Annotated in this window: 57 protein-coding genes, 1 tRNA gene and 2 pseudogenes; 30 read left to right on the top strand and 30 right to left on the bottom strand. The window is 42.6% G+C overall.

Annotated elements, in window-relative coordinates:
• The 16 genes and pseudogenes from K1J09_RS03575 to K1J09_RS03650 form a co-directional block, all read right to left on the bottom strand.
• A pseudogene (locus K1J09_RS03575) lies at window positions 1-277 on the bottom strand (LPXTG cell wall anchor domain-containing protein); the annotation flags it as partial.
• A gap of 27 nt (window positions 278-304) precedes the next feature.
• Window positions 305-1,126, bottom strand: coding sequence for a hypothetical protein (locus K1J09_RS03580; RefSeq protein ID WP_125348543.1), 822 nt, complete (start codon window positions 1,124-1,126; stop codon window positions 305-307).
• Window positions 1,098-1,358, bottom strand: coding sequence for a hypothetical protein (locus tag K1J09_RS03585; protein WP_125348542.1), 261 nt, complete (start codon window positions 1,356-1,358; stop codon window positions 1,098-1,100). The genes K1J09_RS03580 and K1J09_RS03585 overlap by 29 nt, the downstream gene beginning before the upstream one ends.
• 4 nt (window positions 1,359-1,362) lie before the next feature.
• Window positions 1,363-2,028 carry a hypothetical protein gene (locus K1J09_RS03590; protein ID WP_125348541.1) on the bottom strand — a complete coding sequence of 222 codons (666 nt, stop codon included), beginning with the start codon at window positions 2,026-2,028 and terminating at the stop codon, window positions 1,363-1,365.
• Window positions 2,025-2,630, bottom strand: a complete 606-nt coding sequence (locus K1J09_RS03595; protein ID WP_125348540.1) for a hypothetical protein — start codon at window positions 2,628-2,630, stop codon at window positions 2,025-2,027. Before K1J09_RS03595 ends, K1J09_RS03590 begins: the two co-directional genes overlap by 4 nt.
• An 11-nt stretch (window positions 2,631-2,641) precedes the next feature.
• Window positions 2,642-5,350 carry a phage tail tip lysozyme gene (locus K1J09_RS03600; RefSeq protein WP_125348539.1) on the bottom strand — a complete coding sequence of 903 codons (2,709 nt, stop codon included), beginning with the start codon at window positions 5,348-5,350 and terminating at the stop codon, window positions 2,642-2,644.
• 17 nt (window positions 5,351-5,367) lie between these two features.
• Window positions 5,368-7,740: a VirB4-like conjugal transfer ATPase, CD1110 family gene (locus tag K1J09_RS03605; RefSeq protein ID WP_002926328.1), complete on the bottom strand. Its 2,373-nt coding sequence runs from the start codon at window positions 7,738-7,740 to the stop codon at window positions 5,368-5,370.
• The gene (locus K1J09_RS03610) at window positions 7,658-8,053 is read right to left on the bottom strand and encodes a hypothetical protein (protein ID WP_002926329.1); all 396 of its coding nucleotides are present in this window, start codon (window positions 8,051-8,053) and stop codon (window positions 7,658-7,660) included. Before K1J09_RS03610 ends, K1J09_RS03605 begins: the two co-directional genes overlap by 83 nt.
• A gap of 68 nt (window positions 8,054-8,121) precedes the next feature.
• Window positions 8,122-8,577 (bottom strand): hypothetical protein, encoded by a 456-nt coding sequence (locus tag K1J09_RS03615; RefSeq protein WP_002926330.1) that lies wholly within the window; start codon window positions 8,575-8,577, stop codon window positions 8,122-8,124.
• A 36-nt stretch (window positions 8,578-8,613) separates the two neighbouring features.
• On the bottom strand, window positions 8,614-9,357 hold the full coding sequence (locus K1J09_RS03620; RefSeq protein WP_002926331.1) for a type IV secretion system protein: 744 nt from the start codon (window positions 9,355-9,357) through the stop codon (window positions 8,614-8,616).
• Window positions 9,358-9,373: 16 nt separating this feature from the next.
• The gene (locus tag K1J09_RS03625; RefSeq protein ID WP_002926332.1) at window positions 9,374-9,601 is read right to left on the bottom strand and encodes a hypothetical protein; all 228 of its coding nucleotides are present in this window, start codon (window positions 9,599-9,601) and stop codon (window positions 9,374-9,376) included.
• A gap of 19 nt (window positions 9,602-9,620) precedes the next feature.
• Window positions 9,621-9,923, bottom strand: coding sequence for a hypothetical protein (locus K1J09_RS03630; RefSeq protein WP_002926333.1), 303 nt, complete (start codon window positions 9,921-9,923; stop codon window positions 9,621-9,623).
• A gap of 317 nt (window positions 9,924-10,240) precedes the next feature.
• A complete protein-coding gene (locus tag K1J09_RS03635) occupies window positions 10,241-10,552 on the bottom strand; it encodes a hypothetical protein (RefSeq protein ID WP_223322887.1) in 312 nt (103 codons plus the stop codon).
• A 371-nt stretch (window positions 10,553-10,923) separates the two neighbouring features.
• The gene (locus tag K1J09_RS03640; protein WP_223322889.1) at window positions 10,924-11,868 is read right to left on the bottom strand and encodes a replication initiator protein A; all 945 of its coding nucleotides are present in this window, start codon (window positions 11,866-11,868) and stop codon (window positions 10,924-10,926) included.
• Window positions 11,869-11,870: 2 nt separating this feature from the next.
• Window positions 11,871-12,050 (bottom strand): hypothetical protein, encoded by a 180-nt coding sequence (locus K1J09_RS03645; RefSeq protein ID WP_125348535.1) that lies wholly within the window; start codon window positions 12,048-12,050, stop codon window positions 11,871-11,873.
• Between the two features lie 251 nt (window positions 12,051-12,301).
• Window positions 12,302-12,814, bottom strand: a complete 513-nt coding sequence (locus tag K1J09_RS03650; protein ID WP_003013606.1) for a helix-turn-helix domain-containing protein — start codon at window positions 12,812-12,814, stop codon at window positions 12,302-12,304.
• A gap of 263 nt (window positions 12,815-13,077) precedes the next feature.
• Here K1J09_RS03650 and K1J09_RS03655 point away from each other — a divergent pair, with 263 nt between their 5' ends.
• From K1J09_RS03655 to K1J09_RS03665, 3 genes are read left to right on the top strand one after another with little or no spacing between them, the layout of a single operon-like run.
• Complete coding sequence (locus K1J09_RS03655; protein ID WP_002896713.1) at window positions 13,078-14,055, top strand: hypothetical protein; 978 nt, start codon at window positions 13,078-13,080, stop codon at window positions 14,053-14,055.
• Window positions 14,056-14,066: 11 nt separating this feature from the next.
• Entirely contained in the window at window positions 14,067-14,255 is a 189-nt protein-coding gene (locus K1J09_RS03660) for a DUF3173 domain-containing protein (protein ID WP_000369785.1), read from the top strand.
• Between the two features lies 1 nt (window position 14,256).
• Entirely contained in the window at window positions 14,257-15,396 is a 1,140-nt protein-coding gene (locus K1J09_RS03665) for a site-specific integrase (protein ID WP_002911106.1), read from the top strand.
• 86 nt (window positions 15,397-15,482) lie between these two features.
• Here the strand turns inward: K1J09_RS03665 and K1J09_RS03670 are convergent.
• Window positions 15,483-15,555: transfer RNA gene (locus tag K1J09_RS03670), tRNA-Lys, on the bottom strand.
• 265 nt (window positions 15,556-15,820) lie between these two features.
• The gene (locus K1J09_RS03675; protein ID WP_223322891.1) at window positions 15,821-17,089 is read right to left on the bottom strand and encodes a replication-associated recombination protein A; all 1,269 of its coding nucleotides are present in this window, start codon (window positions 17,087-17,089) and stop codon (window positions 15,821-15,823) included.
• Window positions 17,090-17,176: 87 nt separating this feature from the next.
• On the opposite strand from K1J09_RS03675, the gene K1J09_RS03680 reads away from it, so the two are divergent.
• From K1J09_RS03680 to K1J09_RS03700, 5 genes are all read left to right on the top strand, one after another.
• Window positions 17,177-17,647, top strand: coding sequence for a DUF3013 family protein (locus K1J09_RS03680; protein ID WP_009659789.1), 471 nt, complete (start codon window positions 17,177-17,179; stop codon window positions 17,645-17,647).
• Between the two features lie 9 nt (window positions 17,648-17,656).
• Window positions 17,657-18,109, top strand: coding sequence for an NUDIX hydrolase (locus K1J09_RS03685; protein ID WP_002916181.1), 453 nt, complete (start codon window positions 17,657-17,659; stop codon window positions 18,107-18,109).
• Complete coding sequence (locus K1J09_RS03690; protein ID WP_002916180.1) at window positions 18,106-18,576, top strand: GNAT family N-acetyltransferase; 471 nt, start codon at window positions 18,106-18,108, stop codon at window positions 18,574-18,576. The genes K1J09_RS03685 and K1J09_RS03690 overlap by 4 nt, the downstream gene beginning before the upstream one ends.
• 142 nt (window positions 18,577-18,718) lie before the next feature.
• Window positions 18,719-19,672: a 50S ribosomal protein L11 methyltransferase gene (gene prmA, locus K1J09_RS03695; RefSeq protein WP_223322893.1), complete on the top strand. Its 954-nt coding sequence runs from the start codon at window positions 18,719-18,721 to the stop codon at window positions 19,670-19,672.
• Entirely contained in the window at window positions 19,673-20,425 is a 753-nt protein-coding gene (locus K1J09_RS03700; protein WP_223322895.1) for a 16S rRNA (uracil(1498)-N(3))-methyltransferase, read from the top strand.
• A 43-nt stretch (window positions 20,426-20,468) separates the two neighbouring features.
• Here the strand turns inward: K1J09_RS03700 and K1J09_RS03705 are convergent, their stop codons facing one another.
• A complete protein-coding gene (locus K1J09_RS03705) occupies window positions 20,469-22,880 on the bottom strand; it encodes a bifunctional 2',3'-cyclic-nucleotide 2'-phosphodiesterase/3'-nucleotidase (protein ID WP_223322897.1) in 2,412 nt (803 codons plus the stop codon).
• A 250-nt stretch (window positions 22,881-23,130) separates the two neighbouring features.
• Between K1J09_RS03705 and K1J09_RS03710 the strand changes: the two genes are divergently transcribed.
• The 8 genes from K1J09_RS03710 to dtd all read left to right on the top strand — a co-directional run bounded on the left by K1J09_RS03710 (window position 23,131) and on the right by dtd (window position 29,429).
• The gene (locus K1J09_RS03710) at window positions 23,131-23,790 is read left to right on the top strand and encodes a hypothetical protein (protein ID WP_061602633.1); all 660 of its coding nucleotides are present in this window, start codon (window positions 23,131-23,133) and stop codon (window positions 23,788-23,790) included.
• Window positions 23,791-24,039: 249 nt separating this feature from the next.
• The gene (locus K1J09_RS11830; RefSeq protein ID WP_009659608.1) at window positions 24,040-24,174 is read left to right on the top strand and encodes a hypothetical protein; all 135 of its coding nucleotides are present in this window, start codon (window positions 24,040-24,042) and stop codon (window positions 24,172-24,174) included.
• 66 nt (window positions 24,175-24,240) lie between these two features.
• Window positions 24,241-24,633, top strand: a complete 393-nt coding sequence (locus K1J09_RS03715; RefSeq protein ID WP_032905427.1) for a DUF1310 family protein — start codon at window positions 24,241-24,243, stop codon at window positions 24,631-24,633.
• A gap of 45 nt (window positions 24,634-24,678) precedes the next feature.
• Window positions 24,679-25,080 carry a DUF1310 family protein gene (locus K1J09_RS03720; protein ID WP_002898547.1) on the top strand — a complete coding sequence of 134 codons (402 nt, stop codon included), beginning with the start codon at window positions 24,679-24,681 and terminating at the stop codon, window positions 25,078-25,080.
• 94 nt (window positions 25,081-25,174) lie between these two features.
• Window positions 25,175-25,567, top strand: a complete 393-nt coding sequence (locus K1J09_RS03725) for a DUF1310 family protein (protein ID WP_009659628.1) — start codon at window positions 25,175-25,177, stop codon at window positions 25,565-25,567.
• A gap of 129 nt (window positions 25,568-25,696) precedes the next feature.
• A complete protein-coding gene (locus tag K1J09_RS03730; protein WP_009659618.1) occupies window positions 25,697-26,545 on the top strand; it encodes a hypothetical protein in 849 nt (282 codons plus the stop codon).
• A 152-nt stretch (window positions 26,546-26,697) separates the two neighbouring features.
• On the top strand, window positions 26,698-28,917 hold the full coding sequence (locus K1J09_RS03735; protein ID WP_009659685.1) for a RelA/SpoT family protein: 2,220 nt from the start codon (window positions 26,698-26,700) through the stop codon (window positions 28,915-28,917).
• A gap of 68 nt (window positions 28,918-28,985) precedes the next feature.
• Window positions 28,986-29,429, top strand: coding sequence for a D-aminoacyl-tRNA deacylase (gene dtd / locus K1J09_RS03740; RefSeq protein ID WP_009659757.1), 444 nt, complete (start codon window positions 28,986-28,988; stop codon window positions 29,427-29,429).
• Window positions 29,430-29,521: 92 nt separating this feature from the next.
• Here dtd and K1J09_RS03745 read toward each other — a convergent pair whose 3' ends face one another.
• Window positions 29,522-30,319 (bottom strand): DUF4037 domain-containing protein, encoded by a 798-nt coding sequence (locus tag K1J09_RS03745; RefSeq protein WP_223322899.1) that lies wholly within the window; start codon window positions 30,317-30,319, stop codon window positions 29,522-29,524.
• A gap of 502 nt (window positions 30,320-30,821) precedes the next feature.
• On the opposite strand from K1J09_RS03745, the gene K1J09_RS03750 reads away from it, so the two are divergent.
• Entirely contained in the window at window positions 30,822-31,436 is a 615-nt protein-coding gene (locus K1J09_RS03750) for a CPBP family intramembrane glutamic endopeptidase (protein WP_223322900.1), read from the top strand.
• A gap of 112 nt (window positions 31,437-31,548) precedes the next feature.
• Here K1J09_RS03750 and K1J09_RS03755 read toward each other — a convergent pair whose 3' ends face one another.
• From K1J09_RS03755 to K1J09_RS03765, 3 genes are all read right to left on the bottom strand, one after another.
• Window positions 31,549-31,974: an EVE domain-containing protein gene (locus tag K1J09_RS03755; RefSeq protein ID WP_125382133.1), complete on the bottom strand. Its 426-nt coding sequence runs from the start codon at window positions 31,972-31,974 to the stop codon at window positions 31,549-31,551.
• Window positions 31,967-32,428 carry a MarR family winged helix-turn-helix transcriptional regulator gene (locus K1J09_RS03760; RefSeq protein WP_125382131.1) on the bottom strand — a complete coding sequence of 154 codons (462 nt, stop codon included), beginning with the start codon at window positions 32,426-32,428 and terminating at the stop codon, window positions 31,967-31,969. Before K1J09_RS03760 ends, K1J09_RS03755 begins: the two co-directional genes overlap by 8 nt.
• Before the next feature lie 104 nt (window positions 32,429-32,532).
• Window positions 32,533-33,180 carry a metal-dependent transcriptional regulator gene (locus K1J09_RS03765; protein WP_002896686.1) on the bottom strand — a complete coding sequence of 216 codons (648 nt, stop codon included), beginning with the start codon at window positions 33,178-33,180 and terminating at the stop codon, window positions 32,533-32,535.
• 226 nt (window positions 33,181-33,406) lie between these two features.
• On the opposite strand from K1J09_RS03765, the pseudogene K1J09_RS11870 reads away from it, so the two are divergent.
• The 4 genes and pseudogenes from K1J09_RS11870 (at window position 33,407) to K1J09_RS03790 (ending at window position 40,187) form a co-directional block, all read left to right on the top strand.
• Window positions 33,407-36,289: pseudogene (locus K1J09_RS11870) on the top strand (GBS Bsp-like repeat-containing protein).
• A gap of 7 nt (window positions 36,290-36,296) precedes the next feature.
• Window positions 36,297-36,485, top strand: coding sequence for a hypothetical protein (locus K1J09_RS03780; RefSeq protein ID WP_164549526.1), 189 nt, complete (start codon window positions 36,297-36,299; stop codon window positions 36,483-36,485).
• A gap of 82 nt (window positions 36,486-36,567) precedes the next feature.
• On the top strand, window positions 36,568-38,799 hold the full coding sequence (locus tag K1J09_RS03785) for an SEC10/PgrA surface exclusion domain-containing protein (protein WP_223322906.1): 2,232 nt from the start codon (window positions 36,568-36,570) through the stop codon (window positions 38,797-38,799).
• A 287-nt stretch (window positions 38,800-39,086) separates the two neighbouring features.
• The gene (locus K1J09_RS03790; protein ID WP_223322908.1) at window positions 39,087-40,187 is read left to right on the top strand and encodes a DUF3114 domain-containing protein; all 1,101 of its coding nucleotides are present in this window, start codon (window positions 39,087-39,089) and stop codon (window positions 40,185-40,187) included.
• A gap of 20 nt (window positions 40,188-40,207) precedes the next feature.
• Here the strand turns inward: K1J09_RS03790 and tpx are convergent, their stop codons facing one another.
• The 4 genes from tpx to K1J09_RS03810 form a co-directional block, all read right to left on the bottom strand.
• Window positions 40,208-40,699 carry a thiol peroxidase gene (gene tpx / locus K1J09_RS03795; RefSeq protein WP_049547838.1) on the bottom strand — a complete coding sequence of 164 codons (492 nt, stop codon included), beginning with the start codon at window positions 40,697-40,699 and terminating at the stop codon, window positions 40,208-40,210.
• A gap of 151 nt (window positions 40,700-40,850) precedes the next feature.
• Window positions 40,851-41,780 carry a metal ABC transporter substrate-binding lipoprotein/adhesin SsaB gene (gene ssaB / locus K1J09_RS03800; protein WP_125357003.1) on the bottom strand — a complete coding sequence of 310 codons (930 nt, stop codon included), beginning with the start codon at window positions 41,778-41,780 and terminating at the stop codon, window positions 40,851-40,853.
• A gap of 19 nt (window positions 41,781-41,799) precedes the next feature.
• Window positions 41,800-42,648: a metal ABC transporter permease gene (locus K1J09_RS03805; RefSeq protein WP_304362486.1), complete on the bottom strand. Its 849-nt coding sequence runs from the start codon at window positions 42,646-42,648 to the stop codon at window positions 41,800-41,802.
• A 1-nt stretch (window position 42,649) separates the two neighbouring features.
• On the bottom strand, window positions 42,650-43,369 hold the full coding sequence (locus K1J09_RS03810; RefSeq protein WP_317627831.1) for a metal ABC transporter ATP-binding protein: 720 nt from the start codon (window positions 43,367-43,369) through the stop codon (window positions 42,650-42,652).
• A 149-nt stretch (window positions 43,370-43,518) separates the two neighbouring features.
• On the opposite strand from K1J09_RS03810, the gene K1J09_RS03815 reads away from it, so the two are divergent.
• Complete coding sequence (locus tag K1J09_RS03815; protein ID WP_223322912.1) at window positions 43,519-45,411, top strand: M13 family metallopeptidase; 1,893 nt, start codon at window positions 43,519-43,521, stop codon at window positions 45,409-45,411.
• Between the two features lie 232 nt (window positions 45,412-45,643).
• Window positions 45,644-46,540: a DUF7916 family protein gene (locus K1J09_RS03820; RefSeq protein WP_002903651.1), complete on the top strand. Its 897-nt coding sequence runs from the start codon at window positions 45,644-45,646 to the stop codon at window positions 46,538-46,540.
• Window positions 46,541-46,626: 86 nt separating this feature from the next.
• Here K1J09_RS03820 and K1J09_RS03825 read toward each other — a convergent pair whose 3' ends face one another.
• Window positions 46,627-47,823, bottom strand: coding sequence for an ROK family protein (locus K1J09_RS03825; RefSeq protein ID WP_223322913.1), 1,197 nt, complete (start codon window positions 47,821-47,823; stop codon window positions 46,627-46,629).
• A 204-nt stretch (window positions 47,824-48,027) separates the two neighbouring features.
• Between K1J09_RS03825 and K1J09_RS03830 the strand changes: the two genes are divergently transcribed.
• From K1J09_RS03830 to K1J09_RS03855, 6 genes are all read left to right on the top strand, one after another.
• The gene (locus K1J09_RS03830; RefSeq protein ID WP_080557065.1) at window positions 48,028-48,345 is read left to right on the top strand and encodes a PTS sugar transporter subunit IIB; all 318 of its coding nucleotides are present in this window, start codon (window positions 48,028-48,030) and stop codon (window positions 48,343-48,345) included.
• Between the two features lie 8 nt (window positions 48,346-48,353).
• Complete coding sequence (locus K1J09_RS03835; RefSeq protein WP_149565968.1) at window positions 48,354-48,671, top strand: PTS lactose/cellobiose transporter subunit IIA; 318 nt, start codon at window positions 48,354-48,356, stop codon at window positions 48,669-48,671.
• Between the two features lie 5 nt (window positions 48,672-48,676).
• The gene (locus K1J09_RS03840; protein WP_002896670.1) at window positions 48,677-50,038 is read left to right on the top strand and encodes a PTS sugar transporter subunit IIC; all 1,362 of its coding nucleotides are present in this window, start codon (window positions 48,677-48,679) and stop codon (window positions 50,036-50,038) included.
• Window positions 50,039-51,817 (top strand): glycoside hydrolase family 35 protein, encoded by a 1,779-nt coding sequence (locus K1J09_RS03845; protein WP_009659580.1) that lies wholly within the window; start codon window positions 50,039-50,041, stop codon window positions 51,815-51,817. It abuts the gene before it with no gap.
• Window positions 51,818-51,826: 9 nt separating this feature from the next.
• Window positions 51,827-52,756 (top strand): aldo/keto reductase, encoded by a 930-nt coding sequence (locus tag K1J09_RS03850; RefSeq protein WP_223322915.1) that lies wholly within the window; start codon window positions 51,827-51,829, stop codon window positions 52,754-52,756.
• A 118-nt stretch (window positions 52,757-52,874) separates the two neighbouring features.
• Window positions 52,875-54,290, top strand: coding sequence for an LPXTG cell wall anchor domain-containing protein (locus K1J09_RS03855; protein WP_223322917.1), 1,416 nt, complete (start codon window positions 52,875-52,877; stop codon window positions 54,288-54,290).
• A gap of 48 nt (window positions 54,291-54,338) precedes the next feature.
• On the opposite strand, the gene K1J09_RS03860 is transcribed toward K1J09_RS03855, so the two are convergent.
• Window positions 54,339-55,319, bottom strand: a complete 981-nt coding sequence (locus tag K1J09_RS03860; RefSeq protein WP_223322919.1) for a nuclease-related domain-containing protein — start codon at window positions 55,317-55,319, stop codon at window positions 54,339-54,341.
• A gap of 210 nt (window positions 55,320-55,529) precedes the next feature.
• Between K1J09_RS03860 and K1J09_RS03865 the strand changes: the two genes are divergently transcribed.
• A complete protein-coding gene (locus tag K1J09_RS03865) occupies window positions 55,530-56,399 on the top strand; it encodes a glycosyltransferase family 2 protein (RefSeq protein ID WP_223322921.1) in 870 nt (289 codons plus the stop codon).
• Between the two features lie 70 nt (window positions 56,400-56,469).
• On the opposite strand, the gene K1J09_RS03870 is transcribed toward K1J09_RS03865, so the two are convergent.
• On the bottom strand, window positions 56,470-57,246 hold the full coding sequence (locus K1J09_RS03870; protein ID WP_185755048.1) for a glycyl-radical enzyme activating protein: 777 nt from the start codon (window positions 57,244-57,246) through the stop codon (window positions 56,470-56,472).
• Between the last annotated feature and the right edge of the window lie 21 nt (window positions 57,247-57,267).

Consider the following 57,267-nt stretch of genomic DNA (forward strand, 5'->3'; position numbering starts at 1 on the left):
GAGCTACAGGATCTGTTGGCTGCGCTGGAGTGATAGGCTGCGTCGGAGCTACAGGATCTGTTGGCTGCGCTGGAGTGGTTGGCTGCGTCGGAGCTACAGGATCTGTTGGCTGCGCTGGAGTGGTTGGCTGTGTCGGAGCTACAGGATCTGTTGGCTGCGCTGGAGTGGTTGGTTGTGTAATAACCGGAATATTATTAGCCAATTCATCAGCATAAGCTACACTATTAAGTATCAAAGTAGAAAGTAAAATAGTAGTTGTAATAGTTGTTTTTTTCATGTTTTTTCCTTTTCTAATTTTTTAGTATTATCCAGGGTATAGTCCCTCTTTAGGTTGACTTGTGACAAGCCAGCCATAACGGCCACTCTTATCACTTTGAACATCAAAAGTTAAACGTACAGTACGTTTACTTTCTTCTTGATTAATCTGTAACACATAAGATACCTGATAATTCTTCCCATTCTTTTTCACTCCTTCAAAGACAACAGATTGCAACTGTCCATCTTTAACTTCTATCTCTTTTTTTAGAGAATCTGTTAAATATTGATCCAAAATATCCCTATCATTGGCATAGAATGAAGAAATAAAATAGCGACTAAAAACATCCACTTGTGGGGCAACTACCTGTAAGTTAGAAAGATTATTGACTTTGTTTTCCAAAGACGCTACTTCTGTTTTTAGTCGTTTATTTTGACCTGCTAAAATGACTGAATAGCCTCCAAATAAACCAATCAATAAAATAACTAACATCATTATTTTTAATCCACTGAAAGCTTTCAGTGGATTACTTGAGGAACTTCCCTGAACGGTTTGGACTGTTTGTGCGTTTGGAATAGTTGTATCAGTTGCTCCTTTTTCTTTCTTAAAAGGAAATACCAACTTACTTTTTTTGCCTGTATCAACAAAACCAAAATCTTGCAGCAATTCTTCAACTGTCCCCTGAAATGGCAGTTGAATTCTCTTCTTTTGTAAGATTTCCCCATTTTCATTACTCTGAATCAGTGTCATCTCAGCTACTTGATTAACCGCCTTGAGACGTGCATTTTCTTTTTCGACATACGAGAGTAAATCATTACGATTGACATAATCATTTTGCTGATTATTCGTTAAATGTTGAGCTAGAAACATCTGGCACCTCCTTATTTGTATCATCCAGTAATAAACCTTTCAAATCGTCCATAGAATAATCAGACTGGCTAAGCAAAGCTGTCACATACTCTGCCTTAGCGTGTGTGATAGCTTGCTCAATATCTTTTTCTTTTTGTTTAAGCTCTACTTGCTGATCCTGAACTTTGATTTTTTCTTGCTCTAATCGACTAATTTTTTTCTCTAAATTCTGAATACTATTTTTCTTTGCCATTGTTTTAATTTCCTTTCTCTACTTCGCTGCTACTAGACTGGTTTGTCTCTTCTGAGGAACTTTTTGCTTCTTCCTTTAAAGTTCCATAATCTGGATAACTACTGCTTGCTGTACTATTGCTAATCAACTGCAATTGCTCCTTACTGTTTAAAAGAAGTTTCCCATTTTGATTTTGATACGTTAGTTTCAGTGTTACTTCATTTGAAACATTAGTCTGTGCCTTCTCATAATTATTTTTCTTTGCCAGCAAGGTGTTTGTGTATCTCACATGCACAATCGCTGTAAGATTTTCGTTATCAACATAAATTTCAGCTCGTTGGAAAACATAGTCAACCACGTATCCCTTGTATGTCTGATTAATAGCACTTTCTTCTTGCTTTACTTCCGCAGTGTAAAGAGCCTTAGTCATAAATGGGCGATATCGTTCCTGGTTTTCTTCCAAATCCTTTTTGGTATAATAGGCCACTAGAAAATCTTTTACTTCCTTTTGAGTCAGTTCTTTTTTATTATCTGACTTACTAGCAATCTGCTGAGTAGTCTTTTCTTTGGTTTTAACATTCCCGTTTATTTTTCCTCTACCACCAAAACCATAACCAGCCAGAAAAGCAATAACTACAACAGCAACTAAAATAAGTCGTTGCATCCGTTTTGATTGGTTTTCATCCCTCATTCGTTATTCTCCTCTCCATTCATCTTGTTTAAATCAATTACTCCTGGCGCATATTCATCCTGCTTTTGGCCACTTTCCGATATGGGATTAAGATTGACAATCTCAATTTTATCAACCAACCACTTGCCCTCAGTTTGTTTGTAGGTCAGTTTGAGACTATAATTAGCCGTTGAGGTAATCTTCTTTTGCTTTTCATTCTCTTTCAACTGGTTCACACTATCAAATTGATAGCTTACCGTTGCAAATACGACCGGTTCCTCAGAACCAAAATAGAGTTTAGCTGACTTATACTGATAGTTCTGCATATAAGACGTATAGGCTTGGAAAGCAGGGCTTTCTTCCTTCCCTATTTCTTCCTGATAAGCTCCATCAGTTAAATAAGGCTGATAGTCCTTTCGATTTGTACCAACCTTATCCTTGTTAAAATAAGCTTTCAAGAATGCCGTAACTTTTTCTTTTCGCAGACCGTTATCTAAATCATTGCTTGTTCTTTTAGACGTAGACGATCCTTTCAGAAAAAATCCTAGAATAAGCAAGAAAAATAGAACTATTCCAGCCAGGGCGGCCCAAACTAAAATCTTAACTTTCTTTTCATCAATCATATTTTACCTTTCTATTGATTTACTTTTATCTGCTGACTTTGAGCTAAGGTACCACTGTCAATAACTAAAAATGACGGATCTGGACTAGCCGCTGTACCAATCGCTGGGGTGGGGCTTATCTCCAAGTGAACATGGAAAATTGAGGTCATACCTGAGTTACCTAACCAGGCAATTTGTTGCCCAGCTTTAACCTCTGTCCCAGGAGCAAGATTTGGCTGTTCCTTCAAATGGCCGTAATATAAATACATATTCGTACCTTCGGGTATAATCGTAATTTGGTAGCCTCCAACAGATGAATAACCTGTATTATAAACCGTCCCGTTTGTGATAGAGTGAACTGGGACATCTGCTGGCAATGCAACAGTCCCATATTGGACGTTTAATGGCGCCAAGTCAACACCTGTATGTTTTCCTCCAGACGGACCATAAAGTCCGCCCCCGGCTCCAGATGACCAAGGAGTGAATCCATAAGGTTGCATAACCCAATAGTCTTGATTGAAGATTGGAGCATATTTTCCATTCGGCTTCACGAAAGAGCCACCTGAACTACTTCTTTTGAAATAGGTTAACATCTGCTTAGCCGCATGCTGTCGCTCAGCCAATTTATCCCCAGCATTGCCTTCCCAAAGATTGAGGAAACGTTTAGTCAGCGTTTCAACATCTTCATTGCTGGTCAGGATTTGCCGGGCAATTTCTCTGTAATAAGGAGCATCCCCATCCAGGATAAAGTCAATCTGCAGCTGCAGATCGTACCACTTCTTGCCCCGCTCCTGGGCAAAGGCCAAAAGCAAACTATGACGAGTACTGCCATCTTTCGTATCTGTCCACATACCAAGACCCAAACCTCGATGTAGGATATTGTCATAGCCGCCACCATAAATGGTTGGCCCGCTCATTGAGAGCCATCCTTCATCATCCCAGGAGCTCTCAGTTGCACCGACCGGCTGGGCTAAATAATCTCCTTCAGCTCGTTTAGCGGTCATATTGCTCTCTACTCCAAAATTCCCAAACATGGATGCTATACCGTTATCGGTCGCTTTAGGTTCTTTTTTCTTGATATAATCATACGTTTGTTTGGTTCGAGTAGCCAAGTCTCCTGAAAGTTCTAAATCAGAGATAACCGACGTAGTTTGGTTATATTTTACTTTCTCAAAGTAAAAGCCAGGGTTGACCCAGACCCATTCATCCTTTTTATCTTTATCGTCGTATCGACGATATTTCTGATAATAAAACTCCTGCCCCCCCTGGCTGGATACTGTCCCCAATTCCTGACCGGCCGAGACTTGCTCACCATCCTTGACTCGAATTCCATTGACCTTCTTGTAAGTCAATTCTCTGCTAGAGCTAGTGATGAGAACATCACTTCCCTTTATTTTTATTTTGCCACCAAAGGCCGCTCTTAAAGATTGACCTTGACTAATCTGTATCACTGTTCCGTTATACATCTTATCTTTAGGATCATATCCAAAGCGGCGAGTAATAAGGAGTGGGCTATTATGTCCATCTTCTGCAGAACTATAGAAAGGGTTCTCTAGTTCCTGGTAAGCCATATAGCGGCCCATCTCGTCCGATTGTTTCAGAAGCTCTTCATACTCTTTCAAGGCTTTTTCCCCAAGATAGTAGGGAGATGCCAGCTCATTGGTATATAGGTCTTTCATAGTTAGCAATTTTTGGGGATCATCATTAAGACCATGCCAGATCTGGCGCAGCAAATCTTTGTAGGTGCGTTGTTCGCTGGTATCTTTCCGAGTGGCCGACGGATTAGTCCTGTTTTTCAAGCTATTACTGCCGTCATCATAAATATCTGATAATTTATAGTCCTTGTAACGGTAATTCATGTAAAAAACCACATCGTCAATATTGGACCAGTAGTCCACTTTATCATTAGAAGCATTACGATCCAATTCTGTCAGATAGATCCATGATTTATTTAATTCCCATTCATCCTGTCTGATAGGACTAGGATTACCTAGAAAAATAACGAAGAACAAAATCAAAGCAATGATAATAAGAAAGGCCTTAATAGATAAAGGGTTTTTCAAAATTATCTGGAAAGGTTTTGATAGGACATTTAACACTTTCCCTGTTCCTCGAACAGTTTTTCCAACTTTAGAGTATTTCAAACGTTGGCGGAAAGCCCGGAGACGTTTTGCTGCTTTAATTTCCCAACGATCAGAAACTAGAGTTCGAGTGAAACCTCTTCCTCTAACTAGATTATAACTTCTATTAGCTATACTGTAGGGACCTCGAACAAATCCTGTGCCAATCTGTTTACTTAGTCTGCCAATATTTTTAGCTTGTTGAATACTAGCATGCGTACCCCGAATTTTTTGTCGAGCATCTACAAAGCTATCCAAAGCATCATTATCCTGCAGAGCAGCCTCTCCTATCCGCCGTGTCGCTTGATAGGCACTTCTGGATACTTTTTGTTTCTTAGTTCCACCAATACGCTTATATGCTGTTTTCTTAGCTTGTTTATCAACTTTGTATTGATGTCTAGTCTGACTTAGACGTTCCCGACTCTCTGCAGTGCTCTGTTTGGCCTTTATAGTAGCTTTATGCTCGCTCTTAGCAACTTTGTAATTACTCTTGCTTTGTTCATAATCACTTTTCGCTTGTTTTAAACCTTGACGCTTGCTTAGGTGATTCTGTTCAGCTGACTTATATGCGGCCGCCTGCTTTATTTTCCCCCTTTCTGTCCAGGGATCGTGTTCTGCCATCTAGTAACTCCTTTCTGTTAAGCATCGGTTTGTGCTAGTTTATATAGTTTTGTATTTTTAGGGATTGGATTCTGGAACGGTACGATGGTATCCCCAGCTATGATTAGTCCGCTTCCTTTTTGTTTTGGGCGCTGAATGTATCGTTGCATTGCTTCTGGTATTTCCGTCACATCAGATAATTTCTCTATATCTTGCGGTTTCATACGAAGCAAGATAAAAAATTCTGTATTAGACATTAAATTTCGTCCCTCTTCCCAAGCTAGAATTGTTCCAGGATTTTGAGTAATACCTGTTACAATGGCTCCATATTTCCGAATTCTAGCCCATAGTTCGGCAAAGAAAGTAGCATCAGTTTGACTTCTAAAGGTCCAATGTAATTCGTCCCAATAGAGCCAAATAGTTTGTTTCCCTTGGTAATGTAAAACTTGCTGCCAAATAAAATCTTGCAAAACTAAAAGAGCAAAAGGTTTAAGCTTCTTACTCAATCCTTTCAAATTAAATACTACAAAACGGTTGTCAATATCTACGTTTGTTTTGTGAGCAAAAAGATTCAAACTACCTCGAGTATATATTTCTGATCTAACAGCCAATTCTTTAGCTGCAGCCTCAGGTTGTTCTTCCAAAATCTCCTGCCATTCAACTAAGGTAGGCTCTTCATAACGTTTATAAACTAATCGTGTAACTTTATCAATAATAGCTGTGTGATCATCTGTCACCTCCTTCATAATAGAATCAAATAAGGCCATCAAAAGATTAGCTTTATCTGCTATTAAATCAATCTCCTGATCCTCATTATCATAAAGAACTTGATCAGTTTTAGGCAAATCTAATAAATTAAAGTGACTGCTCGATTTTGGAGATAGATTGATAACCTGCCCTCCAAAATTCTCAGCAATACCAGAGTATTCATCCTCAGGATCAACTACCATTAATCTATCCTCTAAATATCTAAGTAATGTTGGAATAACCTCTTCTGTTTTCGTAGTCATCCCTTTTCCTGAACCAGTTGAGCCGATAATAAGGCCATTCGCAGCATTTAAGTCCCGTTTTCGGTCCAGAGTAATCAGATTATTAGACAACTGATTCTGACCATAATACAAGGCTCTGGGACTCTCACTCTGTAGATCCACATTCGTAAAAGGAATCTGTGTTGCTACGTTGGCCGTCGTGAAAGGGCGCATAAAGTCCTTTTTGACATCAAGAAAAGCCCTGCCGATTGGTAAAATCGTATTCAAGGCCTCTTCTTGATAATAATAGCAATCATCAAAAATCACACCAACCTTTCGACCAGCTGCTTTGATTTTATCAGTATGAAGTTGTAACTCTTCTTTTGTGTCTGCTGTATAAAATACGGCTATAACCCCTTGAAATACTTTTTGGCCTCCAGATGTGGTTATCCTTTTCCATTTTTCAGTGGTCTGACTAGTTTCTACGGCTTTTTGAGATTCTCCTAATGAGCCATCAATGCCATTTTTAAATGCTTCTCGCTGATCTTTTAGACGTTGCCGGTTTGCTAAAGACTGTTGGTTTGCAATTTCTTTAGCTACCTTATCCGGTTCTTGAGCCTCAGCATGGATTGTCAGCGCAAACTCGACACCTGTATCACAAATAGATTTAATCATACGATCACTTAAAAATTCTGGATACTGACGAACGTAAAGGACTTTTGCAAATTTATCATCCAAACGAATAAAATCTTCTGAGAAAACAATGCGATTAGGAGATATAAAATCTTTAGACTTTAGACCAGATAGAGCAATGTCTTTATAATCGAATGGAAGATAAGGAGAATAACGAAGCAAGTAATTAAAAATTTCTAGACGTTCAATACCATTAAGCTTATCAAAACTAATCTCCATTTTCTGGAAAGCATTTTCTACAGATTGTCCTAAATCCCACAATTGATTAGAAGCTAAATGTTGATCATATGCTTCTGTGGTCAGAGTTACATATTTTTCAACTTTAAAGTTCTTTTCATCAACCGAAAATCGCTCTTGAATGATGTCATTATACTCCTCGCGGTAAACATCAAATTTATCTTTTTCTGGTTCGTAAAGTACTTGCTTTATTGTTTCGTTATCTACTCGACGATTTAGGACTAGAAGCTGGAAAGCATCGCCAGCATCCAAAGAATTTAGACCTTCTCCGTAGCTATCAATAACTCCTAACTTATTACTCTGACTAGCTGTGTTGTAGGGGAAGTCACCTAAACTGTATGTCTGAGACCAGCGGTTACCTTCAATATTCATAATTCCATTTTCAAATTGATATTTGAAGTAAATTGAATTTTGAACCGATGGAGTTTTTTTATATTCCTTTTTCAGCCGTTGTTGACGAGCTTTCAGAGGTGCTGAAAGCTTCTCTAACGGATTTTTCTTGGGTAAAATCATATTTTTTTCCTCTCTCCTCACTTACTAAATAGGCTCTCTCCTGATTAGTTAATCGGAATCGTAACCTTTCCTTAATTTCAATTTCCTTTCTTGTTCCATAAATGAAAGTGGGACCTGCTATAACTCCTATAACCATCCAGACAAAAAAGTCTGGAAACTGTAGCCAATAGAGGAGCGCTCCCAGCACAATACTTAAAAAACAGCCTCCTGATAATATAAGTTGCCGTTTTGTTCTACCAAATAAAAAAATTGGCTCGTAATCATCATACCTTTCTAGGAAGATAGAGCCAATTTCATCTTCTAATTCATTCATTTTTTTCCTCTCTCAGTCATCAAAAAAACACTTTAACATGTAAAGTGCTCAATAGTCCATACAGTAACTTAATCAATTTTTCCTGAATATTCTAGATATGTTGCAATTAGAGAAATTGCAGCTGACAGATAGACAACGATCTCAACTGTTTTTGAGCTAAGATCCACAGTACTCTGACCGGGAATCCATTCAACTCCCGAAAAATGCCTATAGAAAATAAGAATTATATTCCAAGCAATCAAGAAAAATAAAACCAATAAAAACCAATTTTTAACCAGAGTAAGTAGAAAGAAGGGAGCCATCAAAAGCCACAGAAAAATTTTCATGATTGCAAGCCCAATCCGAGACAAAACAGATTTTAACATTGATAAAATACTTCGTTTTCCTGCTTTAGAAGGCTTCTGTATTTTCACATCAGAATCATTTTGAAAATTCTGTTCAAAAAACAATGTTTTTTCTGATTCAGGAGCATTTTCAAGTGCCTTATTAAGATGCTGGATAGCTTGTTCTAATTCTGTTGCCATAGCTCTACTCCTTTTTTAAATATTATAGCATAATATCTAACTAGTCGCCATTAGTTTTTTAGCCTGTCTTTGAGTCTGCCAAATGACAAAAATGTAAACTACGCCTTTTGCCAAAGAAGCAAACGCTGTATCCCAACCACCCTTTCCTGTATCAACTTTGAAAAGGTCATCAGCTACAATCCCAACATAAATTGATGAAACTAAAAAGAGCAACAACCCTTGGAAAGCAGCAGCTGCAAACTCTTTTATAAAGCCTTTTGAAATTTCTCTTGTTGCATCCGCCATCCAGAAAGCCATCAAAATAGGGGCGATAGCTTTGAGCACATACATCTGAAAAGCCCGTAAAAACAAAATAATGTTAATGCTAATTCCAGCAATCGAGTCTATAATAGATCCGCCAATATTAATAAATCCTTTTTCCATCCAACCATTAACACCATCGGCAGTCACCTTCGATTTAAATTCTTCTGGTTTTACTAGACCACTTATCGTCTTGACAGATGCAATGACTAAATTAACAATAAAATCAAAAATTTCAGCAGAATAGTTAACTAGGAAAAGAGCTACGAGGTATTTAAAAGCAACCTCCAACCACATTTCTCCTGTCAAACCGCCTCCCTGATCTTTCAAGGTTCTATACCAAGAATCTATCTCAAGTAAAAACATGATACCAATAATAATTAAAGCAACCTTTTTAGATGATTGATTAATCAAAGTAGCCATTTCATTAACTTTTGGACTATACTGAGTGAGGTTTTGTGTTAAAGTTGTTGTGTCCATTTAACACCCTCCAATGTTACCAAGTAATCGTATTCAAAAGTGCAACAATACCTGCTGCAATTCCTGTTGATAGAGCTGCAGTAGCAGCTCCATAAAGCATACCAGCCCAGCCTTGTTCAATCTTCTGATCATTTCCAATTCTTTTCCCAGCCGAGTACTCTTCCCAGCCATTCCAAGCTCCCATGGCTCCTCTAGCAACACCTAGCACTCCAAGAGCTCCAATAATTTTTGTAGCGATATCCATATCTATTTTTCTCCTTGTATTATTTCTTATAGCCCTGCCCTGTCAGCTGTAGGGAGGTTTTACGTTGTTTTAATTTCCTAGCGACCAATACTGGTCCAATCTTGATAGTTCGGATCTGACTAAGCAGTTTAGCAGTGTAGGGTAAAACCACATCCACTTCTTGTACCTGACCAGCAATGATACCAAAACGACGTTGTGTAGCAAATTTTGCACCAAGAGCAATTTCCTCTCCTGATTCCAGTCGAGCAGTTGCTCCGCCGTATTTGCCCATCTTTTTTAGGTCAGAGATGGTAACTGACTTTATATCATTTTTTTCAGTCATGGTTAATCCCCCTTCTGAAAAGTTGCTGATTTACAGCTTGCCGAGACAGTGCGTAACTGCCTTCCGTATTTCTTACGCAGGGTTATTTTAGTCTGGTAAACCCCAAAAACTCCTTCGCCTTACGGGACAAGTCAACCGTGGCTTTGCGTCATGTGACCGACACTAGATATCCTTTTCTAGTTACTCGCCGCCCCTATTTCTCTTTTATGTCTAGGTCACGCTAATCAGGACAGCGGGGGTATTCAATTTTCAAGGAACTAGAAGCAGTTTAGAGACTTACTTAGGTCAAGTATTAAAATCTACGAAAAAAGATTTAATCAGTACAACTGATCAGATATTATTTGAAAGCCATTGGTCATAAGGTTGTATACTGTAGCTGCAACAACAAATGAAATGATTATAAAAGTTGCAGATTCTACACATTCTTTTCTTTTTTGCTTTTCCTCTGGGGTATTTGCTGGCATCGTAATAAAAGCAATTCCAACAACAAGCAATATAACCAAAGCTATTACGAGAGCTACTTTAGCATTCTTCACAGAATATAAAACAGTAGCAAACAAAGCTGGGCCAGCTGTAAAGCCAAGAACATGGTCTAACCTCTTACGAAAAAACTTAAATATTTTAATCATGATGCACCTTGTTTCTCATATTTTTGATTACCCAGACGAGACCCAAAATGAAAGAATAGAAACTAACCGCAATGAAAATGTATATATTTTCAAAATTTTCAACTATCGCGAACGGTAAGAAATTTTGTTTCGGTGTTACTGGTATTTCGGTAAACAAAGCCAACGTATTCCAAATTATCCAGAACAAGCTACCTAACGAGATGAAAAATACTAGGATTAGCATGGTAAGCAGCCAGGGAATCAATAAAAAAACTGCGAGATCTGATAGGCTAAAACTTTTTTCTTTTTTGTTTTCGTTGCTATTCATCTCTATCTCCTTCCTTCGCTTGATAGCTCACAATTTGAGGACAGATTGTTCTTTGTCTATATCCTCACCCTCCATACCTCAGTTCAGCATTTCTATGAGCTGCTATTTTAGCCTCCAGCCTACGCTCTTCCTTGAGGTTCTCCAGGCATTTCAGCAGATAAGCGAGGGGCTGTTCTGTATCAAAGGGCATGCGCTCGATAGTATCCAGGATCTCCTGACTGGTCATATATCCATCAGCCAGAAACTGACCAATCAGCATTTTCTGACGATGAGTTAGATTGTAAATCTCACGTCGGTTATAATCATAGGCAAATTTGTCATTGTAACTATCTGCAATTACCTGCAGCAACGAGTAGTATTCTGGCTGGATATATTTCTCCTCAGATTTTTTTTGAATAGATAGACTATCAGCCCCAGCCTTTCTAGAACTATCAATATTATTTTTATTCTCACTCTGTTTAATCTCACTAGATTTATTCTTACTTGAGTCGGATTTCCCGACTTCTTGAAGTCGATTTTCCCGACCTCTTGAAGTCGATTTTTCCGACTTCTTGAAGTCGGTTTTTCCGACTTCAGGCGATTTTACTGGATTTTCAGACTGTTTTTTCTGTTCAAAATCCATATTCAGAAGTTCTATACGAGTTTCAACGTTCTTAACGTAAATCCGGTTAGCCTTCTTCAAACCTTGCCGGACCTCATCAATAAGGTCATATTTGATAAGCTGTTTTTTGAGTGACATTACTTTGTCACGTTTCCAACCAAGATCCTCAACCAGCTCCTCGATAGGATAATAGATAAAGACATCTTGATTATCATCAACAAAACGCATATCGCCTTTTCTAGCATTCTCAATCGAAGCCCCCATACGATCCCTAAGTAACATAAACATCATTTTGGCTTCTGATTTTAACTTGCTGTAATATTTTGAACCAATCATCACTTTTGGTAATTGATAAAAACTTTCACTGCCTAGACCTTGAGCTAGGGATATTCTTCCGTTATCAACCATTATTACAGCGCCTCCTCTCGAAGCATCACTCCGCCTGCAGTTGGAAACTTAATTAGGTTTGCAGCTTCTAGCTCCTTGAGAGAAGCCACTACTTTCGCCCGTGACCAGCCAGTTAATTCCATACATTCCATAATCACCATATTTCTGGATTGTCTTTGTTTAGGATGTCCTTTTTTATTCATAAGCAAATGCTCCTTTTCTTTGAACAACAAAAAACGAGGAAATGATTTCTCATTTCCTCGTCAATTTCTTATTCAATTTTTCACTTTCTCAAAACTCTAGACACTTACAATAAACAATTTGGAAGTTTCAGTCTGACTTACAAAAAGAAAAGGAGTTTTCACTCCTTTTCACAGATTGAAGACAAAGTCCTTATAAAAGTGTCTTCTAAAGATTTTAACTTCAATCTGAAGCGAGGTTATCCTCGCTTTTTCTATTTATCAAACAATTCCTTATTTTCAATTAAGAGTTCTAGTGGAGATTTATCCCTTGCTTCAATAAAACCAGGTTCATATTGGTTATGAAGTGTTCTTTTCTGAGAAGTTGGATCAATATACAACTCATCTCCATCTTCTGTGTATAGTTGGTTGCCTCTTGTTAAGTAAAGTAAATCCTCTAAGTACTGTCCATCAGTTTCTAGAAAATCTTCGATGTATTTGACAGCTTTTAAAATCTCACTTACTTTATCAGAGTATTCATTAGATTCAAGAACACTCTTTTCTAACTCAATCTCTTTACTAGTTCCAAATAGTTGGGTTGGAGTTGCATTAAAATATTCTGCTATCTTATCCAAATTTGCAAAGGTAGGATAGCTTTTTTGTTTTTCGTAATCAGAGATGGACTGTTTACCGATTCCTAAATCTTCAGCTAGTTGAGTTTGGCTTACCCCTTTTTCTATGCGTAGTCGTGCCAAATTGGGTCCAAAATTTTGAATAATAAAGGTCATGGGAAACTCCTATTTTTATTTTTAACTTATTTTATCACCTATAAACTTACAAATCAAGTTTTTAGTTGACTAACTAAAATATTTTTTATAAAATATATTTATAACTTAAAAATAAGTTATAAACGATAAAAATAGCTCATAAGTTTAGGAACAGCCAGCAAAAAGGGACACTTAGGGCAACGCCCAAAGAACGACGGAACGAGCAATCGTTGATTTGACGGTGTTTCTGAAACCTAAAAAATCTAAAAGAAGGGGGGACAATTTTGTTGGTTTCTATACAAGATTTAAGAAGTATTCAAGAACGATGTGATGTAGGAGAATTAGTACAGCGGTTAGATGTCAGTATTGATAGATTAACGGTTATCTGGGATACAGACATTGGTTCCCTAAGACAAATTTTTAAAAATCTGAAACAGGCAATAAGTACAAGAGTTGATTCATTTGAAATACATGATAACGTACGAGATGATGTATTTACTTTAGCTAAAGATTTTAATGAGTATGATTCAATCAATATTATATTTTTTCAATTATCCACTTATGGAAATGAACAATTGATTCGAATTGATTTCAATCCTAATACTTTAAAAGAATTTGATGGAATGAAAGTATGGAGGCAATTAATGTACTTTGCTAGATTGAATTCATTGACAGTACGTTTGTCTCGTTTTGATTTGGCATTTGACATTTTCAATAGGCCTGAAATCGTTAATTTGCAACATATTAAAGGTGGTGTTACCCATAAGGTCTTCTATGGTAGAGGGGGTGAATTAGAGACGAAATATTGGGGTTCTAGCGGTAGTAATGTACAAGTTAGGTTATATGATAAGAATAAAGAAATCATTGCTCACAAGCGCGATGAGAAGCTAGATTTGGCTGTAAATCCGTTTTGGTGGAGACTGGAATTCCAACTTAGAACCAAAGCGATTGGTGAGGAGATGGTCCAAGATGTTATGAATCGACTTGATAATTTCGGATTTTATAAGCTAGAACATATTCGAGTGGAGCAAAGAGCATTTACAATTATCTTTCTCAACAATCCTGAACTGTTATCATTGGCTTTTCCAAATTTAAAATCAGACAGCATCAAAAAGAAAAAAACAAGAGTCCGCAAACTATTGAGAGAAGAAACGAACCAATTTGCGGAAGAATTAAAAGAAGTATTAATACAGAATCTCCCTAAATTAAATGCAGAATTACAACTACTTGTAGGCGAGTTTCTGAATTTAGAAAATAAATAAGGAGGATAACTATGGACAATAATTTAATTAGTAACAAAGAATTAATTGAAATGGGCTATCGCCCTCATACAGCAAATGATATCATTCATCAGGCAAGAGAATTACTTGTCTCACGAGGCTATACATTTTATAATCGCAAACGTTTGATGGTTGTTCCAAAAAGTGTTGTAAATGAGATTCTAGGAACTGAGGTGGCGTAATATGGCAAGTGTTCGTTATCGAAAGCGAGGAGATAGTAATTTATGGACCTATGAAATTCGTAGCGAAGGGAAAACTGTTGTTCATAATAGCGGTTTTAAAACAAAAAAACTTGCAGAGTCAGAAGCTGAACCGATTCTGCAAGAACTTCGTTTAGGAAAAAGAATTTCTAGAGATATTTCTCTTGTAGATCTGTATCAAGAATGGCTTGAACTAAAAATTCTACCGAGTAGTAGGTCGGAAGAGACAAAGAAAAAATATCTTCTCCGTAAAAACACAATTGAAAGATTATTTGGAAATAAAAAAGTCACTCAAATTCGTGCGAGTGAATACCAAAGAATTATGAATAAGTATGGACAAACAGTTGGTAGAAATTTTCTTGGTAGATTGAATACTGGGATTCATCAGAGCATCCAAATGGCAATTGCAGACAAAGTTCTAATAGATGATTTTACACAACATGTCGAGTTATTTTCATCCAAAGAACAACAGATGACAGAAGAGAAATATTTACATACAGAAAAGGACTATCTGGATTTACTTTTAGCAGTAAAGAGAAAATTTGATTACCAACGTTCAATTGTTCCTTATATTGTCTATTTTCTATTAAAAACAGGCATGAGGTTTGGAGAGTTAATAGCGTTAACTTGGAATGAAGTTGACTTTGACAGAGGACTGCTAAAAACATATAGGAGGTTTAATACCCTTTCTCATAAATTTGTCCCTCCAAAAAACAAAACGTCTATTCGGATGGTACCGATAGACGAAGAATGTATTAAGATATTACAAGTCCTAAAAATTGAACAAGAGAAAGCTAATAAAGAGCTAGGAATCAAGAATAGGTATAAAATGATTTTTCAGCATTATGGCTATATTCACTTGGTACCAGATATTGCAAGTGTCAATAAAGCTTTGAGTGTTCTTTTAAATGAATTAGATATTTATCCAATTATCACGACAAAAGGAGCACGTCATACCTATGGAAGCTACCTCTGGCACAAAGGATTTGACCTTGGAGTTATTGCAAAAATTCTAGGGCATAGAGATATTTCAATGTTAGTAGAAGTATATGGACACACTTTAGAAGAGAAAATTTTTGAAGAATTTAATCAAATTAGAGATGTTTGGAAAGATTGCTCATAAAAAAATGTGGGGCAAATGATGGGGCAAATCAGTTATAGACAAGCAAAAAAGCCTTATAAATCAAGGCTTTTTCCTGTTGATTTAGATGCCCCCTGCAGGGATCGAACCTGCGACCCACGGATTAAGAGTCCGCTGCTCTGCCAGCTGAGCTAAGGAGGCAATAGAAAAAGCTGTATTGGTGCCGGACCTTCACGATTTGTATTGAACCCGCGCAATTAAGCAGGTGGGCAACTCGCTCTAACTGAAGCTGCTTCCGCGTGACACGGCTTGCATGCTGTTAGAAGTCTTTTGTTTCCCTAATAATACAAAAAATAGTCGGTCAACACTTAAGTGTGAAGTCGTACACCACAGCGTTTCTATAATTATGATACCATAAATTTTGAAAAATTCAAGAGAAAAATGTGATTTTTTGCAAACGATGTCATCATTTTTTTAAGTCATCAATCTTATCCTTAGTCATTCCAAGGGCTCGCTCGTATTTGCCATTCTCATTAGGAGTGAAATAATTGGCGTCTTTTATCTTGTCGGGCAGATAGTCCTGCTTGACCCAATTGCCAGGATAGGAGTGAGGGTAGAGATAGTCCTGTGCGTTGCCCAATTCCTTGCTGCCGGCATAGTGGCCGTCTCGTAAGTGGCGGGGAATGGGGAGGTTTCCATTCTTTCTTAGGTCAGCTAAAGCCTTGTCCATGGCCAGATAGGCTGAGTTGGACTTGGGCGATAGAGCCAGATCAATAACAATATTGGCAATAAGGATACGGGCTTCAGGAAAGCCAATCCGCTGGGCAGCTTCCAGAGCTGTAACGGTATGGACTTGAGCGTCTGGATTTGCCAGGCCAATATCTTCGTAAGCGATAACGGTCAAGCGTCTAGCTAGGCTAGGGAGGTCTCCTGCCTCAACGAGGCGAGCTGCGTAGTGGAGGCTGGCATTGACATCAGAGCCACGGATGGACTTCTGTAGGGCAGAGAGGACATCGTAATGGCCGTCCCCGTCCTTATCCATGGTGATATAGCTCTTTTGCAGGCTGTTTTCCATGACATCAAGTGTGATATGGCGGATGCCCTTGTCATCTTCTGGGGTAGAGAGTACGGCTAAATCCAGTGAATTATAAGCAGAGCGCAGGTCTCCGTTGGTAGAGATGGCAATGAAATCCAGAGCTTCTTTGTCTAGCTCCACTGGAAAATCAAATCCTCGTTCCTTATCCTTCAAGGCTAGCTGAATGGCTGTCCGGATGTCATCGTTGCTGAGGGGCTCTAGCTCAAATATCTGAACCCGACTTCGGATAGCAGGAGTGACAGAAAAGAAAGGATTTTCTGTCGTCGCTCCAATCATGATGACTAGACCGCTTTCTAATAGCGGTAGAAGAAAGTCTTGCTTGGTCTTGTCCAAACGGTGAATCTCGTCAAGTAGGAGCACCAGTCCGCCGGAAAATTTAGCTTCCTCGGCGATTTCTTGCAGGCGCTTCTTGCTATCTACGGTGGCATTAAAGGTCCGGAAAGCATATTTAGTTGTGCCGGCGATAGCCGAGGCGATAGAGGTTTTGCCAATGCCGGGTGGCCCGTAGAGAATCATCGAGGACAGGCGGTTGGCTTCAACCATGCGACGGATGATTTTCCCGGGTCCGACCAGATGTTGCTGGCCGATAATCTGATCAATATCGGTCGGCCGCAAGCGCAGGGCGAGGTTTTCTGGCATAAGATTTCCTTTCTGCAAGTGTTTTTCTTGGCTTTTTGTGTTACTATTGTAGATAGTAATATTTTATCACAATGAAAAGAGGAAATCATGACTAAGTACGGTTTTTTGGAGATATTGGACGAGGAAATGGGGAAGAGCTTTCCTTTTGACTATGAGATAAACTGGGACAAGAAGAATCACGCAGTCGAGCTTGCCTTTCTCCTTGAGGTTCAAAATCCAGGCGGTATTGAGACGGTTGATGCTGAGGGCAATGTCTCGGCTGAGGATATTTACTTTGAGGAAGCCGTACTTTTCTACAATCCGACCAAGTCTCGTTTTGAGGCAGAGAACTATCTGGCTGCCCTGCCCTATGAGCCGAAGAAGGGGCTGTCACTGGAGTTTCTGGCTTATTTCGTGGATTTCCTAACCCAAACGGCTGAGTCTGGTCTCGATGCACTCATGGACTTCTTAGCAGATCCAGAGGCGGCAGAGTTTGAGATGGCTTGGAATGCTGAGGCTTTTGAAAATGGCAGAGCGGATTTGACTGAGACAGATTTTTATCCCTATCCAAGGTATTAGGAGGCGCTGATGGCAGATGAAGAAGGACTAGATTTGCTGCACAAACAGATGGAGTTTTCTGGCTGCAAGATTGCCTTGCTCTGTGATGATAAGCTACTGACTATCTTGCGAGACGATATTTCAACTATTCCTTGGCCCAATATGTGGGAGCTGCCAGGCGGTGGCCGAGAGAACGAGGAGACCCCCTTTGAATGTGTTCAAAGAGAAGTTTTCGAAGAGCTTGGTTTGAAGCTTGAAGAAGTAGCTATTGTCTGGGCTAAGGAATATCAAGGCATGCTTGATCCAGCCAAAACCTCGATTTTTATGGTGGGAACCATCACTCAGGAAGAATGTGCCAGCATCGTCTTTGGCGATGAGGGGCAGGCTTATCAGATGATGGATATTCGCCAGTTTTTAGCAGATAAAAAGGTTATTCCGCAGCTACAGGACAGGTTGAGAGATTATTTGGAGGTGCGAGCATGATTCATATTGAGCGGGCGGGAGCTGAGGATTTAGAGACCATTATTGCCATTCAGCGAGCGAGTTTTAAGGCCGTTTATGAAAAATATCAGGATCAATACGACCCCTATCTGGAGGAGCGAGAGCGGATTCGCTGGAAGCTGGTTGAGCGGCCCAATAGTTTTTATTATTTTGTCAAAGACGACGAGAAGATTCTTGGCTTTATTCGCTTGAATACAAATGACGAACAGACAGCAGGCTGGATTGGAACCGTAGCGATTTTGCCAGAGTACCAGAATAAAGGATATGGTTCTGAAGGCCTTGGTCTGATTGAGGAGAAATTCTCCACCGTTATCAGATGGGATTTGTGTACGGTTTTCCAGGATAAAGGCATGGTGGCTTTTTATGAGAAAAATGGCTATCATCAGACCCATACTGAGCCCGAAAAAGAGGGCATGGATATGGTCTACATGACGAAGACAATGAAATAAACAAAGAAAGGATTGTTCAGTTAAATTTTTAAACTGAATCTGCCCTAAACATTGTGCCAAAAAGATAAGGTTCTCATAGACGCAAGCGTCATCAGAGAATTTCCTATTTTGGCTCTGTGTTTTACGGGCCTGGTATTTAATAATGGACACTTGGCAGGAATTAACGATTGAAGTGAAGCGTGAGGCGGAAGAAGCAGCCTCTAATATTCTGATTGAGCTGGGCAGTCAGGGCGTGGCTATCGATGACAGCGCAGATTATCTGGGGCAGGTTGACCAGTATGGTGAGCTTTTTCCAGAAGTGGAGCAGAGCGATCGGGTCAAGATTACCGGCTACTACCCGGATTCGGTGGATATAGAGGCTGTTGCGGCTCAGGCCAATGAGCGTCTGGCTGAGCTGGATGGCTTCGGCTTGGAGACGGGAAATATTCAGCTGACTCGGCAGGAACTGGCTGAGGAAGACTGGGCGGACAACTGGAAGAAGTACTTTGAGCCGGCTCGGATCACCCACGACTTGACTATTGTGCCGTCATGGACGGAGTATGAGGCGACAGCTGGTGAGAAGATTATCACGCTGGATCCTGGCATGGCCTTCGGTACGGGCACTCACCCGACGACCAAGATGAGCCTCTTTGCGCTGGAGCAGGTCCTGCGGGGCGGTGAAACGGTGTTGGATGTAGGCACGGGCAGCGGCGTTCTCTCCATTGCCAGCTCACTCTTAGGCGCTAAGGACATCTACGCCTATGATTTGGACGAGGTGGCAGTGCGCGTGGCTCAGGAAAATATTGAGCTCAATCCAGGTATGGAGAACATCCATGTGGCACCAGGTGATCTTCTCCGAGGCGTAGAAATTGCGGCGGATGTCATTGTTGCCAACATTTTGGCCGATATTCTCATCCATCTGACAGAGGATGCCTACCGTCTGGTCAAGGATGAGGGCTATCTGATTATGAGTGGGATTATTTCTGAGAAGTGGGAAATGGTGCGCGAGTCAGCGGAAGCGGCAGGATTTTTCCTGGAAACACATATGATTCAGGGTGAATGGAATGCCTGTGTCTTTAAGAAAACGCAGGACATTTCAGGCGTGATAGGTGGTTAGATGCAGCAGTATTTTATAAAAGGAAGTCCTCAGTCTCCTCTGGTGGTCACGGATAAGGACACGGCCAAACATATGTTTTCAGTCATGCGGCTCAAAGAGGGCGACCAAGTCACACTGGTCTTTGATGATAGCGTGAAACGGCTGGCTCGGGTATTGGATCCCAACCAGCAGAGCTTGGAAATCTTGGAGGAGCTGGCAGACAATACAGAGTTGCCGGTTCAAGTGACCATTGCTTCAGGCTTTCCTAAGGGCGATAAGTTGGAATTCATCACTCAGAAGGTAACGGAGCTAGGAGCCAGTGCTATCTGGGCTTTCCCAGCGGACTGGTCGGTGGCTAAGTGGGATGGCAAAAAGCTATCCAAAAAGAGTGAAAAACTGGAGAAAATTGCTCAGGGAGCAGCGGAGCAGAGCAGGCGCAATCTGATTCCAGAAGTTCGGCTTTTTGAAAAAAAATCAGATTTTTTGAATCAGCTGGCTCAATTTGACACAATCGTTGTGGCCTATGAAGAAGCAGCCAAAGAAGGAGAATCTGCAGCTCTAGTCCGAGCGCTATCAGGCTTGGAAGCCGGCGCAAAAGTGCTCTTTATCTTCGGACCGGAGGGCGGTCTATCGCCAGATGAAATAGCAGCCTTTGGCCAAGCAGGGGCTGTGTCAGCTGGTCTAGGTCCACGTATCCTGCGGGCTGAAACAGCTCCGCTTTATGCCTTGACCGCAGTCAGTGTTTTGTTAGAATTGAGCAATGACAGTCTTTAAAAAGCAAAATCAGCAGCTATTTTGGCTGCTGATTTTTTAATCATTATTGTCTTTCCCGTTTTTTGAAGGCGAAGATTCCTGCAAGTCCGGTCATGACAAGTCCCAAGAGTCCGAGCGAGGACGTCTTTTCTCCGGTTGCTGGGAGGCTTTCTGCTCCTGCCTGTCTATGGGACGCTTGCTTGTTTGTGCTAGGGTCAACAGCAGTCAAGACAGGGAAGTCTACTCTACTATGCTGCAGGTTGGCTGCTTCGACTGCGATAGTCGGAGAGCTTGGTTGCTCAATAGGAACCGGTTCAGTTTTCGGTGCAACGTAGACGAATTTGTATTCGCCGAATCCTTCTTGGGCAGAAGCTGCTAGGTAGACGATGTCTCCGTCAGTACCAATCAAGTTCTTGGCCTTATCAGCTGTCAGGAAGCGCAGGTCCAGTCCTTTGATGGTATCAGCGAAATGCCAGTTCTGATCTGCACTTGGATTGATATTTTTGACAGCCAAGATATAGTTGATGATAGCTTGGCGGTTTTCCAGATTGAGCAGACGGTTGAGGCTGGCTTCTCGAACACCTGGGAAGTTACCGTTGGACCGGTAGTTGTTGGTCACGACGATAAATTCCTGATTGGGGTCAATCTCCTTGCCTTGGTATTTGAGGTTGCGGACCCGGCTGGCATTTGGGTTGGCCAGTTTGCCTTCGCGGTCGTATTTGTTCGGCTGGGTGATGTCAAACTCATAGGTAACACCGTCGATAACATCAAAGTTATAAGTCCGGTAGTCAGTATTGACCAGATTTTGTGGTTGGCTATTGTTTGGGTCAATGGTGTTGAATTGGCCAGCTGACATTTCCAACCATTCTTTGAGCTGGGCACCGTTGACCTTGAGGATAGCTGTGACATTATCGTAGAGATAGAGGTCTGCTACATTCTTTATAGCAATAGGGCCAGCTGGAATGTCTGTGTAGGCCGTTGCATCCCCACGAGTTCCTGCCTTGAAAGGAGCAGCTGCAGACAGAATGGGAAGGTTGGCTTCAGGCGTGCCAGCCAGCTCTTGCTTAGCATACCAAAGCTGGGCATTGTTGACGATTTGCACGGATGGATCGTCTTTGACCAGAGAGAAGTAGCTTGTAATCGGTGCGGTCGTAGTACCGACTTGCTGGCGGACATAGTTGATAGTCCCTTGGTGGGATTCTTTGGCAATGTCAATGACGCGCTGATCGGCTACATTAGACTTGGTATCTACCTTGCGGATAGAGCCCTTGCTGTCAGTGACTTTCCATTTGCCATCGGTATAGTTTAGCTTGAGGTCAATGACGCCCAGATGGTCGCCATATTTTCCAGCCATGGTTACTGGAGTACCATTGATTTTCCCATTGACACCGTCTACGCCAGGATATTTTTCGTAGAAGCCAGTTCCGTTTCCGCTTGGAAATTCTGCGTGAGAGTGGCCCGTTACAACAGCATCCACACCTGGCAGGCTGGCGATTTGATAGCCTTCATTTTCCTCGCCTTTTTCATATTTGTCATCTCCGATGCCAGAGTGAGAAAGCACCAAGGTGATGTCTGCACCTGCTTTGCGCATCTCAGGAATGATGTCTCGAATAGCCTCAACAGAATCGCGAACGACCACTTTTCCTTCTAGGTTTGCCTTATCCCAGTTGAGGATTTGAGGCGGTACAATCCCGGTCACACCAATCTTGACAGTCGTCAAGCGGCCCTGAGTATCTGTAAAGGTCTTTTCGATGATTTTGTAAGGCTGATAGATGAATTTACCAGTCGCTGGATCCAGCACATTGGCATTGACAATAGGCAGGCCAGCTGTCTCAATCACGCGATTCAGATAGTCCAGACCGTAGTTGAACTCATGGTTTCCTAGCGTACCAGCTTCAAAGCCCAGAGCCTGAAGAGCAGCGTACATAGGGTGCTGCTCGCCCTTCTCTACAGGATCTACAATGGCCTTATAGGTTCCCAGCGGCGTTCCTTGGATGGTATCGCCATTGTCGACCAAGAGGACGTTAGGATTTTCTTTCTTGGCCTTCTCAATCAGCACGGCTGTTTTAGCCAGTCCCAAGGTCTCCACCGGCTTGTCCTGATAGTAGTCGTAGTTGACCAAGTTTGTATGGAGGTCGGTCGTTGCCAAGATACGAAGATCGACAGTCTGTCCCTCCACGGGCTTTGTATCCTCAGTAGCTGCGACATTGCGAGCCATAGCCATCAGAGCATCAGCGTTCCCACTGGCATTTTCTGGAGAAATAGCAGAGCTAGGATCCGTGCTCTCTGGTGTCGCAGTAGCTTCAGTAGGACTTGCAGCAGTCGTTGGTTTTGCTTTCGCTGCGCTGCTTTCTACTGCAGCAGGATTAGCAGTGACCGGTGCAGTATTCTCATCAGCCTGAACAGCATTTACAGCTGCCGCAAGAGCCGCTGCACTCAAAAGCACAACCGTTTTTTGAAGGGATGATTTAGACATAATATCTCCTTTGTTAAAATGAATTTCAGACTTATATTATACTATATTAAAGCGCTCTCATCAAGAAGAAATTTCCAGTATAGATCTTTTATGCTTTCTAATATTGGTTTGAAAATACTGAATGAAGACATCAGCGGATAAGTGAATGATTGAATGGAGGTAGAATAAAATAGAGTTTTAAAAATTTATGGTACACTATATAGTGACTGAAATAAGTACTTTGTTAAGTATAATAAAAGGGGAGAATATCATGAAAAAGCGGATTTTTCTCAAAATATTACTTTTAGGGGGAGTCATGATAGGATTAATAGGATGTGGAGAAAAGAGGGGCAGCCGAGATTGGATTGAGAATAAGGTAGCTGAAGTGAGTCGCGTCTATCCAACTGAAAATCTATTTGATTTGTTTAAGCAATTTCCGGATGGGTTTAAAGTAGAGCAAGTGTATATCAAACGTGGGACTTATCTTATCGAAATGTCTTTACAAGGGGATAGTAGCAATCACACAATTTCTGGAGTGTTAACCAAGACACGGGCTTCTGATGATATTACTGAAAAGCCAGAAGAAACAATAAGGGTGGATTATATAGATGGGAAATTTATCTTTTCTGATAAGGAGAAAGCGAAAGAATTATGGCCTTTTGATGGATTCTTATTTCAAAAGTTAACGATTAATCAGTCTTTTCTATCTTCTTTATCTATGAAATCCAAAAGTTATAATGGCAACAACGGGGCGTTTGATATTGATTATTCGATTCAAAATCAAACTATCAATCAGTATTTTCACAAAAATGAAAGAGAGCAGGCAACTTTAGGTTTTGGAAGCTCAAACAGAAACGACGATTATTACTATTATTCAGTAACTGTCAACTATGATAATGTTTACTCATTTAGAGAAACCGTGTCAAATTAAGAGGAGAAAAAAATTTGTTAACAGTGACATTCCTACGTTTGATGCTTCAAATTTAGCATGTTATCTATTTTGATAAAATCATTGTTAGGAACAACTGTCTCACTGCCTTGTATCTGCTTTCGTGTTTTGGTATAATAGTGATGAGCTCACCTGGGTAAGTCGGAAAGGAAAATAAAACGGAAAAAATCAGACTGTCCAAGCTGGGAAGCGTATCTGCATTCTTTGCCTGATAAGGAGAGGAGGTTCACCATGACTATGTTTGCCTTATTTGAGTTGTTTGTCGCCCTTTTAGGTGTGGCATCTACTTGCTACCTTGTCTACGCTTATTGTCAATTTATCAAGGAAGAAGTTCTTCACTTTCTTCACCACAACCCGCCCGTTTAAGGCGGGTTTTTGCTTTTGGGAAAATATATTATATAATGAAACTGATATAGATTGAGGAGTGTTTATATGTCTAAGAGAAGAAACAGGATTATGGGGCTTATTGGCCTAAGTGTACTGATATTGCTGGGAGTAGGCCTCTACCTAGCTCATAAAAATCAAGAATTTCAAAATGAAATGTTCAGAATTGTTCATAGTAAGGAAGTGAAGAATCTAATAGAAAAGAAATTAAAAAAATTAGATTCTCATGCTTTAACGGATAAGGGGAAAATTCAATCCTATAAAATTGATGATAGGAGCATTCGTCACAATCCAATGGGTGGCATCATGTTTGATATTGTCATTAATGATGACCCTGATATTGTTGGGTCAACTGGCCTTAGAAAATATGGAGAGAATGAGGACATACGAACTGTTGGTATGGATAGGTCAAAAGGTCTTCAGAAGTTACTAGAGGAGTGACAGCCAAATAGCCATAAGGAGATTTCTTTTTTTAGAGGTGAACGTATGAAGAAAAAACATAAAATTATCTTATCAGTTATCAGCTTGTTTGTGGCTGCTTGCATAGGAGTAGGTCTCTACTTAGCTCACAAAAACCAAGAATTCCAGAATGAAATGTTCAGAATTGTCCATAGTGAGGAAGTGAGGGAGTTGATTGAAGAAGATTTAAAAAGAAAAGATCCAAATGCGTTAACAGACAAAGGGAAGATTCGCTCTTATAAAATAGATGATAGCTCCATTAAGCATAATCCGATGGGAGGAATTATGTTTCATATTATCATTAATGATAGTATAAGTATGGTTGGGAAGACTGGTCTTCGAATGGATGGTGAGAATGGGAAAATTCGTACGGATGGTATGACTGAATCAGCAGGTTTGCGGGCGTTGTTGGAAAGTGACGACAAGTGATTCACTATTCTAGTTATAGCGAAAACCTCTTGCTTTAATTGGAATTGCAAAATCTATACCACATACTAAATTATAATAGTCGTAGGAGTGTCTAATGAAGCAAAAACATAAAATTATCTTATCGGTTGTCAGTTTATTTTTAGCTCTTTGTCTGGTAGGAGGAATATACTTGACTCACAAAAATCAAGAATTCCATAATGAGATGACAAGGATTGTTCACAGTGAGGAAGTAAAGAAATTGATTGTGGAAGAATTAAAAGCGATCGATCCTAATGCTTTAACGGAGAAAGGAAAAATTCGTTCTTATAAAATAGATGATAGCTCCATTAAACATAATCCGATGGGGGGTATTATGTTTGATGTTGTCATTAATGATAGTATAAGCATGGCTGGGAAAATGGGAATTCAAAAAGATGGCGGAAGTGAGCAACTAAGTTCAGTTGGTATGGATGAATCAGCAGGTTTGCAAGCTTTGGTAGGGGAATAATTCATACATAGTTAAATGCTTAATTGGCTGAAACACGAGTTCACACTAAATATTAACTTTGACTATGAGAATGCTCTTCACTTCAAAAAGTAAATTTGAGATGATTTTATTAAAAGGAGTCTTAGAATTTTGAAACAAACAATTTTTAATGCTTCGCTAGAAGAAAGTATGAACCTAGTAACGGACAAGTATATCAAAACTTCACTAGAGGATTTTAATGAAAAAGGTTATGGGAAAAAGATTTTGGGATTTTTTACAATGCAATTTTTTCTATTTTTATTCTTTCTTCTAAGTATTTCTCTTGGTTCTAAAAAATTGCAGTTTTTCTCATTGAATATAGGCTTAATAAACGGTATTGTATTTGGTTTAGGATTTATCATTCTTTTTTCCTACTTAAATGATGTGAGGAAAATAAAGAATCAGTCAGTTTTATCTTACTACTATTTCAATAAGTGGATGTATCTTATGATTACAATCCTCTATACGCAATTTTTAGTAATAGGAATATCAGGTGCAGGAATGATATTAGGTGGAATTTTATCTAGTGTGTTGTATACTTCCTTTTTCATCATCTTTTTTATTGGATTATTTCAAAGCTTCCAGAGAAATACACTTGAAATTTTGTATAAACAGCGAAATTATTCAAATCCAACGGCTGATTTCATCAATCGCTTTGTTTCGTTTGCTAAAAAGTACGGTGGACTCATTATTTTAATATCAATTATTTTACGTATTGTTTTTCCAATTTCTGATATTATCCAACAAGATGGAATTATTAATTCAATCGGGAAGGCCATTATTCCACTATTTTTTCTTCCCTTTATTTATTTTGGGTATGCTTTAGCAGTTGACAATTTCCAAGGTTACTATCTTCAAAAATACTTAGAAGATTACCGACAACTATCAGGATACTCTGTTGAAGAATGGTACGGTAAAGATTCTCAGAGATATAAGGAATCACTGAATCAGAAAGATTAGCCTCTTCGTTTTTTAACAGAAAGATATCGTCTGATAGTGTTACATTTCACCATACCCCGCCCGTTTAAGGCGGGTTTTTATATGAACCGTCTTCTAGGTTTTCATATCGGGTTAAAAGTGATAAAATAGTAGGCAGGAATTGGAGAGACGAGATGCCAAAAGAAGTGAATTTGACGGGCGATCAGGTATTGGCCCTTACGAGAAAATATCTGGCTGCGGAGGATGTGGCCTTTATACAGAAAGCTTTAATCTATGCGATTGACTGTCACAGTGGGCAGTTTCGGAGGTCAGGTGAGCCTTATATTGTGCATCCTATTCAGGTGGCAGGGATTTTGGCCAAGCTCAAGCTGGACGCAGTAACGGTCGCCTGCGGCTTCCTGCATGATGTGGTTGAGGATACCCGTGCGACGCTGGATGATTTGGAAAGAGAGTTTGGGACGGATGTCCGCGTGATTGTGGATGGGGTTACCAAGCTGGGTAAGGTCAAGTACAAATCCCACGAGGAGCAGTTGGCGGAAAACCATCGCAAGATGCTGATGGCCATGTCGGAGGATATTCGGGTTATTTTGGTCAAGCTGGCAGACCGTCTCCACAATATGCGGACGCTCAAGCATCTGCGCAAGCATAAGCAAGAGCGGATTTCCCGAGAAACAATGGAAATCTACGCACCCTTGGCTCATCGCTTGGGGATTTCCAGTGTCAAGTGGGAGCTGGAAGATTTGTCCTTCCGTTATCTCAATGAAGTGGAATTTTACAAAATTTCCCACATGATGAAGGAGAAGCGTCGGGAGCGTGAAGAACTGGTAGAAGAGGTGGTTCAGAAGATTGAGACCTATGCTGGCGAGCGCAATCTGCACGGTAAGATTTATGGCCGGCCCAAGCATATCTACTCGATCTATCGCAAGATGCAGGACAAGAAGAAGCGTTTTGATGAGATTTATGATTTAATCGCTATTCGCTGTATCTTGGATACTCAAAGTGATGTTTATGCAATGCTGGGCTATATTCATGAGCTTTGGCGGCCTATGCCGGGGCGGTTCAAGGATTACATTGCCAACCGCAAGGCCAATGGTTATCAGTCCATCCATACGACCGTTTATGGCCCTAAAGGTCCGATTGAGTTTCAGATTCGGACCAAGGAGATGCATGAGGTCGCTGAGTATGGGGTTGCAGCCCACTGGGCTTACAAGAAAGGTGTCAAGGGACAGGTAGACAGCAAAGAATCAGCTATCGGGATGAACTGGATCAAGGAGCTGATGGAGCTGCAAGACCAGTCTAACAATGCCAAGGACTTCGTTGACTCGGTCAAGGAGAGCTATCTGGCTGAGGAAATCTACGTCTTCACACCGGATGGAGCAGTGCGTTCTCTGCCTAAGGACTCGGGTCCCATTGACTTTGCCTATGAGATTCATACCAAGGTCGGTGAGAAAGCCACAGGAGCCAAGGTCAATGGCCGCATGGTGCCTCTGACAACCAAGCTTAGGACAGGTGATCAGGTGGAAATCATCACCAACGCTAACTCCTTCGGACCGAGCCGCGACTGGCTCAATATTGTCAAGACTAGCAAGGCCAGAAATAAAATCCGTCAGTTCTTTAAAAATCAAGACAAGGAGCTGTCTATCTCCAAAGGGCGGGAGCTCTTGCAGGCTCAATTCCAGGAGCATGGCTATGTAGCTAATAAGTACATGGACAAGAAGCACATGGAAAAAGTGCTGCAGAAGACCAGTTATAAGACTGAAGAGGCGCTTTTTGCGGCGATTGGCTTCGGTGAGATTGGTGCCATTAGTATTTTCAACCGCCTGACAGAAAAAGAGCGCCGTGAGGAAGAGCGAGCCAAGGCCAGAGCAGAAGCGGAGGAATTGGTCAAGGGCGGTGAGGTCAAGGTCGAAAACAAAAAAGACACCCTCAAGGTTAAGCACGAAGGCGGTGTGGTTATTCAGGGGGCGTCTGGTCTCCTCATCCGGATTGCTAAATGCTGTAACCCTGTACCGGGTGATGATATTGTTGGCTATATTACCAAAGGACGTGGTGTAGCCATTCACCGGCAGGACTGCATGAATCTCAAGGCCCAGGAAAATTACGAACAGCGGCTGATTGATGTAGAATGGGAAGACAACAACACGACCAAAGAGTACACGGCTCACATTGATATTTACGGTCTCAACCGGTCTGGCCTCCTCAACGATGTATTGCAGGTTCTGTCTAATACCACTAAAAATATTTCAACAGTTAATGCCCAGCCGACCAAGGATATGAAATTTGCCAATATCCACGTTTCTTTTGGTATTGCGAACCTATCCATGTTGACGACGGTGGTGGATAAAATCAAAAGCGTGCCGGAAGTTTACTCGGTCAAGCGGACCAATGGTTGATCCATTTCGGAAATCATTATCAAGCTGTAAGTTACCCTTGGTGACTTGCTTAAATCAAAGGAAAAGATATGAAAATAGTGATTCAGCGCGTGAAACGTGCTCAGGTCAGTATTGACCAGCAGCTTCACAGCAGTATTGGAAAAGGTCTTCTGCTCCTAGTAGGCGTAGGGCCTGACGATAGTCAAGAGGATATGGATTATGCAGTCAGGAAGATTGTCAATATGCGGATTTTTTCCGATGCTGAGGGCAAGATGAACCTGTCTATCAAGGACATTGCCGGAGAAATTTTGTCCATTTCCCAGTTCACTCTGCATGCAGATACCAAAAAGGGAAATCGGCCAGCCTTTGTCAAGGCGGCTCCGCCAGAGATGGCTAGCAGTTTTTATGATGCTTTCAATCTTGCCTTGCAGCAGGAGGTGCTGACTCGGACGGGGATTTTTGGGGCAGACATGCAGGTAGAACTAGTTAATGATGGTCCAGTAACCATTATCTTGGATACGAAGAATCGCTGAGAAGAAGTATGAAAAGGAGTTTGAACACTAGTGTTCAAACTCCTAATTTTTTAGCTTCTGCAGCAATGAATGTATAGTTTCCGACAACATTACTAAAAACAATCAATAATTTCTTGAGGAATGACTTGTTTGATGGTCGTCACTAGTTGATTGATAAGGTTTATGGCTTCAGCGGGTTCTGTGTAGATTTTTTGAAAATAGGTCTGTATATTTTCTTCTAAACGCTGGGGCAATAGCATGCAGTTGATTTTTGCAAACTCTAGCATTCTCTTTTCTCCAGGGTGCGTCTGTTCGTTTAGGGCGAAGAGCAAGTCAAAATAGGAAGCAAAAAATTCACTGCTACGGTGATTGATACTGAGCAGGTCCTGACGCTTGAGCGCTTTTTCTATTTGTTTGGAGAAAGCTGGCATGGCTTGATCGAGCAGGAGGAGCTGCTTCTTAATAATATTCTTTTTCAGCTCAGCTGGATAAGGCCGTCTGTACTTGTTCTGAAGTGCCTCGTAGCGACCATTTCGGTCGTAGATGATTTTGCTGTGGAGCAGATTGTGCCACATACAGGTGGTATAGGCATTCTGGGCTTGGTGGTCTAGGACTACAGTCTGCAGGTCTTTATCAAAGCTGTCCAGTGTACGGTAAATGAGCTCAATTTCGATGTCGCTCTTCAGCACACAGTCATCCTCTAGTTCCCAAAACTGATTGCCGATTTCCATGTAGGAGCAGTACTTGCTGAGGATATCGCGTCGAGTCAGGGGAGCAATAGAATCTGTTAAGTAGATATAAACATCATAGTCTGAGTCTTTGTCAAAATGCTGTCCAGCACGAGAGCCACCGAGAACAATAGCTTCCACTTGATCTAGCTGGGCAAATTCTTTAAAAAGTTGTTGTGGCATAATTTTTCCTTACTGATTTTTGACATCATTTTAGCAAAATGTAAGCGGGTTGGCAAGAAGGAAAAAACAGTTTTTGGCATGGTACTAAGCTTGTAAAATTGAAACCCCGAGGAGTAGGAAGTGGATAAGCAGGAGCTGGGAGTATTTGACTAAAAAGAAAATCATCTAGGATAGATAGGCTGAAAATTTGACTTTGTGTGATAAAATTTTAGGACTTTTTTCTTTCTTTCTTTAATGCATTGTCAGTTTTCTATTTTTTAAACTCAACGCCTTATTTTTATCTGCAACTTTTCTTAGATTTTGAGATAAGTTTTTAAAGAGTTTTTGCAATCATTTAGTCCAAAAATGATAAGCATAGCAAACAAGTTGAAGTGGCGATAATCCTTGATTTGTTTATGTTTATGATTTCTATCATTCTTTAGAAATATTTTAGAATTACTTTATAAATTCTTGAAGTTTGTCTTGTATAATCATATTAAAGAAAAGAAAGGAGTCTCTTATCATGGAAAATCTAGTTCAACAGATGCTGGATGCTCTGATTCAAATCGCTTTGTTTGCTTTGCTTCCTTTTGTTTGGTGGTTGATAAGGGCTAGAAGAAAAAGTCCATTTTTAGAATGGCTTGGCTTAAAACCACTAAAAGACACTGGCGGCCGGAAGATCTGGCTGTGGATTTTGTTGGGTTCACTATCTTTCTTGCTTCTTTCGTTTTTGCTAGTATATCCTGCTGTAAAAAATCTGGATACAGCGACTTCGAATTTCTCAGGCCTAGGCTTCCAAGCCTTGCCAGCTGTTCTGATTTATGGTATTTTTCAAACTTCTCTGTCGGAAGAACTGTTATTCAGAGGTTTTCTTTTAAAGAGATTGGCTAGCCGCTTATCCTTTGTAGTGGCCAACACCATACAAGCTGCTCTTTTTGGTCTGCTGCATGGCCTGATGTTTATAACAGTGCTCTCTTGGCAGCAAACTCTGCTCATCATTTTGTGTACGGGTGGTATCGCGGCCTATATGGGCTTTGTCAATGAAAAGAAATCTGATGGCTCCATTTTAGCCAGCTGGATCATACATGCTTTAGTAAATGTGATTACGGGTAGTTTATCAGCTTTTATGCTGATTTAATAAATCGATAATTTCACTTAAAATCAAAAAGTTCCGATTTTCCTTGAGAATCGGAACTTTAGATTTAATGACAGGTGAGCAAGGTTTAGGTGTAAGTCAAACGAAGCTGCTTTTACTGATTTGCAGTGCTGTCTAATTTCATTTGCTCAAAAACATAAAGGAAGAAGTCTTTCGAAACTTCGAAATGTCCATATCTTATCTGAGAAGCATATTGGCGCCACTGAGGATGTTGTCGGACTTGGTCAATGGGGCAGTCTTTGACAGGCTGGTAGTAGCTGACATCTCGCCGAAATGGGACGAAGCCTTCAAACATCTTTACTTGGTAAGCTGTGTCATCTAGAATCTTGCCAACTGCTGTAAAGGCCTGCAGTTTTTCCTGACTATTCAGCTGATACTTGGGGCTGTAGTACAGAAGATAGTCCCCCTTTTTCATTCGGTTCAGCGGTGCTTTCTTACCATGGCAGACTTGGCAAAATCCACCTTCTACACCTCTTAGTACATGTTCTTTTGATACGACACCAATCCAAAATCTAGTCATTTTCTGCCTCCAGTTTGATTAAGAGTTGGTTTAATGTTTCTGTATTATTTCCTAATTTTCCAAAGAACGCCTGATCAATACCTTCTACCAGAGGAAGGGCTTGGTTAACCTTTTGCAGCCCCGTATCCGTTAGGAGTATGATGTTGGCACGGCTGTCCTTGGGATGGACTTCCCGCATGATCAAACCTTTCTTGACCAAGAGGCGGATGATTTGGGATACGGTCATAACATCCATGTCAGAAAATTGGGCAATATCGGTCTGACTAACCCATTCTTGCTGACACAGGAGTGCAGCAAGAGTGGTCAGAACGACAAACTGGGGATGGGTCAAATCAATCGTTCTCAGTTTGTTTTTTATCAGCCCATGCCACTTGTGGTAGGCGCGGATAAAGAGCAGACCGGTTGATTTTTTGTATTCATCCTTGTAGATGGAGTTAAACTGCGATTTTTCCATTAGCTTTCCCTCTAGATTTTTATAAGTATACTTATTATATTCCGACATCTTATTTTTGTCAATAAAAACCCAGTTTAGACTAAAAAGTCCGAACTGGGTTCTGTTTATAGTTTTTCCACATAAATCTGCTGGGCAATCATAGGATTGATTTGGATTTCTTGAGTTTCTGTCTTAAGAAGATAGGCCTGAGCGAAAGAATCGTATTGGATGAAAGTGATGGTTTGGCCGATTTGCAGGTTGTATTTTTCCAAGTATTTGAGCAAGTCAAAGTCGTCATGCACCCGTTTGATGATATAGTCGCCAGGGGCAGAGGCCTCTTCCAGAGTCAGTTGGTTTTCTTCGTCCAGAAGCTCACCCTTGGCTGGGATGGTGCCTCCGTGAGGACAGGTCTTGGGGTACTGGAGCATGGCATCTAGACGCTCAACGAAGCGCTCAGAAACAGTATGCTCTAGGACTTCGGCTTCCTCATGGATTTCATCAGTCGAGTAGCCGAGATGGTTGACCAGAAAGACTTCAATCAGCCGGTGCTTGCGGTAGAGGTCAGAAACTAGCCTTAGCCCCAAATCAGTCAGCAGGTAGCCGGCTTTTTTATCCTTGACCAGAAGTTCTTCCGCCAGCATTTTTTTCATCATTTCCGTCACAGCCGGAGGTGAAACCTGCATGAGCTGGGCGATTTCTTTATTGGTGATTTTTTTGTGGCGGCTGCCAATCTCATAGATACACTTGAGATAGTCTTCTTTATTTGGGGTCATCTTGCATCCTCGCTGAACTTTCTATCATTAGTATAACAAAAATCGCTGCAAGAATACAGTGTAGAAGCCCTTCATTGGCCTTTGGATTTTCTTGATTTACTTGTAATCGTTTTACGATTATTATATAATCAAATCGTACGATTTAAAAAATAAAAAAGTAAAAATTCTTTAGCTGGTTTGTAAAATCTGGCCTGATTTTTACTTTTTGCAAAAGGAGAATCCTATTATGAAAAGAAGACGAATGATGGCGTCTCTAGCAGAGAAGTTTACTCGTTTTGGCATTCGCAAATGCAGTCTGGGAGCAGTCTCAGTAGCGATTGCGACTGGTCTGGCCTTTCTTGGAAGTGGAGCAGTGCAGGCAGAACAGCTGACACCTAGTCAGACAGCTGACAGTGTCGCTGTCAGCCAGGCTGTGGAGAACCAAGCTAGCACAGCTGCAACTCCGACTGTCACAGAAACCAGTCTGTCAAGCATGGATAAGGCTGCACCAGCACCGGAGGCTGTTAGTCCTGACGCTAGTCAGGTACCTGCGTCTTCCGATACCAGTGCTCAGTCTACTTCTTCTGATCCTGTAGAAAATGCTCGGCCGAAAAGTGATACTGTAGCTTCGACAGAAAATCAACCTGCTGTGGTTGAGAACTCAGAAAAAAATGATGCTTCTAATCAGCTAGCACAACCAGCTTCTGATACAGAGCGCCCCTTGGCGGCAGCAGAAGTCAAAAAGCCTCAAGGCAAGATTACCATTCAGAATAACAATCCACAGACAGGTGAATTTGATATAGTCGTGTCTGATATTGTCGCACCGGATGGACTGAAGTCTGTTTATCTACCGACTTGGTCAGCTGTTAACGACCAAGACGACGTGCAGTGGTATACCGCTGAAAAGCGTGCCGATGGGACCTATTTTAAGCATGTCAGCTACCGCAATCATAAGAACTCCTTGGGCGAGTATAATGTTCACCTCTATTTTGTAAATGATGCAGGCCAGCTGCAGGGGGCAGGTTCGGCTAAGACAATGGTTACTCGCGCCCAGCCACAGGGTAAGATTACCATTCAGAATAACAATCCACAGACAGGTGAATTTGATATTGTCGTGTCAGACGTTGTTGCCCCAGATGGTCTGAAGTCTGTTTATCTACCGACTTGGTCAGCTGCTAATGACCAAGACGACGTGCAGTGGTACACAGCCGAAAGGCGCGCTGATGGAACCTATTTCAAACACGTCAGCTACCGCAACCACAAGAACTCTCTGGGCGAGTATAATGTTCATCTCTATTTCGTGAATGATGCAGGCCAGCTGCAGGGTGCAGGTTCGGCTAAGACGGTAGTTAACCGCGCGCAGCCTCAGGGCAAGATCACCATTCAGAATAACAACCCGCAGACAGGTGAATTTGATATTGTCGTGTCGGACATTGTTGCCCCAGATGGTCTGAAGTCTGTTAGTCTTCCAACCTGGTCCACCGCTAACGACCAAGACGATGTGCAGTGGTACACCGCTGAAAGACGAGCTGATGGGACCTATTTTAAACATGTCAGCTACCGCAACCATAAGAACTCCTTGGGCGAGTATAATGTTCACCTCTATTTTGTGAATGAAGCCGGTCAATTGCAGGGTGCAGGCTCAGCTAAGACGGTGGTTACTCGCGCCCAGCCACAGGGTAAAATCACCATTCAGAACAATAATCCACAGACAGGTGAATTTGATATTGTCGTTTCTGATATTGTCGCACCGGATGGTCTGAAGTCCGTTTATCTACCGACTTGGTCAGCTGCCAATGACCAAGATGATGTGCAGTGATACACGGCCGAAAGACGCGCCGATGGGACCTATTTCAAACATGTCAGCTACCGCAACCACAAGAACTCTCTGGGCGAGTACAATGTCCACCTCTATTTTGTGAATGATGCAGGCCAGCTGCAGGGAGCGGGTTCAGCTAAGACGGTAGTTACTCGCGCCCAGCCACAGGGCAAGATCACCATTCAGAACAACAATCCACAGACAGGTGAATTTGATATTGTTGTGTCAGATATCGTTGCCCCAGATGGTCTGAAGGCGGTCTACCTGCCAACCTGGTCCAGCAAGGATGACCAAGACGATGTGCAGTGGTACACCGCTGAAAGACGAGCCGATGGGACCTATAAAAAACATGTCCGAGCTCAGGATCATAAGTTTTCAGTGGGTGAGTACAAGGTTCATCTTTACTATCTGAACGAGGATGGCCAGATGCAAGGTGCAGGTGGCGAGAAGCTGATGATTTCTGTAGCACCTGAGAACATCCGTGCAACTGGAAAAATCAATATCCAAAACAATAATGCTCGAACAGGAACTTTTGATGTAGTTGTGACAAATATCTCCAATCCAGGCGGAATTCAAGCAGTCTATCTGCCAACTTGGTCCACAGATAAGGATCAGGATGATGTCAAGTGGTATTTAGCTCAAAAGCAGGCGAATGGTACCTATAAGATCACAGTCCGAGCTAGTGACCATAAACTTTCTACCGGCGAGTACAAGATTCATCTTTACTATAAGCAGGACAATGGTCAGCTCATCGCTGTTGATGCTACTACGACCCAGGTCTCCAAAGCAGTTTACAATACTCCGTACTACTCCCAGCGCGATGGTCGCTGGGGTGGCAGGAAGTATGGTCCTTACAGCATGGATGCGACAGGATGCGTGCCGACAACGCTAGCCATGGTTATTTCTGGAATTACTGGGACAGAAGTGCTTCCGACAACCGTTGCGGATTATCTATATAACCATACTAATGAATTTAATAAAGATGGATTTGGTACTAGCAGCCGTGGTATTGTCCGAGCTGCCCAGCACTGGGATTTGACGACTGAGACCCTGTTTACAGCTTCTGCAGTCAAAGAAGTGCTTTCGCAGGGGCATCATGTCCTAGGTGCCGTTGGTACTAGCATCTTTGCCCATTATCCAGTCACTCATGAGCTGGTTCTTAAAGGCTATGACAATGGAAAAACCTATGTCCGTGACCCTTATAATGCAGCTAATAATGGCTGGTACCCCGTAGACTATCTCTTTGGAGTCAAGAGTGTAGATCCGACGGATAATACAGAAGGATCACCCTTTATTGCCATCAAAGGATAAGAAATTCGTGAATAAGAAGACCGCTCGTTGTTTGACGGGCGGTCTTCTGCATTCTATGACTAGTATACTTGCACTCGTTCAAGAGTTTATCATTGACAAAGTCAGTAAGCGTAAAATTCATTATATGATTCTGGCCAGACACACAGGTTTTTTGGAAGCGATTGAGACGAGATTCTATTTTTGGACATATTTGTGATAAATGTTCTCAAAAAAACATGTAAATAGTTTGACAAACAAAGCTTTTCTCATTATACTATTAACATATCAGGAGGAAAAGCATGAAAAAAATCCAAAAACATGTCATTTTAGGTGCAGCAGTTCTTGCTAGTACTGGATTTGCTCACACTGTAGCTGCAGATACAACTCCAGTGGATGCAAATGCACCTGCAAACCAAGATAAGGCTCTATCTGCAAGTCCAGAAGCTCTTAAACAGCAAACTGAGCAGGTTAATCAAGCGAAAGCGGCTGTTGACCAAGCCAAAGAACAGGTTGCGACTGCTGAGACTAAGGTTGAAACAGCCAAGAAAGATAATGCTGATACAAGTGCAGAAAAAATTGTGGAGGCTCAGGCAGCTGTGGCAGAAGCTGAGAAAAAAGTTGCCCCAGCGGAAAACGCAGCCAAGCAAGCCCAAGCAGCTCTTGATACAGCTAAAAAAGCAGAAGACACACAGGCAGCTGTAGCTCAGGATGCTCAAGCTCAAGCAGCTAAGGCACAAACCGAGACTCAAACTGCTCAGGATGCTGTGAATGCAGCCCAAAAAGCTGTGGACAGCAAACTGGTGAGTGAAAAGGTAACGAAGGCAAAGGAGGAGCTTGACAAGGAACAAAAGAACCTGGATTCTTACCAAGACCAGTTGAAGACAGCTGAAGTGGAAGATGCCAAACGCCAAGCAGTGATTGATCAAGCCCAGGCTGATATCAAAGCAGCACAAGCAGAAATCAAAGAAAAAGAAGCGAAACTTTCGTCTCAAGATCAGGTTCACAATACTTTTACCCTATCGCAAGCCTATATAAATGCACTTAAAAGCGATTATATTAAACAATCACTTGAAGCACAAACAATCTTTAAAGAAGAAGTTACAAAATTAAAATTAATTAATAATTACATTAGTAATCCAAAAGATGCTCAACGCATGGTCAATATCAATGCTATTCCAAAAGATGTTCTAATGGAAATTAACTACTATGCACAAGATTTGCTAAATCAAATTCGTAAGCAGGCTGGTACAGGACCAGTCAGACTAACGCAAAATACTATTGATTATGCATCAGCTTTAAGTCGAGCTGGCCGTGAAAATACATTAGTTTGGCATAAAAATAATGGACAGGATTTAACTATTAGAGTAGTAGCTACAGATGAAACAACTGCTAAATTTGGACTTGATAAGTTTGGATACAAAAGATATGGCTTTCCTCAGCTTGATTATTATCCTGTTCTAGATAATCAAGAGAATGTATCTGTTGATTACTTGAAAAAAGTAGTTTATGAGAATGTTAAATTTCAGTTGTTTGATATAAAGGAAAGTACTAGATATGGATTTGGGACAATGCTAGATTGGGCGCAAAAAGTAGTTGGATACAAAATAGGACATGATAAAGTTGCATATATGGGAGTTGATTTTAGCAACAATGGTAAATTTAACCGAATTCAATTTGTTGTTTTTGGGACTTGGGATATCGTCGACCCTTCCAAAATAACACCAGCCTTGATCAATCCAAATGCCAATAATCAAGAGGCAGACGCTGCTCGTAAAGATTTGGCGGCTTCACAAGCTAAGTTGGACGCTGCTCAACGTACGTTGACAAATGCTCAGAACAAGCAGGAAACAGCACCATTACTGCGTGAGGTTGTGAAAACTGCTAAGGACAAGTTGGCCATGGCGGAACGTACTTACCAAACTGAACTCGAAAATAGCAAGAACTCAGCTTCTGAAGAAACCAAGGCTAAACTTGCAGTTTTAGCTAAGGCTCAAGCAAGCTTGAAAGAAAAAGAAGCAGCCCAAGCAAGTGCGCAAAAAAAAGCTGAGGAAGCTAATGCCAAACTTGCCGAATTGAAAGCAGCTACAGCAAATGCTCAAGAAAAGGCAGCTGCTGCGGCTACAGCTCTGGAAGAGGCTCAACGCTCTGTTCAAGCTGCTAAAGACTACGTTTCTCGCTTGCAAAATGCCCCTGCTCTTCTAAAAGAAGCAGAAGCGGCTCTCAATGATGCTAAAGCAAACTTGGCAAGTAAGGAAGAAACGTATAGAGTCGAAAATGCCAAACTTGAAGCTTTGAAAGCAGCTCTTGCAGCCCTAGAGACAGACGACCCAACCAACCTCGTTTCTAAGAATGAGCGAAAGGTTCTGAAAGTCACTACAACGGGAGTGAAGCACGGAAAGAAACCAGTTCAGACCTATCAGGCTCCGGCAGCTCTTCCAAAAACAGGTTCTGCTGAATCTTCTCTGGCACTTGCAGGTCTAGGATTACTCTCTATGCTGGGACTGGCTTTTGCAAAACGTCGTAAAGCTTAAGAGCATTTATTTATAAAATCGAATTCTAGATGAATTGTCCAATCGTGAAAAGTTGGAACAGCTCATTTAAACAAAACTCATACTGAGAGAGGGCCGGTTTGGTCTTCTCTTTATTTATTGAGTGATTTGTTAAGAGCATCTTTATTGTTAGCACTCCAAGGATTCATAGCTTGTTCTTTGCTATCATGTGAGTTTGTGATAAAATCTAATTGTTCTATGTGGATTAGATTTTTTATTATAATCTTGATAGTATTGAACTATTATAGCTACAAGAAAGGAGGGGAGCCATGTATCCAAAAGAAGGGAAAGAACAGCTTTTTCAGCAATTGCAATCAATCGGTTGGTCTCAGGTAGCACTGGAACGAGTTTTTGCAGAGTTCAATAACGAGCAAGGGAAAACATTGACAGAAGAAGGAGATTACATTCAGGAGGCTCAGCTTTTTGGCAGTCCCTTCTTTCAAGAACTCTGGCAGGCTGAGGAGGCTCAAATCAGCAGGTTAGGAGCTCAGGGGCTGCTGGTTTTGGCTATGAATCTTGTTAATATGCCTGAGGAGTTGAGCGGGGACAAGTCAGAGACAGATTTTTTGCTGGCTCGAATTGCTCCAGACCTAACACCACATGATTGCTTTTGGAAGATTTTTTCAAGGACCTTGCGCCAAGCTTTTCCGGCAGATGATTTTAGCCAAAGGGATGGCAATCAAAAGCTCAAGCGCCAGTTGCATCAATTTCGCTATGTCATTTCCTGCCAGCAGGCCCAGCGGGTCAGAGATCACTACCGTCAGGCTGGCATGACAGATGCAGAAGCCTTGGCTTCCTATCTAAAGGATTGGCCAGGGTTGTCTTATAGTTTTCATGAATCCTCGCGCTTGCATAATAAAGCCTATATTGACAAGATGTCTGGTCAGGCTGTCTATCCGGATGGTCAAGCTAGTCAGGCCAATATAAAAATACTGATTGATTTTCATACAGAGTTTATTCTGGATCAGGGAGGTCGCTTTCTCAATATTATCGATCCAGAGGGGGCTAGCCAAAATGGTATTGTGAATGGCGCTAGCTTTAACTACGGTGAGCACAACCGGCCGGGCAATCAGGCTTCTCATACTCGCTATGATGTCAAAACGCCTGCAGTCTGGGATCCTCGCTTTCGCAGGCTTGCCATTGAAAATAGCGGCCGCAAGTTCAAGTCACCTCAGAATAATCGTGGTCCGCTGGGCTATCGTTCAGCTAAGAGCCCTTATGCTCGAAAGGGGCGGAGTGCTTATAAACAGGTAAAGGCAGAGATTGCTCGGTTCAAGAAATTGCTGAATCGACCATCCTTTCTCTTGCGTTCCTGGGCTTGCTTCCGTCAGTTTTGGCAGAAGTTTTTCGAACAAAAAAATACGGACTAGTAGGTCCGTATTTTTATCTCTTATAAACTCTTAACTGCGGCGATAGCTGCTTCGAAGTCAGGCTCGGTATTGATATTGTCGACATATTCAACGTAGGTCACAGTGTTGTTTTCGTCCAGAACTAGAACTGCGCGGGCTAAAAGGTGCCATTCATTGATGAGGACAGCATAGTCACGGCCGAAAGAATGGTCGAAGTAGTCAGAGAGCATAACAGCATTTTCAATGCCTTCAGCAGCACACCACTTGCCTTGAGCAAAAGGCAAGTCAACTGAAACCGTGATCACAACGGTATTGTCCAAGTCAGATAGTTCTTGGTTAAAACGGCGAGTCTGAGTTGAACAGACACCAGTATCGATAGATGGGATGATGCTCAGGACTTTCTTTTTGCCGGCAAAATCAGCCAGAGTTTTCTTTGAAAGGTCAGTAGCTGTCAGGCTAAAATCGTGGGCGGTGTCGCCGACTTGCAGTTGCTTTCCAGTAAAGGTTACAGGATTTCCGAGAAAAGTTGTCATAGGAAGTCTCCATTCATGTTTGATAGCTTCATTGTACAGCGAATAGTGATTTTTTTCGAATAATTTGACCGGAAATTTGAAATTGACTCCATGTGAAGCTCCTTCTCCAAAAATAAAGAGGTTAGGATTTTGTCTTCCTAACCTTTTATCATTATTTGGCCAATCCTTCGGAAATTTTATCCAGATTGTATTTCATCATGCTGTAGTAGCTGTCGCCTTCTTCGCCTTGGTCAGCGATTGAGTCCGTGAAGATTTTAGCGTGGATTGGGATCTTGGTGTCTTTAGAAACAGTCTTCATAGGACGGTCGTCCACACTTGATTCGACAAAGAGAGACGGTACTTTTGTCTTGCGTAGTTTTTCAACTAAGCTTTTGATTTGGTCTGGAGTTCCTTCTTCTTCGGTGTTGATTTCCCAGATGTAGGCTGATGGCACATTGTAGGCCTTAGAGAAGTACTTGAAGCATCCTTCACTTGTCACAATCATTTTCTTTTCTTCTGGAATATTGTTGAATTTCTCCTTGGCTTCCTTATCCAAAGCGGTTAGCTTTTCTACATAGGCTTTGAGATTTTTCTCGTAAGTAGCCTTATTGTCAGGGTCTTTTTCAATCAAACGCTTGGCAATGTTTTGCGCATAGATAATGCCGTTTTCCAAGTTGAGCCAAGCATGAGGGTCTTCCTTACCCTTTTCACTTTGCCCTTCAAGGTAAATGACGTCAACGCCATCGCTGACAGCATAGTAGTCCTTGTTTTCTTCCTTATTGGCATTTTTGACCAACTTGGTAAACCAAGCATTACCGCCAGTTTCCAGATTGATACCGTTGTAGAAGATGAGATCCGCTTGAGAAGTCTTTTTGACATCTTCAGGCAGGGGCTCATATTCGTGGGGGTCTTTGCCGACTGGTACAATGCTGTGCAGGTCAATCTTATCGCCAGCTATATTTTTGGTAATATCAGCGATAATTGAGTTGGTTGCAACAACCTTGAGCTTGGACGAGTCACTGGACGCGTTCTTCTGATCGGAGCAGGCAAAGAGAGTGCAGACTGCTAGCAAAAGCAGGGATAAAAAACCTAATTTTTTCATGGGATTCCTCCATTAAATTTTATTTTAGTTTAGGTTGGTTTTTAAGTTTTAAATAGCGTTGCTTAGGGGCAATAAAGAAAGAGATGAGAAAGATGAGGGCCGAGGTCAGGACAATGCTGGATCCTGCAGCGACATTAAAGCTATAGCCGATAAAGAGTCCCAGCACAGAAGCCAGAGCTCCCAAACCCGAGGACAGCAGAATCATAGTTTTCAGACTGTTGGCATAGAGGTAGGCTGTTGCTGCTGGCGTTATCAAGAGAGCTACAATCAGAATGGTTCCCACGCTCTGCATAGCTGTCACAGAGACCAAGGTCAAGAGAATCATCAGCAGATAGTGGTAGAAGCTAACCGGCATGCCCATGGCTTGAGCTAGCAAGGGGTCAAAGGAAGTAATCAATAGCTGTTTGAAAAAGAGGGTGATGATTAAGAGCACAGCTATTCCGACTCCGATACTAATCCACATATCAATATCCTGCACGGCCAAAATATTCCCGAAGAGAATATGAAAGAGATCAGTGGAGCTATTGGCAACGCCGATCAGGATCACACCCAGAGCTAGGAAGGATGAAAAGGTAATCCCAATGGCCGTATCGCTTTTGATAATGGAATTGCCCTTGATGTAAGTGATAATAATCGATGCCAAAAGTCCGAAAGTGATGGCTCCGATAAAGAAATTAACCCCTAAAATATAGGAGAGAGCCACACCGGGCAGAACCGCATGAGAGATAGCGTCCCCCATGAGCGACATGCCGCGCAGAATGATAAAGCAGCCGACAGCTCCAGCAACAATCCCAATGACGATGGCTGTGATGAGAGCATTTTGCAGGAAGTGAAAGTCCCGCAGCCCTTGGAAAAATTCTAAAATCATTCTAGGCACCTCCATTCATAAAGAGCTGGGAGCCATAAGTCTTTTTCATATTGTCCTTGGTAAAGCTGGTCTCAGTAGGACCGAAAGCGATTAGCTCACGATTGAGCAGGATGACCTGATCAAAATAATCAACCACCTTACTCAGGTCATGATGGACAATCAGGATAATCTTGCCTGCGGCTTTGAGACTGCGCAGGGTAGACATAATAATCTCTTCGCTGACAGAGTCAATCCCGACGAAGGGCTCGTCCAAAAAGATACAATCCGCTTCTTGAACCAAGCAGCGAGCAATCAAGACTCGCTGGAATTGACCGCCAGATAGCTGGCTAATCTGGCGCTCAGCCAAGTCTTCTAAACCGACAATTTTCAATGCCTCAGCTACCTTGTCCCAATGGGAATTCTTCAGCCCTTGAAAGAGCTTGAGCTGCGGGTAAAGTCCCAAAGAGACACACTCTTTGACTTTGATAGGAAAATGATAATCAATATTAATCTTTTGCTCTACATAGGCGACGCGCTGGAGAGAGTTCTGCAGCGGTTTTTGATCCAGCAGAGTCTGGCCTTGGTGGTCAATAATCCCTAGCATGCCCTTGAGCAGGGTGGATTTTCCAGCTCCGTTAGGACCGATAATCCCAGTAATGGTTGGCTCCTTAATGGTTAATGAAAGGGGCTCAAGAGCCAGCGTATCCTGATAGCTGACAGTCAAATCTTTAATCGTAATCATCTCATACACCTCTATGAGATTAATATACATTAAAATAAAAATTAAGTCAAGTTAATTTTTAATAAATCTCTAAAATTAATATAAGAAACGTTTGAAAAAATAAGTAGATTTTGATAAGGTTATATCAAAAGCATGAAAGAGAGAAGAAGATGACACGACTACAAGATGATTTCTACGATGCGATTAATGGTGAGTGGGCCAAGACGGCGGTCATTCCTGATGATAAGCCAGTGACGGGCGGCTTCATGGATTTGGCAGATGAGATTGAAGATCTTATGCTCGCCACGACTGACAAATGGTTGGCTGGCGATGGAGTGCCAGAAAATGCAATTCTGCAGAACTTTATTGCTTACCATCGCCTAGCAGCGGATTATGACAAGCGGGAAGCGGCAGGGATTGAGCCTGCGCGTGCTTACATTGATGAGATTCGCAACCTAGCGTCTTTTGAAGAATATGCTTCTAAGATTGCTGATTTTGAGCTGGCTGGCAAGCCGACTTATTTCCCCTTTGGTGTGGCGCCTGACTTTATGGATGCCCGAATCAATGTTCTCTGGGCAGACGGACCGGGAACGATTTTGCCAGACACGACCTACTATGCTGAGGACCATCCGCAGAAGGCGGATCTCCTTGCAAAATGGCGCAAGACACAGGAAGATTTGCTGGCAAAATTTGACTTTGCAGAAGAGGAAATCAAGGACCTTTTGGATAAAGTCTTGGAGCTGGATGCTGTCTTTGCTCAGTATGTTCTGTCTAGTGAAGAAAGCTCTGAGTATGCTAAGCTCTACCATCCTTATAAGTGGGACGATTTCAAAGCATTGGTACCAGAATTGCCTCTGGCGGATATTTTCACCAAGTTAATCGGTCAAGAACCCGACCAAGTCATTGTGCCAGAAGAGCGTTTTTGGCAGGCGGCTAAGGATATCTATACATCCGCTAACTGGGATAAACTCCATGCTCTGCTGATTCTCTCTGCGGTCCGCAATACGACACCTTATCTAACGGATGACATTCGTGTCTTGGCAGGGGCTTATCATCGTGCTCTATCAGGAACTCCTCAGGCTCAGGATAAGAAAAAAGCAGCCTTTTACCTGGCCCAAGGTCCCTTTAATCAAGCTGTAGGTCTCTGGTATGCCGGTCAGAAGTTCTCACCAGAAGCCAAGGCTGATGTGGAGCAGAAAGTGGCGACGATGATCGAAGTTTACAAGAACCGCCTAGCTCAGAATGACTGGCTAACACCAGAAACTCGTGACAAGGCCATTGTCAAACTTAATGTCATCAAGCCTTATATTGGTTATCCAGACGAGTTGCCTGAGCGTTATTCTCGCAAGATCGTGGATGAAAAGCTGACGCTCTTTGAAAATGCTCAGAAGCTGAGCCAGATTGATATTGCGTACAGCTGGAGCAAGTGGAATAAACCAGTGGATTACAAGGAATGGGGAATGCCAGCCCATATGGTCAATGCCTACTATAATCCGCAGAAAAACCTGATTGTCTTTCCAGCGGCTATCCTGCAGGCGCCTTTCTATGATCTGCACCAATCTTCTTCAGCTAATTACGGTGGTATCGGAGCGGTCATCGCCCATGAGATTTCTCATGCTTTTGATACCAATGGAGCTTCCTTTGATGAAAATGGCAGTCTTAACAATTGGTGGACGGAGCACGACTACCAAGCCTTCACCGAACGGACTCAAAAGGTCATTGATCAGTTCGAAGGTCAGGATTCCTATGGTGCTAAGGTCAATGGCAAGCTGACTGTTTCAGAAAACGTGGCTGATCTGGGTGGCATTGCAGCAGCCCTAGAAGCGGCCAAGAAAGAAGCTGATTTCTCTGCTGAGGAATTCTTTACCAACTTTGCCCGCATCTGGCGAATGAAGGGCCGGGAGGAATATATGAAGCTCCTGGCAAGCGTCGATGTCCATGCGCCGGCTAAGCTTCGGACGAATGTTCAGCTGCCAAACTTTGACGACTTCTTTACGACCTTTGATGTTCAAGAAGGAGACGGCATGTGGCGGAGCCCAGAAGAACGGGGGGTCATCTGGTGATGCAGAGATAAGACGCTTATCGCATCTTGCTCAGTTCAAAAATAATCGAGTGCATTTCAATAGTCTGCTTTTGTTTGTGAAAGCAGACTATTTTGTCAAAGAAAATATAAAGCGTTTACATTTCTATGACCTTGTGCTATACTGTATTTGATAACAAAAAACAAACAAAATATCCAAATAGAATAGATTTCAAAGTGTTTATTAATGAATAATAAAGAAAAGAGATATTCTTATGGTAAAACGATTCATTAGTTCAAATGCTTCAGAAATTTTAAGTATGACTGCGCCGGAGCTGAAACAGAGCATCAAGGCCAGTGAGGGCCGCGTTATCCTGTCTGAAAACGTAGCTTTTAAAGAATCTTATATCGGTGATGTGACCAATGCAGAGATTGCTCGGTCTTTTGGTGCTGACTTGATTTTGCTGAATGGGATTGATATCTTCCAGCCTTTTGTAGCTGGTCTGGATGCCAAGGAAGATTTTGTTGAGGAGCTGCACCGCTTGGTGGGTCGTCCTATCGGTATCAATCTGGAACCGGTGGACAGTCAGGCCCAGATGGCAGGAGAACGCCTGATTATCGATGAGGGGCGTCAGGCTAGTCTAGCGACCATTCAGCGAGCAGAAGAGCTGGGCGTTGACTTTATCTGTCTGACAGGTAATCCAGGGACTGGTGTCACCAATCAGGCCATTATCGACACTATTCGAGTGGTCAAGGAGAATTTTTCAGGCCTGTTGATTGCAGGCAAAATGCATGCTTCAGGTGTGGATGAGCCGGTAGCAGACCTAGAAGCAATCGCTCAATTTATCGAAGCAGGTGTCGATATTGTCCTAGCACCGGCAGTCGGCAGTGTGCCAGGCTTTGATGAGCAGGACTTGAAGCAGATTGTCCGGCTGGCCCATCAAAAAGGGGCTCTGGTTATGAGTGCTATCGGTACCAGTCAGGAGAGTGCTGATGAGGATATTGTCAAGCAAATGGCTATCCGCAACAAAATCTGCGGTGTAGATATCCAGCATATCGGAGATTCAGGCTACGGCTGTCTGGCTCCGGTTGAAAATATCTTTGCCATGAGCAAGGCTCTCAGAGGACAGCGCCACACCATTTCCATGATTTCACGTTCGATTAATAGATAGTAAAATGAGACAGACTTTTAGGGGTAAGCTCCTAGAAAGCCTGTCTCTATTTTTTATAAAAAAGACCGAGATTGATGTCTCGGCCTTTATAGGTTTCCTTTTTTATCTAAAAATTCATGATAGACACAGAGGCTGACTGCAGAGCGGGCAATGCTGTATTTAGAGTAAGGAATAATGACAATCTCTGCTTGTTTTTGCTTTGGAAAGAGAGGGACTTCCTGCTCTAACTGAGCCAGAACCTGCTCGGCAATCACCGGATAGGAGAAGAGCTGGCCGTCCAGATAAATCCTTTCGCTATCAATAAGCTGGCAGAGATTGGAAATGGAAATGGCCAGATAGCGGCAGGCAGTATGAATCAACTCAATGCTGCCCAAGTCTCCTAAGCGATAGGCGGTCATCAGACTTGTCAAATCAATGTCATTGACGTCCTCTACAAGGGTCTTTAGGAGCGAGGTCTGGGAAGCCCGATACAGGATAGCTGCTTTATCAATCAGAGCACTCTCGCTGGCATAAACCTGCAGGCAGCCGTGCTTGCCGCAAGGACAGCGCTCGCCTTCAGGATTGATGACGGTATGCCCCACCTCCCCGATAAGATAATTATCCTGACTGTAAATGCTGCCCTTGTACATGTAGGAGCAATGAATACCTCTGGCGACATGATAGACGATAAAATTACTGTCTGTCGGATGATAGCTAAAGAGGCGTTCAGCCAGTGTCAAGCAGTGGGACTTATTGGCAAAGTAGACAGGAAGGTCAAATACTTCTTGAATAGTTCGCAGGTTAATCTGTCCCCAGTGGGGGTTTTTAGAAATGATAAAATCACTCTCAGAGAGATTCACATGTCCCGGTAGTCCGAGGGCAATCGCTGAGATGGAGTATTTGCTGTTCTTTTTCAGAAAATCTTGAATCAGCCGGATAATTTCCTGGTCAGACGGGCCGCCTGTCACCTCGACCTGATAAGGCCGAATATTACTTTCTACAATCTCACCGGTATTATCAGCGATGACCATGGCCAGCTGTTTTTCAGAAATCTCAAAGCCCAGATAGTAGCGGCTACGAGGCGCAATATCTAGCAGGGTTTTCTTGCGGCCTACGCTCTCGTCATTGAGCTCGCCCAGCTCCAGTACCAATCCTTCCTTGATCAGTTCATTGATGATACTGCCGGTCGTGGCTGGTGTAATCTGAGTTTCTTTTGAAATATCAATCCGAGAAATCGGTCGTTTGGCGTAGAGCTGATCCAGAACAGTTGCCCTTAGCTCGTTTTGTTTTCTAGTTCGTGTCATCTTGTTTCCTCTGCTGCTATACTATCAAAAAAAGCTAGAAATCTCAAATGTAAGCGTTGACATAGTACAGAAAAATAGTTATAATGTTTATAGAATATTAATAACATAGTGAAAAATATTCTGTTTTTGGATTTTTGTTTATATATTGAAAACAAATAGCAAGCGTCGTTGCAGGCTAGGTCAGATTCATTAAGGAGGATGCCGATGGAAACAAAACAAATTATGTTAGTCTGTGCGGCTGGGATGAGTACCAGTCTCATGGTCAATAAAATGCAGAAAGCTGCAGAGGAGCGAGGCTTAGCTGCGACGATATTTGCGGTGCCAGTATCAGAAGCAGAAGACTATCTAAGCGAGAAAAAGGTTGATGTCCTGTTGCTGGGGCCTCAGGTCCGCTATCTGCTGGAGGATTTACAGGAAAAATTAGCTTCAAAAGACATCCCGGTCGATGTCATTCCTATGACGGACTACGGAATGATGAAGGGGGATAAGGTCCTGGATCTGGCAGAGTCGCTCATGAAGTAGGTACTCCTATGGCAAATAAAGATTCCTTAGAGGTCGCTATGACCCTCATTATGTATGGCGGAGAGGCCAAGTCTTGTGCTATTGAAGCCATTGCAGCAGCTAAAAAGCAGGACTTTGACCGAGCTCAGGAGAGACTGAGTCAGGCTCAGAAGGCCCTGCTGCAAGCCCATCACGCTCAGGCTGAAATGCTGAGCAAAGAGGCACAAGGAGAAAAGACAGAACTTAGTTTATTTATGGTACATGGGCAGGATCATCTTATGACCAGTATCGCCTTTGTTGATTTGGCAAAGGAGATTGTTGATTTGCATAAAAAATTTGATGAATAGGAGAAATGCAGATGAGTAGTTTGGTTGATAAATGGCAAGCGCGTCTCATGCCTATTGCCAATAAAATCGGCAACCAAAAATTTCTGGTTGCCCTGCGGGATTCCTTTATTGGAACCATGCCTGTGATTATGACGGGCTCTTTCGCCCTCATGGTAAATGCCTTTCTATCTGACTTGCCAGGACAGTTCGGCTGGACCTGGATTTCATCTACCTTCCAGTGGCTGATTGATATTAACTGGCTGGTATTTAAGGGCAGTATTCCTATCGTTACTCTCTTGTTCCTCTTTACTTTCGGGGTCAATATCGCTAAGATTTACAATACTGATAAGGTATCTGCTGGTCTGGTAGCAGTTGCTTCCTATATCATTACCATTGGTGGATCAGTTACTAAAACCTTTGAGTTGGCTGGCAAAACACCAGGGCTGAGTAAGGCAATTTCAAAACTTCCAGAGCTAAAACTTGACGGCAGTAACCTGTCTGTGACGATTAACAGTGTCATTCCAGGTGATCAAATCAGTGCGCGTGGTTACTTTACTGCCATTCTGATTGGTTTTGTATCTGTTATCATCTTTTGTAAGGTCATGAATCGTAACTGGACGATTAAACTGCCAGATTCTGTTCCGCCAGCTATCATGAAGCCGTTCCTGTCTATCATTCCGGCTGCGATTGCCATGTATGTCGTGGGAATTGCGACCTACCTCTTTAATCTGGTGACAGGCGAGCTGTTGATTGACTGGATTTACAAGATTTTGCAGGCACCGCTTCTCAGCTTGTCTCAAAGCTTCTGGGCTGTACTGCTCATTGTCTTTCTCAATAAGATTTTCTGGTTCTTCGGACTGCACGGCGGTAATGTGCTGGCACCAGTCATGGCCAGTCTCTTTGGTGTGACCATGCTGGCTAATCTAGAAGCTTATCAGGCTGGGCATGCGATTCCTTATATGTGGACGGATAATTCTTTCGGTGCTTTTGTCTGGTTTGATGCGATTGGGGTTGCCATTGCCATTCTCTGGCAATCTCGGAACAAGCACTATCGCGAAGTGGCCAAGTTGGGAATTTTCCCAATGGTCTTCAACATCGGTGAGCCGGTCATGTACGGTCTGCCAATCGTTTTGAATCCAATTATGTTTATTCCATACGTCCTGACGCCAATGGTCATGGTAACAGTAGCATACTTTGCAACCTCTATGGGCTTGGTTGCGCCGGTTACTCAAAACGTTACTTGGGTCATGCCGCCGATTCTCTACGGTTTCTTTGCGACAGCCTTTGACTGGCGGGCAATTATTCTTTCGCTAGTTAACATCGCTATTTCGACCGCTATATATCTGCCCTTTGTCAAGATGGCAGATAAACAGGAGGAGCTTGGATAGATGGCAAAATTTGAAATTAAAGAAGAATTTTACCTGGATGGCCAGCCTTTTAAGATTTTATCGGGAGCTATTCAGTATTTCCGGCTTCATCCAGACCAGTGGCGAGATACCCTTTACAATCTCAAAGCCCTGGGCTTTAATACGGTAGAGACCTATATTCCTTGGGCATTACATGAGCCTCAGGAAGGTCAGTTTCAGGCAGAGGGCATGCTGGATTTTGAAGCATACTTCAAGTTGGTTGAGGAGATGGGGCTTTATCTCATTGTCCGGCCGACGCCTTATATCTGTGCAGAGTTTGACTTTGGCGGCCTGCCGGCTTGGCTCTTGAGATATCCTTCGATGCGCCTGCGGGTCAATCATCCGCTGTTTCTGGAAAAGGTCAGTCATTTTTATGACTGGCTCTTTCCTAAGCTTCTGCCCTATCAGAGTGATCAAGGCGGCCCTATCCTCATGATGCAGGTGGAAAATGAATACGGTTCTTACGCCGAGGACAAGGCTTACATGCGCAGCATTGCGCAGATGATGAAGGTACGTGGCGTTACGGTTCCCCTCTTTACCTCTGACGGGACATGGATAGAGGCTTTGGAGTCTGGAACTTTGATTGAGGATGATATTTTTGTGACGGGGAATTTTGGCTCCCAACCCAAGGAAAATACAGACAATCTACGATCTTTCATGGAGCGCTATGGCAAGAAATGGCCTCTTATGTGTACTGAGTTTTGGGATGGCTGGTTCAGCCGCTGGAGCGAGGAAATCGTTCGGCGAGAGGCAGAAGATTTGGCCCAGGATGTCAAAGAAATGCTGCAGTTGGGCAGTATGAACCTCTTTCTACTGAGAGGTGGGACCAATTTTGGTTTTATCAGCGGCTGTTCGGCCCGCAAGACCAAGGATTTGCCGCAGATTACCTCCTATGATTTTGACGCTCCTATTACTGAGTGGGGACAGCCGACCGAGAAATACTACGCTGTTCAGCGGGTGACCCACGAGGTCTTTCCCGAGCTTGAGCAGATGGAGCCGATTAGCCGACAAGCCAAGGCCTATGGCAGTTTTCCACTGCTTGGTACTGCAAATCTGCTGGATGTGGCAGCGGATATCACAGAGGAAATTCTGCTGGATTATCCGCAGCCTATGGAGCAGATTGGGCAGAATCATGGCTATATTCTCTACCGTTCTGATATCAAAAATCAATACCATGAGGAAAGGCTCAAGGCATTGGAGACTCATGACCGCTGCCATTTCTATGTCAATCAGGAGCACCTAGCTACCCAGTATCGGGAAGAAATCGGTGATGAGATGCTCTTCTCAGCTGATACCGAGCGGATTCAGATTGATGTGTTGGTGGAAAATATGGGACGTGTCAACTATGGTTACAAGCTAGGCGCACCCAGTCAATCCAAGGGAGTCAAGGGGGGTATCATGATTAACCACCAGTTCCGCAAGGGCTGGAAGCATTATGCGCTTAAGTTTGACCAGGAAATGCTGGCCAAGTTAGACTGCTACTCAGATCCACCGGAAAAAGTCAAAGCACCGACCTTCTATCGCTTTGAAGCAGAGTTGGATGATATCGCTGATACCTTCATCGACTGCTCTAAGTATGGGAAGGGCTGTATTTCGGTCAACGGCTTCAACCTAGGCCGCTACTGGAATGAAGGGCCGATTCACTATCTCTATGTGCCGTCTGGCCTGCTTAAGGAAAAGAATGAATTTATCGTCTTTGAAACTGAAAATGTCAAGATTGAAGAGTTGACCTTGCTTGACCATCCAGTCTATAAGAAATGAGGTGTTGCGATGAAATATATGACAGTCGGAAATGAACTGGAAGGAGCCAGTCAGCTGGTTTTGGGCTGTATGCGTCTGGCAGAGCATGCTCCTGAAGAGGTCGTTTCCGTTCTTGAAACGGCATTAGAAGTGGGAATTAATTTCTTTGACCACTCAGATGTTTATGCTGGTGGCCAGTCTGAAGCCAAGTTTGCGCAGGCTCTTCGCTCGGCTAAGATTCCCCGGGACCGAGTTCTCATCCAGTCCAAGTGCGGACTGCGGGATGTTCACACCAACTACCATTTTGACTTTTCTAAGGATTATATCATCAGCTCGGTTGAAGGCAGCTTGGAGCGTTTGCAGACAGACTATCTGGATGTGCTCCTCCTGCACCGGCCAGATGCTCTTGTGGAGCCGGAAGAGGTGGCTGAAGCTTTCTCACAGCTGCACCAAGCTGGGAAGGTCCGTTATTTCGGAGTCAGCAATCAAAACCCTTATCAGATCGAGCTACTGCAGAAGAGTGTGGAACAGCCCTTGATTGCCAACCAACTGCAGTTTGGTCCAGCCCATACTCCGATGTTGGATGCTGGGCTCAATGCCAATATGCTCAATCCTTTAGCAATCGTTCGGGACGGTAGTGTGCTGGACTATTGTCGATTGCATCATATCACGATTCAGCCTTGGTCACCATTTCAGGTCGACTTGAACCAGGGACTCTTTATGGAGCATCCTAAATATGCTCAGCTTACAGAAACTCTGCATGCCTTTGCATCAGATTATCAAGTTTCTTTTGAAGCCTTAGTTCTCGCTTGGATTTTGCGTCATCCGGCACAAATGCAGCCGATTGTTGGCTCCATGAATCCGCAGCGAATTCGCTCAATGGTGGCTGCTTTTGATATTGAGCTCTCTCGGGCTGATTGGTATAAGATATACAAGAGCGCGGGGAATCCTCTGCCCTAAACTTATTTTTGCAGGGAGATTATTTGTTATTCAGAATCAATGAAGCCTAAGAGCAGCGAATCGGTCTGCATATTTCATTGATTAAGCTCGACTCTGCACCTTATGAAAGGAGAATGATATGAATAATAAGTTTTCTTGGCAAGGCCTAGCAAAATCTGCTTCTACTGCCAAGTATGGAAGCGGCTTGCTGCTATGTGCTTCCCTCTTGTCCTTAGCAGCTTTGACGTGCGTCTCAAGAGTTGAAGCAGAAGATGTTGCGCCTGCCCCTGCCGCAGTAGCTGAAACGCCGGCTTCTCCAGCAGCTCAAGCAAGTCCTGAGGTTGAAAATCCAGTTCCAACTGAACCCCAAGTAGTTCCTGCAAATCAGACCGAATCAGCTGCAGCCGCTAGCGAGCTGCCAGCCAGTCAGGTCATGTCCGATGAGCAGAAGCAGCGCGCCATTGCTCAGATGGGAGCCAATCAAGGGGATGTCTGGGTTTGGTCGGAGGAAAATGTCGTTGAAGAAAATGGGGAGCGTCAAAAACGCGGTCCTAATGGCGGCCCTGGCCAATTTAATGGCGGAGCTGTCGTGTTAGGCGGCCGTCCGACATATGACCCAGCGGCGGATTGGTACTACCTTGCTTATAAAGGCGAAGGGATGACCGACGAAGAAGCGAAGGCTGTCTTTGACAAGGAACGCGGAAAATGGATGAACGAGTTTGATCCTTGGGGCGTTGTGATGGAAATGACGGACAATAAGGCCAGTAATGCTTGGGCGGATATTCGTAACATGCAGGCTTTTGTGCTCCGAAAGGACTCCAATGTCTGGGAGAAAATTGTGGATCACCCTCAAGGAGTTCAATGGGTCTCTCAATTCAAGGGGAATATGTCCAGCAACGTAGGAGATGCCCGGCAGGAAGCCTTGGCTGGAGGAGGAACAGCTATTGAGGTATTACCTAAGCAGGATCGGGTTGCCCACTGGGGTTCTGATCAGGCCCGTGATATTCCAAGTCCTCAAACCATTCGGGCTGTTTTAGTTTCCGTAGAAGCTCGTATTTCTGAAAAATCTGACCCAGATGCCAAGCTTGGTATTCAAGTTGGAGGTGACTGGAAATTTGCTGAAGAAGTGAGTAAGCCGCTCTGGTATCCAGGAGCTGGTCTGGCTGGTATTCAGCGACTGACCAAGGATTGGGCGCGTTACTATTTTGTCAGCCTCACTGGTATTCAAGATGCAGTCGAAGAAAGGGCCATTTCACAAGATGTATTTATGAAGAGTATCGTGCCGCTGACCGATATGGAGCAGGCCTCTCAAAATCAAGCCCAACAGCCAACCCCTGCAAGGCCTGATCCAAAGGGTAGCCAAGCGGAAAATCTGACCTACAAAGCAAGCGGCCAGAGGGTCCCTCAAGCAACGTCTCAAGAGCCAACTCTTCAGCAAGCTTCTTCCAAACAATTACCTAAGACCGGCAGCCAAAGCAGTCTATTGGCCAATCTGCTTGGACTCGGGCTATTAGGACTGGGAGCTGGCTTCCTTGGCCTGAAGAAAAAATCTTAGTTTTGCAAGCTAGAGGGAAAATAATCTACAAAAAAGCAACAGCAGATTCTAGCTGTTGCTTTGTGTTTGATTTAGGTTTTGCACGACAGGCTGTTCGAAATTAGGTGCTTGCGCAACCTGCTCGCCAATCGGACTGCAGACAGGCTCTTGGTATTTTTGAGTAAAGCGGCATCTTGGGAAGTTGGAGCAGCCCCAAAATTGCTGGCCAGCCCTAGAACCTTTGGATGCTGTACGGAGAACCAATCCATGCTGGCAGCGAGGGCAGATCTTTTCTGCTTCTCTACGCTGTTTATTCTGAGCAATGCGGTTAATATGGCGCTCTTTGATGACCTGTTTTCGCTTGGTCAAGGGTAGCAGCATACGATAGAGGTCGTCAATCTGATCAGGCGACAGGTAGGCTTGACTTTGGCAGGCCTGCCGGTCAATTGCCCCTATCACTTGCCAGGTCTGAATAACCTTATGCCTGTCACTGTTTAGATGGATTTCCTTAAGCTGACAGTCATTGCCAAAGACGATATAGGAATAAAGGTTTGGCGTGTATTGGTTGAGATAGTAGCTGAGCCATTTGAGATGGACTTTATTTTGAATAATGGGATTGAAAAAAGAATGTTTGTAAGATTTTCCACGGCCTCCGGAAAGAATCTGAGTCCAGTATTGCTGGTTTTCTGATCCGAAGATCCAGCCCTTGTAGTTTTTTGACTCAAAAATGTAAATCCCAGACGGATGAATCAGCAGGGCATCAATCTCAGTGGTAGTGCCATCTTCTTTGAAGATATAGAGATTGTACAAAATCTTTTTATAGCCATAGAGCTGGTTCAAGACCTGACCAAGCTGGTACTCTCCCTGTTTTCCCTTGTTGTATTTGAGTTCCCAAGGGGCAGTTTGGGTTTGCTGGAAATAGTCAGGCTCTTGGCTTTGGCTGGACGGCCAATCCGAGTTCGTATCTTCTCGGTCTTCGAGTAGCTTATAACTGATAAAAAAGACGATGCCAAAGACAGCCACAAATGCAACGAAAAAGAATCCAAACATTTCCTAATCTCCCTTAAAATCCCTAATTCGAGTATAGCACAAAATAAAGGACGAAAGATTTTTATAAGTGTAAAAACACAGCATTTGAACAATGAATCAAAATATGTCTAAAAAACGGAAACTACCCTTTAAAAACTTATTTTCCAAAAACACCTCACAAACCTAAAAAATCATGTATAATAAAAAGACAGGAAAAGAATAGGAGTTATCATGTCTCAGGAATTAATCAGTGTTATCATCCCTGTTTACAATGTTGAGCAGTATTTAGCAGAATGTGTGAACAGCGTCTGTCGTCAGACCTATCAAAATCTGGAAATTATTCTAGTCAATGATGGTTCAACAGATGCTTCTGGCCAGATTTGCCAAGAGCTGGCTGATCAGGATGCGAGGATTCGTCTTATTCATCAGGAAAATCAAGGCTTGTCCGGTGCCCGCAACACAGGGATTGAGCACTCTAGTGCAGACTATTTGATTTTTGTGGATTCGGATGACTGGCTGCCTGAGCAGCATGTTGCCCGCCTCTATGAAAAGCTCAAGGAGTATGATGCGGACATTGCTATTGGTCACCACTGTAGTTTCCGTGCTGAGGATTCAGCCTTCCTCTACTATTCGACAGAGCATTTTGAAACCCTCTATACGCGAGAAGAGATAATCGAGGAGTACCCTAGACGTCGCATGGTAGACGGTGTCTTTCTCTGTGCCTGGGCTAAGCTCTATAAGCGTGAGCTCTTTGATACAGTGCGCTATCCAGTCGGCCGAGTGGCCGAAGATGCCTTCACAACTTATAAGCTGTACCTTCAGTCAGAGAAGATTATCTACCTCAATGAACCGCTCTATTACTATCGCTTGCGGCCAAATAGCATCTCCATGACTTGGAATGAGCAGTGGTTCCGAGACTTGATTGTAGGTTTTGAGGAGCAGCTAGCCATTTTGGGTAAGCTAGGTTATGACCTGAGCTTCTACTACAAATACTACACCTTCTTGCTCCAGTATTGTCGCGACAGCGCTGCAGCCGTCGGTATGCAGTCTAGTCTGGTCTATCAGGAAATTGAAAGCAAACTCCAACTGTTTGGAGAATAAATAAAACAAACCACCTTTCAACCGTAGGGTTGACAATGTGGCTTGTTTTTTGGTGTTTGAAAATTAAAGACTAAAAATAACAATTAATGTCATGCTTCAAAAAGACATCTTGGTATTCAAATAAGTCTTCAGGGTGCAAGGCCTTGACATCTTCCATGGCATACTTTCGGCCAAGTAATTTGTATTTATTTTCGCCAAATTGATGGAAAGGCAGCAGCTGGACTTGATCGATGGATAGTTCATTAAACAGGGTCGCAAACTGCTCTGCATCTTCTAAAGAGTCATTAAAATCCGGAATGACAGGAATGCGCAGAACAATCGTCTTTTGATGAGTGAAGGCGTAGTGGATATTCTGAACAATCAATTCGTTTTTTACTCCAGTCACCTTGCGGTGGTTGACAGAGTTATAATGTTTCAGGTCTGTATAGATAAAATCAACGTACTGGATGAGATCCACGAATTTTTCATGTTCTACAAAGGCAGTTGTTTCAATAGCGGTATGAATCCCTTTTTCCTTAGCCGCTTTGAGAATGGCCTTGGCAAATTCAAACTGGGCGAAAATCTCTCCGCCAGATAAGGTCAGGCCGCCGCCAGATTCTTCATAAAAATCTCTGTCCTTTAGGACTTCGTTGATAATCTCCTCGACACTTCTTTCCTCCCCCATAGTGATGCTTTTTTTGGTAGTAGCATCCAGCATAGGCTCGGGTCTGAATTGCTGTGATTCTGGGTTAGAGCACCAAGGGCAGCGCAGAGGACAGCCCTTGAGGAAAACCGTTGTACGAATCCCTGGTCCATCATGAATACTGAAATGTTGGATGTTGAAAATAATTCCTTTTGTTGTTTCCATACTCAGGCCTCCTTTGGATAC

The organism is Streptococcus sanguinis (genome assembly GCF_019928825.1).
GTDB lineage: Bacteria > Bacillota > Bacilli > Lactobacillales > Streptococcaceae > Streptococcus > Streptococcus sanguinis_L.

Coding starts and splice junctions, on each gene's coding strand:
- K1J09_RS03685 (WP_002916181.1), top strand. CDS start 17,657: ATGGCAGATGAAGAAGGACTAGATTTGCTGCACAAACAGATGGAGTTT.
- K1J09_RS03855 (WP_223322917.1), top strand. CDS start 52,875: ATGAATAATAAGTTTTCTTGGCAAGGCCTAGCAAAATCTGCTTCTACT.
- K1J09_RS03645 (WP_125348535.1), bottom strand. CDS start 12,050: ATGAATAAAAAAGGACATCCTAAACAAAGACAATCCAGAAATATGGTG.
- prmA (WP_223322893.1), top strand. CDS start 18,719: ATGGACACTTGGCAGGAATTAACGATTGAAGTGAAGCGTGAGGCGGAA.
- K1J09_RS03625 (WP_002926332.1), bottom strand. CDS start 9,601: ATGGATATCGCTACAAAAATTATTGGAGCTCTTGGAGTGCTAGGTGTT.
- K1J09_RS03680 (WP_009659789.1), top strand. CDS start 17,177: ATGACTAAGTACGGTTTTTTGGAGATATTGGACGAGGAAATGGGGAAG.
- K1J09_RS03835 (WP_149565968.1), top strand. CDS start 48,354: ATGGCAAATAAAGATTCCTTAGAGGTCGCTATGACCCTCATTATGTAT.
- K1J09_RS03690 (WP_002916180.1), top strand. CDS start 18,106: ATGATTCATATTGAGCGGGCGGGAGCTGAGGATTTAGAGACCATTATT.
- dtd (WP_009659757.1), top strand. CDS start 28,986: ATGAAAATAGTGATTCAGCGCGTGAAACGTGCTCAGGTCAGTATTGAC.
- tpx (WP_049547838.1), bottom strand. CDS start 40,699: ATGACAACTTTTCTCGGAAATCCTGTAACCTTTACTGGAAAGCAACTG.
- K1J09_RS03660 (WP_000369785.1), top strand. CDS start 14,067: ATGGACAATAATTTAATTAGTAACAAAGAATTAATTGAAATGGGCTAT.
- K1J09_RS03850 (WP_223322915.1), top strand. CDS start 51,827: ATGAAATATATGACAGTCGGAAATGAACTGGAAGGAGCCAGTCAGCTG.
- K1J09_RS03845 (WP_009659580.1), top strand. CDS start 50,039: ATGGCAAAATTTGAAATTAAAGAAGAATTTTACCTGGATGGCCAGCCT.
- K1J09_RS03725 (WP_009659628.1), top strand. CDS start 25,175: ATGAAGCAAAAACATAAAATTATCTTATCGGTTGTCAGTTTATTTTTA.
- K1J09_RS03585 (WP_125348542.1), bottom strand. CDS start 1,358: ATGGCAAAGAAAAATAGTATTCAGAATTTAGAGAAAAAAATTAGTCGA.
- K1J09_RS03605 (WP_002926328.1), bottom strand. CDS start 7,740: ATGATTTTACCCAAGAAAAATCCGTTAGAGAAGCTTTCAGCACCTCTG.
- K1J09_RS03760 (WP_125382131.1), bottom strand. CDS start 32,428: ATGGAAAAATCGCAGTTTAACTCCATCTACAAGGATGAATACAAAAAA.
- K1J09_RS11830 (WP_009659608.1), top strand. CDS start 24,040: ATGACTATGTTTGCCTTATTTGAGTTGTTTGTCGCCCTTTTAGGTGTG.
- K1J09_RS03735 (WP_009659685.1), top strand. CDS start 26,698: ATGCCAAAAGAAGTGAATTTGACGGGCGATCAGGTATTGGCCCTTACG.
- K1J09_RS03790 (WP_223322908.1), top strand. CDS start 39,087: ATGTATCCAAAAGAAGGGAAAGAACAGCTTTTTCAGCAATTGCAATCA.
- K1J09_RS03715 (WP_032905427.1), top strand. CDS start 24,241: ATGTCTAAGAGAAGAAACAGGATTATGGGGCTTATTGGCCTAAGTGTA.
- K1J09_RS03865 (WP_223322921.1), top strand. CDS start 55,530: ATGTCTCAGGAATTAATCAGTGTTATCATCCCTGTTTACAATGTTGAG.
- K1J09_RS03590 (WP_125348541.1), bottom strand. CDS start 2,028: ATGAGGGATGAAAACCAATCAAAACGGATGCAACGACTTATTTTAGTT.
- K1J09_RS03860 (WP_223322919.1), bottom strand. CDS start 55,319: ATGTTTGGATTCTTTTTCGTTGCATTTGTGGCTGTCTTTGGCATCGTC.
- ssaB (WP_125357003.1), bottom strand. CDS start 41,780: ATGAAAAAATTAGGTTTTTTATCCCTGCTTTTGCTAGCAGTCTGCACT.
- K1J09_RS03700 (WP_223322895.1), top strand. CDS start 19,673: ATGCAGCAGTATTTTATAAAAGGAAGTCCTCAGTCTCCTCTGGTGGTC.
- K1J09_RS03580 (WP_125348543.1), bottom strand. CDS start 1,126: ATGTTTCTAGCTCAACATTTAACGAATAATCAGCAAAATGATTATGTC.
- K1J09_RS03745 (WP_223322899.1), bottom strand. CDS start 30,319: ATGCCACAACAACTTTTTAAAGAATTTGCCCAGCTAGATCAAGTGGAA.
- K1J09_RS03815 (WP_223322912.1), top strand. CDS start 43,519: ATGACACGACTACAAGATGATTTCTACGATGCGATTAATGGTGAGTGG.
- K1J09_RS03785 (WP_223322906.1), top strand. CDS start 36,568: ATGAAAAAAATCCAAAAACATGTCATTTTAGGTGCAGCAGTTCTTGCT.
- K1J09_RS03750 (WP_223322900.1), top strand. CDS start 30,822: ATGGAAAATCTAGTTCAACAGATGCTGGATGCTCTGATTCAAATCGCT.
- K1J09_RS03665 (WP_002911106.1), top strand. CDS start 14,257: ATGGCAAGTGTTCGTTATCGAAAGCGAGGAGATAGTAATTTATGGACC.
- K1J09_RS03720 (WP_002898547.1), top strand. CDS start 24,679: ATGAAGAAAAAACATAAAATTATCTTATCAGTTATCAGCTTGTTTGTG.
- K1J09_RS03600 (WP_125348539.1), bottom strand. CDS start 5,350: ATGGCAGAACACGATCCCTGGACAGAAAGGGGGAAAATAAAGCAGGCG.
- K1J09_RS03870 (WP_185755048.1), bottom strand. CDS start 57,246: ATGGAAACAACAAAAGGAATTATTTTCAACATCCAACATTTCAGTATT.
- K1J09_RS03640 (WP_223322889.1), bottom strand. CDS start 11,868: ATGGTTGATAACGGAAGAATATCCCTAGCTCAAGGTCTAGGCAGTGAA.
- K1J09_RS03635 (WP_223322887.1), bottom strand. CDS start 10,552: ATGATTAAAATATTTAAGTTTTTTCGTAAGAGGTTAGACCATGTTCTT.
- K1J09_RS03675 (WP_223322891.1), bottom strand. CDS start 17,089: ATGCCAGAAAACCTCGCCCTGCGCTTGCGGCCGACCGATATTGATCAG.
- K1J09_RS03820 (WP_002903651.1), top strand. CDS start 45,644: ATGGTAAAACGATTCATTAGTTCAAATGCTTCAGAAATTTTAAGTATG.
- K1J09_RS03765 (WP_002896686.1), bottom strand. CDS start 33,180: ATGACCCCAAATAAAGAAGACTATCTCAAGTGTATCTATGAGATTGGC.
- K1J09_RS03620 (WP_002926331.1), bottom strand. CDS start 9,357: ATGGACACAACAACTTTAACACAAAACCTCACTCAGTATAGTCCAAAA.
- K1J09_RS03630 (WP_002926333.1), bottom strand. CDS start 9,923: ATGACTGAAAAAAATGATATAAAGTCAGTTACCATCTCTGACCTAAAA.
- K1J09_RS03710 (WP_061602633.1), top strand. CDS start 23,131: ATGAAAAAGCGGATTTTTCTCAAAATATTACTTTTAGGGGGAGTCATG.
- K1J09_RS03830 (WP_080557065.1), top strand. CDS start 48,028: ATGGAAACAAAACAAATTATGTTAGTCTGTGCGGCTGGGATGAGTACC.
- K1J09_RS03705 (WP_223322897.1), bottom strand. CDS start 22,880: ATGTCTAAATCATCCCTTCAAAAAACGGTTGTGCTTTTGAGTGCAGCG.
- K1J09_RS03805 (WP_304362486.1), bottom strand. CDS start 42,648: ATGATTTTAGAATTTTTCCAAGGGCTGCGGGACTTTCACTTCCTGCAA.
- K1J09_RS03840 (WP_002896670.1), top strand. CDS start 48,677: ATGCAGATGAGTAGTTTGGTTGATAAATGGCAAGCGCGTCTCATGCCT.
- K1J09_RS03595 (WP_125348540.1), bottom strand. CDS start 2,630: ATGATTGATGAAAAGAAAGTTAAGATTTTAGTTTGGGCCGCCCTGGCT.
- K1J09_RS03755 (WP_125382133.1), bottom strand. CDS start 31,974: ATGACTAGATTTTGGATTGGTGTCGTATCAAAAGAACATGTACTAAGA.
- K1J09_RS03825 (WP_223322913.1), bottom strand. CDS start 47,823: ATGACACGAACTAGAAAACAAAACGAGCTAAGGGCAACTGTTCTGGAT.
- K1J09_RS03615 (WP_002926330.1), bottom strand. CDS start 8,577: ATGGCAACAGAATTAGAACAAGCTATCCAGCATCTTAATAAGGCACTT.
- K1J09_RS03610 (WP_002926329.1), bottom strand. CDS start 8,053: ATGAATGAATTAGAAGATGAAATTGGCTCTATCTTCCTAGAAAGGTAT.
- K1J09_RS03650 (WP_003013606.1), bottom strand. CDS start 12,814: ATGACCTTTATTATTCAAAATTTTGGACCCAATTTGGCACGACTACGC.
- K1J09_RS03810 (WP_317627831.1), bottom strand. CDS start 43,369: ATGATTACGATTAAAGATTTGACTGTCAGCTATCAGGATACGCTGGCT.